The organism is Microbacterium sp. (genome assembly GCF_040394595.1).
Classification (GTDB): Bacteria; Actinomycetota; Actinomycetes; order Actinomycetales; family Microbacteriaceae; genus Microbacterium.
Map to the genome: position 1 here is coordinate 1 of NZ_JBEBSA010000017.1, position 56,109 is coordinate 56,109.

The following is a 56,109-nucleotide window of genomic DNA, read 5'->3' on the forward strand; positions in this document are numbered from 1 at the left end:
AGGCCCGCCGTCATCAGCGTCACGAGCACCCAGCCGGGGACGTCCCCGCTCTCGTCGTCGGCGAAGTCCTGGATTCTCGTCGCCCAGCGACGGGCCGCGGTGAGGTTCATGCCGACGAGTATGTCGGTTCCCACCGCCAGGCCCCGGAAGTTATCCACAGGGCCGGCGCATCGGTCATCCGGCGGCCGGGGCCTCGTCCTGCTGCTCGCGCATCACCGGGAGCCAGGTGCGCAGCTCGGCGCCGAGTATCCGCGCCATCCGGCGGCCGAACACGCAGAGCGAGTTCTCCCACGGATGCCCGAAGGTCCCCTCGGACAGATCGGGCGTGGCATAGATGTAGTAGTCGCCGTCCGGCACCACCGTCGGGATCGGCGGGAGATCGTCCGGCCCGGCGGCCGGGACAGCGGGGCTGAGCCGATAGCCGTGATGCTGCCAGTCGAGGACGAGCAGCTCGACGTCCTCGCCGAAGGCCGCGAGGAACGCGCGCCGTGCCGAGGCCTCGACGGCGCCGATCGCCGCGTCGGCGTACCCGGGGCCTCCCGCGCTCCGGAGCCCGCTGAGATCGAACGTCACCGACGGCGCCGGCTCTCGGATCGACCGCGCCGGGCGCCCACCGCTCGGAGCGAAGTCGAATCGACGGTCGAAGTCGTCCCAGGCGGCGTCGTTCTCGTCGTCCCGGAGTCGGCGCCATGCTCCGATCATCGGCCCGGGCTATCCCGCGGTCGTGGAGGACGAGGCGTCGCCACCGGCCGCCCGAGCGGCGGCGGGCCGTCGCGCGCGTCGCCATGCGATCGCCACCACGGGCGCACCGGCGCAGACCACCATGACCGCCGCCGACGTCCACCCGTTGACGAAGAAGGCACCGATGCTCGCCCCGACGACGATCACCGCCCCGATGAGATCCCGCGTCCGCCCGTTTCCGCGCATGGGGACACCGTAGCAGCCCCGTGAACGTGAGCAGGGGCTCTCTCGACCGCCGTCCGCGGTCTGGTCGTTCATGACGGCGCGGATCCGGGTCGCGCTCCTCCGTGCGGCGTTCGGCGACGATCACCCGATGCCGAGACGCAGGATGAAGAGACCGGGATAGACGGCGAAGAGCACCGAGAGCGGCAGGATCAGGAAGACCAGCGGCAGGAGCATCAGGATCTCCTTCCGCCCGGCCTGCTCGATGAGCACCCTCTTCGCCTCCTCGCGCGCATCGATCGCCTGCGCGTGCAGCACGGCCGCCAGCGGAGCGCCCTGCTCGATCGCCGCGATGAGCTGATCCGCTGCTCTCGACAACGGCGGCAGGCTCAACCGCGACGACATGTCGCTCAACGCGTCGGCGAGCGGCGATCCGGTGCGCACGGCGAGCACGACGCTCCTCAGCTCGGCGGTCAGCTCGCCGGTGCCGATCTCGGAGACGCGTCGGAGGGCGTCGAGCAGGGTCTCCCCCGCCGAGAGGCAGAGCCCGAGGAACTCGAGCATCGTCGGCAGCTCATCCGCGAGACGGGCGCGGCGCGCCTTCGCCCTGGTGGCGAGCTGCATGTCGTAGGCGGTGGCCGCGCCGGCCGCGAGGATCACGGGGAGCAGCACACCGGGGATCGTGAGCCTGCCCGCGACGGCGAGCACCACGACGATGAGCGCCCCGGTGGTCAGGCCGGCGATGCCCCAGCCGAGCTGCCGCGCCCGGAACCGCGACGGCTCCTGCACGGAGCCCGCCTGCGAGAGCCTCCGGCGCAGCGCCTCACCGCCGCCGAGCCATCCTGTCGAGGGCACGCGACGCGCGGTCCCGCCATCGCCGCGCGCCGACCGGAAGCACCCCCGCCGTGGGGAGCGTGCCGGCGGGGAGCCGGTCGTCTGCGACGGCATCGCGCACATGGGGCGCGATCCTCCGGTCGAGCGGCAGGGCGCGCCAGCGCGGAAGGGCCGAGAGCACGCAGAGGAGACCTCCCGCGAACGCGCCGCCGAGCAGCACCGCGATCGCGGCGTCCGTCGCGGTGCTCATCCGAACCACCTCGACGGCTCCGGGAGACGACCGATCCGCACCATGATCCGGTACGCGACGACGGAGACGCCGGCGCCGGCGCAGATCACGAGCACCCCCTCCGGAGTGGCGTAAGCGGTGGCCCCCTCCGGGCGCATGACCAGCAGGGCGAGGATCACCCACGGCGCGACGGTGCCGAGCACGGCGGCGCCGCGGATCCACGACTGCCGCGCCTCGACCTCCCCCCGGAGGGCCGCGTCCGCCCGCACCGATGCCGACAGCGCACGCAGCACCGAGGTCAGCTCCGTGCCGCCCACCTGCCGCGCCATCCGGAGGGTCTCGACGATCCTGTCGGCGATCGGATCGGCGAGCGCCGCCTTGAGGCGGTCCAGGCTCGTCTCGAAGCGGCCGCTCGCCCGGAGGTCGCGGGCGAACACGGCGAAGGCCGCGCGCACCGAGGACGGCGCCGAGTCGCCGAGCGATGCCACCGCGTCCGGGAGCGAGAGCCCGACGCGAATCGCCGCGACCAGGAGGTCGCACACGTCCGGCCACACCTGTCTGCGCGCCTTCCGCAGCCGCAGCCGCCTGCCGCGGAGGAAGGGGATCGGGGCCGCGGCGCCCGCGGCCCCGGCGAGCAGCGCCAGCACCGGCAGGGCGGAGACGAGCCAGGCGGTCGCGGCGGACAGCGCCCCGGCGCCGAGCATGACCGCGAGGAGCATGCGGGGAGCGACGCGACCGAACCCTCCTTCCTCGAGCAGCCGGGCGAGCACGCCGTGCCGGGGCGGTCGCAGCGCCCTCTCCCGCGGCGGCCACAGCCACGGCGACGCGGTGAGCACGGCTCCTGCGGCGAGCATCGCGCCGAGCAGGAGGGTCACGCCGCATCCCGTGCGAAGACGCGTCGCGTGAGGATGCGACCCTCCCGCACCTCGCCCGTGGGCGCGACGATCTCGGCGACATGCCTGCTGCCGTCGGCGGCGCGACGGCAGTGGACGACGAGCGAGACGGAGGAGGCGAGGGCGGGGGCGATGAACGCGCGGTCGATGTTGCGTCCGGCGAGCAGCGGCAGCATGCACAGCTTGTCGAGCGCCTCCGCGGCGGAGTTCGCGTGCACCGTGCCCGCTCCGGGGATGCCGGTGTTGAGGGCGAGCACGAGGTCGAGCGCCTCCGCGTCGCGCACCTCGCCCACCACCAGCCGCTCCGGACGCATCCGCAGCGCCTCCTTGACGAGCCGGCGCAGGGTGATCTCACCGGTGCCCTCGAGGCTCGCCTGCCGTCCCTGCAGCGCCACGACGTCGGGGCCTTCCACCGCCAGCTCGAACGTCTCCTCCACGGTGATGATGCGCTGACGATCCGCGCAGGAGGCGAGCAGCGCCGCGAGCAGGGTGGTCTTCCCCGCGTGCGTCGCCCCGGACACGATGACGCTACGCCCGTCGACGAGGGCGCGGTGCAGCAGCTCGGCGACCTCGCCGGGCATGCTCCCGCCTGCGACGAGCGCGTCCAGAGAGCGATGGCGGCGCCCGAACTTCCTGATGTTCACCGCCCACGACCCCCGGACCACGTCGGCGATCGCCACGTGCAGCCGGGAGCCGTCGGGCAGCGATGCGTCGACGAACGGCTGGCTGATGTCGACCCGTCGGCCCGTCGAGTGCAGCATCCTCTCGACGAGGTCGCGGACGACGCCGTCGGTGAGGGGCAGGTCGACGCGCATCGTCGCGCCTCCGCGCGAGAGGAACACCCGATCCGGCGCGTTGATCCAGATCTCCTCGATCTCGGGATCGTCCAGCAGCGGCTGGAGCACGCCGAAGCCGCCGACCTGCGCGAGCACTTCTCGCACGCAGCCCGCCTCGTCGTCGATCAGCGCCTCGCCGCGGGCCATGGCGAGATCGTTGTGCCGGCGCACCTCGGACTGGGCGACGCGCATCGCCTGTTCCGGCGCCACGGTCGGGTCCGTGCTCTCCTGCCGCAGACGACGTCGCACGCGCTCCGCAACCAGCATCGAGGGATGACTCACCCCGGCATCGTGCCAGAGGCCGCCGATCGGCCCCGGAAGTTATCCACAGCCGGGATGCGACCTACTTGATCGCGCCCGCGCTGACGCCCTTCTCGAAGAAGCGCTGCAGCAGCAGGTACGTCACCACCACGGGCAGGCAGATCAGCACCAGCGCCGCGAAGATCTTCGGCTGGTCGGAGCCGTAGGTGCTCGTGAAGTAGAGCGGGATCGTCGTCACGGTCTGCATCGACTCGTCCTGCAGGAACAGCAGGGGCAGGAAGAACTCGTTCCATGCCTGCAGGAACGACCACACGATGATGACCGCCGTGATCGGCTTGGCCAGGGGGATGACGACGCGCAGAAGCGTGCCGAACGACGTGCAGCCGTCGATCTGCGCGGCCTCGAGCACCTCGTCGGGGATCGAGGACATGTAGTTGCGCGCGAGCAGCAGGGTGAACGGGACGATCGTCGTCGCCAGCGGCAGGATCACGGCCAGGTAGTTGTTGAACAGGCCGAAGCGGTCGACCATGATGAACAGCGGCACGATGAGCGCGATCGTCGGCAGCACGAGCCCGACGAGGATCGCGGTGAAGACCAGCTTCTTGCCGCGGAAGCGGAGCTTCCCGAACGCGTAGCCCGCGAGCATCGTGCAGACGTAGACGAGGGCGATGACCCCGGCGGAGATGATCGCGGAGTTGATCGTCGACCGCAGCAGCGGCGTCTGGGTGATCACGGCGCTGTAGTTGGCGAGGAATCCCGCTCCCTCGAAGGACTTCGACACCATGGCGACGAGCGGGAAGAGGAAGGGGATGACCAGCAGGGTCGCGACGATCTGCGCGATCCATCGGGTGGCGCGGGTGGGGCGCTCGAACATCAGTCTTCTCCCATCCGGTAGACGCGCAGCTGCACCGCTGTCAGCGCGAGGGCGAGCACCAGCAGCACGACGGACAGCGCCGCGGAGTAGCCCGCGTGATAGCGCTCCACGATCTGGCTGTAGATGTACGTGGTCAGGAACTCCGTGCTCCTGCCCGGCCCGCCTCCGGTGGTGAGATACACGACGTCGAACGTCTTCAACGCCCCGATGCACCCGGTCAGCGCGAGCGTGGCGTGCGTGCCGGAGAGCTGAGGCACGAGGATGTGCCGCACGGTGCGCCAGAAACCCGCGCCGTCGATCGCCGCGGCGTCGAAGGTGTTCTGGTCGAGTTGCGAGATCGCCGCCTGGTAGAGCAGGAAGCTGAAACCGGTCCACTGCCAGACGTTGATCGCGCAGATCGCGAGGAGGGCGAACCTCGGATCGGCGAGCCAGGCGGTGTCCGCTGCGCCGAGGCCGAGGAAGCGGAGGGTCTGGTTGAACTGCCCGTCGGTGTTGAGGATCTCGCGGAAGGCGGTGGCGATCGCGGCAGGGGCGAGCACCACCGGCACGAACATGACGACGCTGTAGATCGCCCGCCCGCGGACCGCCTTGCCGCTGAGCAGCACGGCCATCGTCAGCCCGAGGACCATCTGCACGACGATGGTGACCACTCCGAACACCGCGACGTGTCCGAGGGAGCCCCAGAAGACGGGGTCGGCGGCGATGTCGAGGAAGTTCTGAAAGCCGACCCCGCGAGGCGCGTCGTCGATGCCGTTCCAGTCGAGCGTGCTCACCCAGCCCGTGTAGCCGATGCCGACGTAGACGATGCCCACCACGAGGATGAGAGCCGGCAGGATGTAGAGCCACGGGGCCAGCGAGGCGCGCCTGCGCCGGGACCGTCCCGAGGACGCGTCCGTCCGCGGCCGCGGCCCGGTGGGACGCTCCGCCGTCGGCGGCGCGAGTGTCTGAGTCGTCATGTGCGTGGCCGGTCCCGTCTCTGCGCCGGGACCGGCTCCCTTCCTCGGATCAGCGTGCGCCGTCGATCGCGGCCTGGACGGATGCGGCGGCGTCCTTCGAACTCATCTGCCCGGAGGCCACCGACGAGAGGGCCTGGCCGAGGGCGGAGGCGACGTCGGCATCCGCGATCTGACGCGGGCCGATGAGCTTCGCGAACTGTGCGGCCTGTTCGTCGAGAGCCGGCTGCTGCAGCTCGGGGGCGACGAGATCGTCGCTCGTCACCGGGATGGAGGCCAGGGCGGGCTGGTCGAGCGCCGAGGCGATCATCGTCTGCGCGGTCTTGCTCGTCGTGAACCACTTGACGAAGGTGAACGCCGCGTCCCGGTGCGTGCTCTTCGCGGAGATCGCCCAACCGGCGGGCGCCCCGAAGAGACGTCCGGTCTCCTTCGCTCCCCCGACCACGTCGGGGAAAGCGATCGGAAGGAACACCTGGTCGACGATCTGCTCGCCGTAGGTCTCGACGGAGTTCTTCAGGCGCGTCTTCGTCATGTGGTCGTTGTTCCACGTGCCGAACGCGATGGTCGCCGCCTTGCCCTTGTTGAAGAGGTCGTTGGCGTCGGGGTACTGCGTCATGCCGAGCGCCCCGCGCTGCATGATGCCGTCGTCGAAGAGGCCCTTCCAGGCGTCGAAGGCACGCACCATCTCCGGGGTGTCGAACTTCTGCTTCCCGTCGAACGCCTCGTAGACCGCCCCCGGGTCGATCTGGTTCGCGATCGCCTGGAACACGTCGAGGTTCACCCAGGCGTCCTTGGCGCCCTGCACGAAGCAGGTGACGCCCTTGGCCTCGACCTTGGCGCACATGTCCTTCCACTCCGCCAGGTTCGTCGGGGGCGTGGCGCCTGCGGCGTCCAAGATGTTCTTGTTGTACCAGATCAGCCCCCCGCCGCCCATCTTCCACGGCAGCGAGACCTGCTTGTCGTCGACGGCCAGCTGATCGGTGCCGAGCAGCTGCTTCTGCCAGTCCGCACCGATCTCCTTCTCCGCCAGCGGTGCGAGATCGAGGGTCAGCGGGGCGAACTGCTCGGACATCGCCCCCGGCTCGATGCCGAACACGTCCGGCCCGGAGTCCGACTTCGCCGCGAGCCGGACCGCGTTCTCGTAGTCGCTGTACTGGATGAAGCGGAACACGACCTTGATGTCGGGGTTCTCCGCCTCGAAGGCATCGATCCACTTCTGGTAGTTGGAGTTGTCCGGATCCCACGACCACCAGTTCACGGTGGTCTTGCCGTCGGCCGACTCGGCCGGCTGGGATCCGCAGGCCGTCAGGCCCACTGCGCCGATGGCGGCGATCACGGCGAATCCCGCGACCGCTCTGGTCTTCCTGCTGAACATCTTCGTTCTCCGTCTGTGTCGTGTCGGGTATGACGTCTGTCGGGTCAGTGGACGGCCGGGGCCGGATGGAAGGCGTGCTCGATCCAGAGCGCGCTGGGCAGCTCGACGAGTCCGATGACCCAGTCGGCGTGCGCACGATGCGCGGGCGGTCGCTTTACGGCGATGCTCAGGGTGTGCTCTCCCTCGGGCATCTCGAAGTCGATGAACTGCCCGACGGGCGCCATGTGCGGAGCGGGGAAGAAGAGCGAGCTCCCCTGCGCGCCGTGCAGGAAGGCACCGTCGAGCCAGATGCGGTAGTCCTCCGTGCAGTTGAACATCAACCTTACGGCAGAGCGTCCCCGCCCGTTCACCCGGAACGTGAGCATCATCAGGCGGTCGTGGAAGTCCTCCCGTGCCATCGACACCACCGTCCCCGGCACTGTCGACGGCTCCGTCTCGACCTCCGGCAGCGCCGATCCGATCGGAGGCAGCTCCGACTGGTCGCGGACGTCCCAGCGTCCCGTCGTCGTGTTGAAGTGCCCGATCCCCACCGGGATGCGGTGCGCGTCGGGATCGAACGGCGTCGGCTCGACGACCGGGGCCGTTCGGGGCAGCCGGGCGCCGAGGTCGACCACCAGATCGGTGAACTCCGCGATCGTCGGCGGGGAGTCGAGGTCGCGGATCTCCTCGTTCAGCACCAGCTCGTCGCCGATCGGCGCCAGCCACTCCGCGCCGATCGACGCGGGGTCGAGGATGCCGAGCAGGGCGCCGATCGACGCCGTCGAGCTGTCACAGTCCTGGCCCGAGTTGTTCGTGATCCGGATGCGCTCGGAGAAGTCCGCCCCCATCAGCCATCCGAGGATCACGAATCCGGTGTTCGGCCGGACGTCGGTGAAGTCCTGGCGTCCGTACTTCTCCATGATGAGCGCCTGCACCTCGCGCCAGTCGTCCGCTGCGGCGACCCATCGTCGGGTGTCCTCGACGACCGACGCGATTCCACTGTCGGCCGGGATCCCGGCGAGGGCGATGTCGATGAGTGTGTCGGGATCGGACTCGACGAATGCGGCCGACTGCAGTCTCGCCAGGAACTGCGCGGCGACGATCCCGTCGCCCGCGTGGTCGAAGCAGGCGTCCTCGTACGCGTAGGCGGCGGCGAGGTCCGGGTCCCCCGGGGCGAGACAGGCCCAGAGCTCGGAACGGATGGCCGCGCCCTCACCGCAGGTGAACCAGTTGTCGAAGGATCCCGTGTACGGGGGGACGATGCCCTCGGCCTGGTTCCGCATCGCCACGCCGTACTCGTTCCAGGGGAAGTCGACGTGGCGTCGCCACGCCTCGGCGAGCACGTGACGGTCGACGGCGGGCGCCTCCATGCGCGCCAGCACACAGGCGTAGACGACCTGGAGGTCGAGGTCGTCGTTCGGCACCATCTCGGTGGGCACCGGCACGTAGAACTCGGCGTCGAGCGGACCGCTCAGCCCCTCGAAGGTCTGCCCGAGCGTCCCGCCGACGGCCTTGCCCCGCCAGCATCCGAGGATCTTCCGACGGAGCATCTCGGTGTCCGGCCCGGTGCTCGGGAGGGTGCTGCTGAGTGTCACGGTGCCTCTTCGCAAATCAGTGGTGAACAAGTTCACTGATCATGACACATGAAACTTGCGCGCCGCAAGCCCTTCGATCAGGACGCAGGAAATTCGATCAAGTTCCTTGCGCGCTCGCCGCAGACGCTGCCATCCTGACCATTGAACCTGTTCACCACAATCGAAGGCGATCATGAACATCAGCAGACAGGCCCCTCCCCTGCGGTCGCGCTCTCGTTGGGCGCTCCTCGCAGCCATCGCGCTCGCCGTCTCCCTGCTCGGCGGCGCACTCGGCGCCCCCATGCGGAGCAGCGCGGACACCGGCACGATCCGCACCTGGAGCCCGCCGGCCGGCACGGCCGCGAACCCGGACTACTCGGTGTCCGTCCGCGCCGGCAGCGGCGCCTGGACCGATCTCTTCACCTACCGCGTGAAGCTCGGCCACCAGGACGGAAGCACCTTCGACGCCTCGATGGTCAACTTCGACTTCTCCGGCACGATCGAGGTGCGCGTCACGTTCGCCGCGGCGACGCTCAGCAGCTACGACATCCGTCCGACTTCGTACGGGATCTCCGGGACGAAGTCGGGCAACTCGGTCACCTTCTCCCTCTCGCAGAAGGCGGACGCCCCTCGGAAGGTGGTCTTCCGCGCGAACGGGGACTGGGAGCAGCACACGCTCCACATCCTGACCGCCGCACCGGAGACGGACGCCCCCGACCCCACGGCGCCCAACGTCTTCGTGGTGCAGCCCGGCCAGGCGGCGCCCTTCCAGCTCCCCGCGGGCAAGGACACCTACTACTTCGCTCCCGGCGCGCACACCCTCCCGCGCGGGATGTGGGCCGAGTTCGACCTCGGCGCCGAGTATCCGCTCGACAGGATCCAGCTGGCGCAGTCCACGTTCAAGATCGGCATCGGGATGACGCCGACCGCGTACCCGAACAAGTTCACCGTCGAGACCAAACGCACGGCCGCCGACCCCTATCAGCTGGTCGTCGACGGCACCGGCAACACACAGACCGGTGAGGTCACGAAGACCTTCGCGCCGAAGACCGCCCGCTACGTCCGCCTGAACCTCCTCGGGAGCAGCACCGCGACCGGCTTCCAGTTCTCGAACGCCGTATCGGAGTTCCGCGCCTTCGCCGGCGCGTCCGCCAATCTCGCGCAGGGGCACGCCGCCGCCGGCGCGACCCCCGACTTCTTCGCCCTGGCCGACGGCAGCACGGCGACCGCATACGCCTCCGCCAGCGGGTACGGCAACTGGCACGCCGGTGAGACGTTCTTCATCCGGGAATCGTCGACGGTGTACCTCGCACCGGGTTCGGTGGTCCACGGCGCCTTCGCGTCCGACGGGGTGAGCGACATCACGATCCGGGGTCGCGGCATCCTCGACGGCAGCACCTTGACGCACGACGTCGCCGGCCAGGGCGAGGTCCGCACCGGCGCCGTCTGGCTCACGGGCGGACATGACAACACCGTCGAGGGGATCACGATCCTCGACTCCACGATGTGGACCGTTGTGATGAACTTCGCCACCCGGCCCGTCGTGCGCGACATCAACATCCTCGCCTATGAGGTCAACGCCGACGGGATCCACTTCAGCGGATCGTCCGGCGGACTCGTCAGCGGCGTGTTCATCCGCACGCCGGACGACAGCATCGTGATGTACCACTACGGCCCCGGCCACGACAACACCTTCACCCGGAGCGTGTTCTGGGGCGACGACGCGCACATCTTCCTCTTCGGGCTCGGCACCGTTCCGAACGCCCCGATCAGCGATCTCACGATCAGCGACAACGACATCCTCAACCAGCGCGGCGTCTACGACCTGGACAAGTTCAACGGGGTGATGAAGGTGTGGCCGAACGGCGGCAACCACACTTCGCGCATCACCTTCTCCGACATCCGGATCGATGCGTTCCGCGAGCCGGCGAAGGCGGCGGTCTTCCAGTTGCGCACCGATGAGCGCTTCGCCGGCGAGGGCGGCGGCACGATCTCGGACGTCACGATGTCCGGCATCCGCGTGGCCGGCACGGGAGAGCGGGCCTCCAAGATCGCGGGCACCGGCGCGATCGACGGCGTCCACATCTCCGCCTACACGAGAGGGGCGACCACGGTCACCGACACCTCGAACGGGAACATCGCGATCACCGGGGTCGTCTCCGACGTCACGATCGACGGCGCGACGGTTCCCACCGCGCCCCCGTCGACGCTGCGGAACACGGGGTTCGAAGCCCCGTCGATGCCCGGATCTTTCCAGTACTCGCCCGCAGGATCCGGCTGGACCTTCTACAACGAGGCCGGAATCGCGGCGAACGGCAGCCTGTTCGGCGTCGGGCTCTACGGGGCCGCGAACGCTCCGCAGGGAACGCAGGTCGGATTCGTGCAGAAGAGGGGACGGTTCGAGCAGAGCTTCGGCGGAGCACCCGTCGGGCAGACGTACCGCGTGAAGTTCCTCCTCGCCGCACGCCCCGGCGACACGACGCCTCAGGCCGTCACCGTCACCTTCGACGGGACGGTTCTCGGGACCTACACGCCGGGCGGCACCTCCTACACGGAGTTCACGACGCCGCCCATCACGCAGGGCGGCGGAACCCACACGATCGGGTTCACCGGGACGACGGATGCCGACCGCACCGCGTTCGTCGATGACGTCCGACTGATCCCGGGCGCCTAGCTCGATCGCCGAGGAAGAGGGAGAGGGGGAGGGCCACGGCTCTCCCCCTCTCCCTCTCTCACTCTCCTCATCTCAGACCGGCGGCGCCGCCGTCGACGAACGGACGACGAGCTCCGGCTCGAAGGACCTCGTGCGTCCGGCGGCGCTCTCCCCCGCGGCGAGCGCGAGCACGAGCTCCGCCGCAGCCCTTCCGAGCTCGTACTGGGGCTGATGGACGGTGGTGAGCGGAACGGGCGCCATCGCCGCCCCGTCGATGTCGTCGTAGCCGATGACCGAGAACCGCCCGGGGACGGATATCCCGCGCTGGAGCAGCACCGACTGCAGGGTCAGCGCGATGAGGTCGTTCGCGCAGAAGGCGGCCGTGACCTCGGAGACGCCGTCGGCGATCCGCTCCGCGACCTCCCGTCGCGCCGTCGTCGAGTTGCCCTCGGCCGTGACCCGTCGCAGCCGCGAACGATCGATGCCGTACTCGTCATAGGCGCGGAGGCAACCGAGGTAGCGGTCGTCGATCTGCGGTTCGGCGCCCGGCCCCCCGACGAAGACGATGTCGCGGTGTCCGAGGGAGAGCAGGTGCCTCATCGCCAGGTAGCCGCCATGGGTGTTCTCCACGTCGATCCCCGGGAAGCCGAACCCGTGGCTGCCGCCGCCCAGCAGCACCACGGGGGCGCCGCTGGCTTCCAGCCGCCGGAGGGCGGTCTCGCCCGCGCTCATCGCCATCACGACGGCCCCGACGACGCGCATCTCGGACAGCACCCGCGCGTAGTGCTCCTCACGATCGGGGTCGCCGTCGGTGTTGCAGGTGACCACGACGTGCCGGGCGCCGATCGCGACGTCCTCGATCCCGCGCGAGACCTCGACGAGAAACGGATTGCCGGAGTCGGGGATGAGGAACGCGATCGCATGGCTGCGCCCGCCGCGCATCACCCGGACGCCGGCATTGGGGATGAAGCCCAGCTGCTCGATCGCCGATTCGATGCGCTCCCGCGTCTCGGGAGCGATCGGCTTGTTGTCGTTGAGGTAGTTGGACACCGTGCCCAACGACACCTCTGCGAGCCGCGCGACCTCGCGGATGGTCGCTCTCCGCGTCATGGGCTCCCCCGTCGTGCTGTTCCGGCCAACCAGGCGGTGCCCGTCAGCCTAGTCGAGAAGCGGCCTCCGTCCCGGCCCGGACTGCGGGCTGATCCCCAGATTGGGGCGGGTTCCGGTCAGTAGACTTGACGGGACGCGGGAGTGGTGGAATTGGCAGACACGCAGGATTTAGGTTCCTGTGCCCCTGGGCGTGTGGGTTCAAGTCCCACCTTCCGCACGGACGATGCACCGCATCGTACGATCACGGCCGCCTGAACGACGGGAACCCATGCACCACGCCGCTCTGATCCCCTGGCTCGACCCCGCCCACATCATCGAGGTCGCCGGCCCCTGGGCGCTGCTCGTGGTGTGCCTCATCATCTTCGCCGAGACCGGCCTGCTGATCGGGTTCCTCCTCCCCGGCGACACACTGCTGATCATCGCGGGTCTGCTGACCCACACGAGCAACGTGTTCGGCGTGAACATCTGGTGGGTCACGCTGCTCATCGCCCTCGCCGCGTTCGTCGGCGGGGAAGTCGGCTATCTCATCGGCCACAAGGCCGGACCGGCGATCTTCGAACGCAAGGACTCCGGGCTGTTCAGCAAGAAGAACGTCGACCGCACCAACGCGTTCTTCGAGCGCTTCGGCGGGCTGACGGTGATCCTCGCGCGCTTCGTGCCGATCGTCCGCACCTTCGCCCCGGTCGCCGCCGGCGTCGGCCACATGCCCTGGAAGCGCTATTCGCTGTACAACCTCATCGGCGCGCTGCTCTGGGGCTTCGGGCTCACGATGATCGGCTACCTCATCGCCTACATCCCGTGGATCCGCAACCTGGTCGTGCAGTACATCGACCTGATCCTGCTCGCGGCGGTGCTCGGCACCGCGCTGGTGACCCTCGGGCACTACGTGATCGAGCGCGTCAAGGCGAAGAGGGAAGTACCGGCCGAAACCGCCGAGTGAGCGCAGGGGCGCCGCTCAGCCGGCGTCCTTCGCCCGTGCGGCCTTCGAGCGCTCGACGCTGGCGCGCAGCGCCTCCATCAGATCGATGACCTCGCCGCCCTTCGCGGAGGAGTCCGTCTCGCCGAACGTCTCCGCCGCGTCGAAGGTGTCGCCCGCCTCGATCTTCGCGTCGATCAGCGTGCGCAGTTCCTTCTGGTATTCGTCCACGAACGCCTCGGGATCGAAGTCGCCCGAGTAGCTCTCGACGAGCGAGGCGGAGAGCTCCAGCTCCTTCTCGGTGATCGTGACGTCCTCCCCGAGCACGGGGAAGTCCGCGTCGCGCACCTCGTCCGCCCACAGCAGCGTCTGCAGCACGAGGACGTCTCCGCGCACTCTCAGCGCCGCGAGACGGGTCTTCTGCCGCAGGGTGAAGCGCACGATCGCCGTGCGGTCGGTCTGCTCCAGGGTCTTGCGGAGCAGCACGTAGGCCTTCGGCGACTTCGAGTCGGGCTCCAGGTAGTAGGGCTTGTCGAGCGTCAGCAGGTCGACCTGATCGGATGGCACGAACTCGACGACGTCGATCTCCCGGCTCTTCTCCGCCGGAAGGGCGGCCAGGTCCTCCTTGGTGAGGACGACGGTCTGCCCCTCCTCGACGTAGGCGCGGTCGATGTCGGCGTAGGCGATCGTCTCTCCGCACACCTCGCAGGTGCGCTGGTAGCGGATGCGCCCGCCGTCCTTGTCGTGCACCTGATGCAACGGCACGTCGTGGTCCTCGGTCGCCGAGTACACCTTCACGGGCACGTTCACCAGTCCGAAGGTCAGGGCGCCCTTCCAGATCGTCCTCATCGCACCAGTACACACCAGTCACACCCGCCCCGCTACTCTTGCCCCATGGCAGCCGGGCAGATCGTGCAGATCGACGGCCGCCGCCTGCGCATCACCAATCTCGACAAGGTCGTCTACCCGGAGTCCGGGACGACGAAAGGCGAGGTGATCTCCTACGTCACCCGGGTCGCTCCGGTGATGCTCCCGCAATTGCGCGGGCGCCCGGTCACCCGCAAACGCTGGGTCGAGGGAGTCGGCACCGCGGACGCGCCGGGCTCGGCGTTCTTCGCCAAGCAGCTCGAGCCCGGAGCCCCCGACTGGGTGCGCCGGATGCCCATCGAGCACTCCGACGGGGTGAAGGACTATCCGCTCGCGGAGGACCTTCCGACGCTCGTCTGGATGGCGCAGATCGCCGCGCTGGAACTGCACGTGCCGCAGTGGCGGTTCACCCCCGCCGGACGGCCGGGCAGGCCCGACCGCCTCGTGCTCGACCTCGACCCCGGACCGGGCGCCGGCCTCGCCGACTGCGCCGAGGTCGCGCGCCTCCTGCGAAACCTGCTCTCCGGTATGGGGCTCGATCCGGTACCGGTCACCAGCGGCAGCAAGGGCGTCCACCTCTATGCGAGCCTGCCGACCGACGACGCCGGGCAGGGCCTCCAGACGAGCGAGCAGATCTCCGCCGTCGCGAAGGAGCTCGCGCGCATCGTGGAGTCCGATCATCCCCGGCTCGCGACGAGCACCATGGCGAAGGCGGTCCGCACGGGACGGGTGTTCATCGACTGGAGCCAGAACAACGGCAGGAAGACGACGATCGCGCCCTATTCGCTCCGCGGCCGGGCCCGTCCGTGGGTCGCGGCGCCCCGCACCTGGGAGGAGCTGGACGATCCCGCCCTGGCCCAGCTGGATCTCACGGAGGTCCTCGCGCGCGTGACGGCCGGGATCGATCCCCTCTCACAGCTCGCCGCCGCACCGCCGCCGACTCCCCCGGTCGCCGTCCCCGGGCGCACCAGGGAACGCGTGCGCGCCGCAGCTCCGACCGCGCCGTCCCCCGCCACGATCACCCCGATGCTCGCAGAGCCGGGGACGGCAGGACGCGCCCGCGCCTACGGATGGGCGGAGATCAAATGGGACGGGATCCGGGCGATCGGCACGTGGACCGGCGGCCGCCTCTCCCTCCACGCCCGGAGCGGAATCGACATCACCGCCCGGTATCCGGAGCTGACCGCCGACGGCGCACCGCGCCTCCCGGCGGAGGAAGCCGTCATCGACGGCGAGATCGTCGCATTCGACGCCGACGGCATCCCCAGCTTCACGCGCCTGCAGGATCGGATGCACCTCACCCGCGCCCGGGAGATCGAGCGCGAAGTCGTGCGCACGCCGATCGTCTACCTGCTCTTCGACCTGCTGCACCTGAACGGCCACGACCTCACCGGACTCCCCCTGCGCCAGCGCCGGGAGCTGCTCGAGCAGGTGGCGGCCGACCTCGACGCCCCGGTGCGTGTCTCGCCGGTGTTCGACGACGTCGACGCCGCGCTGGCCGCGAGCCGCGAGCACGGCCTCGAGGGGGTCATGGCGAAGCGCCCGGAATCGCCCTACCGCCCGGGCGCCCGCTCCTCCGACTGGCTCAAGCTCAAGCTCACCCGCATGCAGGAGGCGGTGATCGTCGGCATCCGTCCCGGCAAGGGCGACCGCGCCGGCACGATCGGCTCCCTCCTGCTCGCCGTGCCGCGCGGAGGGGTGCTGCGCTACGCGGGCCGCGTCGGCACCGGATTCAGCGACCGGGCGCTGCGCGACCTGCTGCAGCTCCTCACGCCCCTGCGCACCGACGTCCCGCCGCTGGGCGACGTCCCCGCGGACGACGCCTCGGACGCGCTCTGGGTGCGACCGGAGATCGTCGGCGAGGTCGAGTTCGCCAACTGGACCCCGGGCGGCATCGTGCGCCATGCGCGCTGGCGGGGACTCCGTCCCGACAAGGCTCCCGACGACGTGCGCATCGAGGGCTGACCGTCAGGCGTGGGTCGCCTCGCAGTCGGCGCTGCCAGCCGGCTCCACCTGGAACGTCGAGTGCTCCACGTCGAAATGGTCCGCGAGACAGGCCTGAAGCTCGGCGAGCAGCGCAGCCGACCGTCCCTCCTCGAGCAGCGACGGCTGGACGGTGACGTGCGCGGTGAAGACCGGGGCGCCACGGGTGAGCTGCCAGACGTGGACGTCGTGCACGTCGACCACGCCCTCGAACGCCGCGAGGTGCGTGCGGATCTCGCTGACCGCCGTCCCCTTCGGCGCCGACTCGGCGAGCACCGAGAACACCTCGCGCAGCAGCACGATCGCCCGGGGGATGATCATCACCGCGATGAACAGCGATGCGATCGCGTCGGCGGGCATCCAGCCGGTGGTGACGATGACGATCGCCGCGACGATCACCGCGGCGGACCCGATCAGGTCCCCCATGACCTCGAGATAGGCGCCGCGCACGTTGATGCTGGACTTCTGCGCCGCGCTGAGCAGCCACATCGACACCGCGTTCGCGATCAGACCGATGATCGCGATCACGAGCATGAACGGGCCCTTGACCTCGACGTCCGAGGGGTGGAGCAGCCGAGAGACGCCCTCGAACGCGACGATCGCGGCCAGCACGATGAGGATGATCGCGTTGATCAGCGCGCCGAACACCTCGGCCCGCTGATAGCCGAACGTCCGACGGTCGTCTGCCGGACGGGCGGCGACGATGCTCGCGATCAGCGCGATCACGAGCGCCGAGGAGTCGGTGAACATGTGCGCCGCGTCGGCGAGCAGGGCGAGGGAGCCGCTGAGGATCGCCCCGACGATCTGCACCACCATGACGGTGGCGGTGATCGTCAGGGAGAGGGTGAGCAGGCGACGGTTCCCCGACCCCCTGATGCCTCCGGCAGGCGCGTGCGCGTGATCGTGCATGTTTCAAGGCTAGGCCGGAGAATCGCCGTTCGTGGCCGATTTCCCTAGTCGGGAACGGTAACGAAAACCACTCTCATCAAGCGGCTCAGACCTCGGCGAGCAGGGGCGCGAGCTCCGCGAACGCGCGGGCGCGATGCGACTGCGCCTGCTTCTCCTCGTCGGAGTACTCCCCCACCGATCGCTCGGCTCCGGCGGGCTGCCCCTCCGGGATGAAGATCGGGTCGTAGCCGAAGCCGCCCCCGCCCGAGGGTGCGTGGGCGAGCCGGCCGGGCCAGGCGCCCTCCACCACGTGCTCCGTCCCACCGGGGAGGACGAGGGCGATCACCGAGGTGAAGTGCGCGGAGCGATGCGGGTCGGCGATGTCTCGCAGCTGGTCGAGCAGCAGCTCGAGGTTCGCCACGGCGTCCTTCTTCTGCCCGGCCCAGTACGCCGAGAAGACGCCCGGTGAGCCGCCGAGCACGTCGACGCAGATCCCCGAGTCGTCTGCGAGCGCCGCGAGTCCCGTGTGCTCGGCCGCGGCACGCGCCTTGATGAGCGCGTTCTCGGCGAACGTCACGCCATCCTCGATCGGCTCGGGGCCGTCGTAGCCGACGATCTCGAGATCCGGACGGGTCTGCGCGACGATCTGCTGGAACTCGGCGACCTTGTGCGGGTTGTGGGTGGCGAGGACGACCTTCATCCTCATGCCCCCAGCGCCGCGAGCTGCTGCTCCCGGAGCGATGCGCATCCCGCGACGCCCAGCTCGAGGAGCGCGTCGAGCTCGCGCTTGTCGAAGGGCGCGCCCTCGGCGGTGCCCTGCACCTCGACGAACAGCCCGCGCCCGGTGACGACGACGTTCATGTCGGTCTCCGCGCGGACGTCCTCGACGTATGCCAGATCGAGCATGGGCTCGCCGTCGATGATCCCCACCGACACGGCGGAGACGGAGTCGAGCAGCGGCGTGGAGTTCCTGCCGATGAACTTCTTCTCCCGACCCCATTCGATGGCGTCGGCGAGGGCCACGTAAGCCCCCGTGATCGCCGCGGTGCGGGTGCCCCCGTCGGCCTGCAGCACGTCGCAGTCGATGACGATGGTGTTCTCGCCGAGCGCCTTCGTGTCGACCACGGCACGCAGCGCGCGTCCGATGAGCCGCGAGATCTCATGCGTACGCCCGCCGACCCTCCCCTTCACGCTCTCCCGGTCGTTGCGGGTGTTCGTGGCACGGGGAAGCATCGCGTACTCGGCCGTCACCCACCCCTTCCCCTTGCCGGTGAGCCAGCGGGGCACGCCGTTGGTGAACGACGCGGTGCAGAGCACCTTCGTCCCTCCGAAGCTGATGAGCGCCGACCCCTCGGCCTGGGCGCTCCAACCGCGCTCGATCGTGATCTCGCGGAGCTGGTCGACGGCGCGCCCATCGGCGCGGACGGTGTCTGACATGGGTGTCCTCTCGGGTGCGATCATCCCTGGTCGGCGAACGCCGACAGGTCGGGCAGGGTGATGACGCCGGTCTGCACGAGCTGCACGTCGCGCACCTCCCGGCCCATCAGGCGGTTCGCGAGCGCGGTGAAGTCGTCGGCGGAGTCGCCGGTCGCCTCGTACACGTCGGTGGGGGCGGCGTCGGGCGAGGCGAGGAGGTCGCCCCGCACCAGCTGGCGGTAGACGTCCGCGGCCGTCTCGTCGTCGCTGGACACCAGACTCACGCCGTCGCCCATCACATAGCTGATGGCGCCGCGGAGGAACGGGTAGTGGGTGCAGCCGAGCACGAGGGTGTCGACACCGGCGCCGCGCAGCGGAGCGAGGTACTCCTCGGCCACCGCGAGCACCTCGGGCGTCCCGGTGATCCCCGCCTCGACGAACTCCACAAAACGCGGGCAGGCGGCGGTGAACACCTGCAGCCGCTCATTGACCTCGAGCATGTCCTGGTAGGCGCGCGAACCGATCGTGCCGACGGTGCCGATGACGCCGATCCTGCCGTTGCGGGTCGTCGACACGGCCCGGCGCACGGCGGGGCCGATCACCTCGACCACCGGAACGTCGTACCGCTCCCTCGCATCGCGCAGCATCGCGGCCGAGGCGGTGTTGCAGGCGATCACGAGCATCTTGACGCCCTGTTCGACGAGGGTGTCGAGCACCTCGAGCGAATAGCGCCGCACATCGGCGATCGCCTTGGGGCCGTACGGCGAATGCGCGGTGTCGCCGATGTAGACGATCGATTCCTGGGGCAGCTGGGCCCGGACCGCCCGCGCGACGGTGAGCCCGCCGACACCGGAGTCGAAGATGCCGATCGGCGCGTCGTTCATGATCCTCAAGCCTAGCCTCGCCCCGCGCGATCGGCCGCGAGCGCCCGCCGATTGCACCCACGCCACGCGGACCCATAGGGTCGAGATCGTGCCCGACACTCCCGAGATCACCGCGGTCGGGGTGGGCGAAGGACTGGTCGTCTTCGTCCCCGAGCCGCCCGCCTCCCTCGTCACGGCCGAGACGTTCACGCGATCGCTCGGCGGCGCCGAGCTGAATGTCGCGATCGCGCTCGAGCTCGCCGACGTCCGGTCGGCCGTCGTTTCCCGCGTCGGCGACGACGGGTTCGGCGCGTTCATCGTCGACGAGCTCGCCCGTCGCGGCGTGGACGTGCGCGCGATCGAGAGGGATGCCGATGCTCCGACCGGCCTCTATGTGAAGGACGTCGCCGGCACCGGCGAGACCCGGATGCACTACTACCGGGCCGACTCGGCCGGCAGCCGCCTGTCACGACGGACGCTGACGTCTCCCGCCGCCCGGGAGGTGCTGGGCCGAGCGCGCATCGTGCACACCTCGGGCGTGACGTCCGCGCTGTCGGATGCCGCCCTCGACGCCCAGCGGATGCTCTTCGAAGAGGACCGTCCCGACCGGATCCGCTCCTTCAGCGTGCACTGGCGGCCGGCTCTCTGGCGCGGGCGCGAGGATGAGGGCCGGGCCGTGCTGGCCGGGCTCGCGCGCAAGGCGGACGTGGTGTTCCTCTCGGACGAGGACGCTCGCACGGTCTTCGGCACGGCCGGGGCCGATGACCTGCGCACCGCGCTCCCCGAGCCGCGCCACCTCGTGGTCATGCACGGGACGTGCGCGACGGCCTTCGACGGCGAGGCTCGGGCCGAGGCCCCGCCGATCGACTTCACCCTCGTCGAGCCGACGGGGGCGGGCGACGCCTTCGCCGCCGGATTCCTCGCCGGCCTCGTGCACGGGCTCTCCCTCTCCGGGTCCCTGGCCCGCGCGAACCGGCTCGCGACCAGGGCGATGGCGAGCACCCGCGACCACCTGGGCTGAGCCCGGTCAGCCCTTCGGGGCGTTGTGGCGGTCGATGACCTCGCGAGTGCGTCGCAGCACGTCGCGCGCGAAGTCGGTGCGCGCCTGCACGATCCGCGTGAACACGATGTCGACGACGGCGAGCTGCGCGATCCGGCTCGCGGTCGCTCCGATCCGGAACGGCGACTCCCTGGCCTTCGTCAGCAGCACCCAGTCGGCGTGGCGGGTGATCGGCGACTCCGGGGCGTTGGTGATGGCGATCGTGGCGGCCCCTCCGTCGCGGGCGAGCGCCAGCGGCTCGATGACCTCCCTGGTCGTCCCGCCGTGCGAGATCCCCACCGCCACGTCACCGGGACGCCGCTGCGCCGCCTGCACGAGCGCGAAGTGCACGTCCGGCGCATGCCAGGCGGTCATCCCGATGCGGGCGAGCTTGAGGTGCAGGTCCGAGGCCGCGAGCGCGGACGCCCCCACGGCGAAGATGTCGGTGGAGCCCGAAGAGCCCAGCAGGCCCGCGACTGCGTCGATCGCGGCGGCGTCGAGCCCGTGCGCGGTCTGCTCGATCGCGCGCATCTCCTGGTAGGCGATCTTGGCGGCGACGCTCTCCGCCGCATCGTCGGCCAGCACGTCGTCCTGATCGAGTCCGAAGCGCTCGCGCTCGGCGCTCTCCCTGCTCAGCGCCTGCGCGAGCTCGAGGCGGAACTGCCGGTACCCGCTGAAGCCGAGGGTCTGGGCGAAGCGCGCGACCGTGGCGGGCGAGGTCTCGCAGAGCACCGCGAGATCGGTGATCGTGAGGTCGACGACGATGGTCGGGTCGGCGACGATCCGGCGCGCGAGGCGCGTCTCGGCGGCGCTCAGTCCCGTCGGATCTCTGCGCAGCGCCGCCAGCGGATCAGTCACGCGTCCTCGGCTCCTCCCGGCGCTCCCCCGGCCTGCGCCGACGATACCGCGCGAAGGGCGCCGAGCGCAGCCCGCGGACGCCCGTGCGCCGCGTCGAGAGCCGCGCGCGCCGACGCGACGTCCGTCCCGGTCGATGCGATGAGGATCGCGACCTTCGCCGAGCCGTCCGCGGCGGTCAGCGCGGCGGACGCGGTCACGGGGTCGCAGCCGCTGGCGCTCATGACGATGCGCTCGGCACGGACGCGGAGCTTCTCATTCGTCGACCTCACGTCGACCATGAGGTTCCCCAGCACCTTGCCGTCCTGCACCATCGCGAGAGTGGAGAGGGTGTTGAGGACGAGCTTCTGCGCGGTCCCGGCCTTGAGGCGGGTCGACCCCGCGACGACCTCCGGGCCGACCTCGACCTCGATCGCGACGTCCACCCCTGCGGAGATCTCGGCGTGGACATTGCACGCGAGCGAGATCGTGAAGGCCCCGGCGGCCTGCGCGCGGCCGAGCGCCCCGACGACATAGGGCGTGCGCCCCGACGCCGAGACGCCCACGACGGCGTCGTCCGCGCCGACGCCGATCGCGTCGAGCGCCGCGGCGCCCGCGTCAGCATCGTCTTCGGCGTTCTCCACGGCGTTGCGCAGGGCCTGGTCGCCTCCGGCGATGAGGCCGAGCACCTCCTGCGGATCCGTGCCGTAGGTGGGCGGGATCTCGCTCGCGTCGAGCACGCCCATCCGCCCGGCCGTCCCCGCGCCGATGTAGATCAGCCGCCCGCCCCGGGCCCTCCGCGCGACGATCCCGTCGACCGCCGCGGTGAGCTCCGCCTGGCGTGCGGCGACGGCCTGCGCGGCCTCCACGCCCTGCGCCGCCATGAGCGCGACCTGATCCGTCGTCGTGAGCGTGTCGAGTCCGGCGTATCGCGGATCGACCTCCTCGGTCGCGAGCGTGCTCAGCTCGGCGCGAAGTTCGTCGTGGGTGCTCATCGGCGGATCTCCAGTCGTGTGAAGGGGGGACGCGGCTGCGGCAGGACGAGCGGCGCGGGGCCGGGGGTGATCCGTCCTGCCACCCGCGGAGACGGCGTCGTCAGGGAGACCGGGATCCCGTGCCAGGACAGCACGCCCAGCACGGCGAACATCAGGTTCTCCCGGGAGTCGGGATCGATCCCGCGCTCCGAGCTCGATGCGACGGTCACGCCCTGTGCCCAGAAGGCGAGGCGGCGCATGAGCACGGGGTTGTGCACACCGCCGCCGGAGAGCACGGCCTCGGCCGCGCCGCTCTCCACGAGGGCGGTGCCGAGGCTCCATGCGGTCAGCTCGACCAGGGTGGCGGCGAGGTCGGCGTCGGACGGAACGGGACCGTCGAGCCGGACGATCGCCTCGTCGACGAGCGCGAGAGAGAACTCGTGGCGCCCGGTGGTCTTCGGAGCCGGGCGGGAGAAGTACGGATGGGTCTGCAGGAGGCCGAGCAGCTCCCCGTGCACCGCGCCCCCGGCGGCGAGCGCGCCGTTCCGGTCGTACCCTTCGACGCCCGCCGTCGTCCGCTCCACGAGAGCGTCGATCAGCGCATTGCCGGGCCCGGTGTCCCAGGCCCGCACGGTCCCGTCCGGATGGACGACCTGCACGTTCGCGATCCCGCCGATGTTCGCGGTCGCGATCGGCCGCCCACCGTCCGCGGCATCCGCTCCGAGCCACAGCCGGTCGAGCACCGCCATGAGCGGGGCGCCCTCCCCGCCCGCGGCGATGTCGGCGTGCCGGACGTGCGAGATCACCGGGCACCCCGCGGCCTCGGCGATCAGCGAGGGCTCGCCGAGCTGCATGGTGCCGCGGATGCGTCCGCCGTCGGCCCAGTGGTAGAGCGTCTGCCCGTGCGAGACCACGAGGTCGAGGTCCCCGGATCCGGCGACGGCGTCCGCGAAGGCCTCACCGAGGCGGGTGTCGAGCGCGCACCAGGCCGCGGCGTCGAGGGCGGTGCCGTGCGCCGCATCGATGATGTCGCGGCGCAGCCCGACCTCCCAGGGCACGGTGCGCCAGACGACGGGCGTGACCGCGAGCAGGTCGCCGTCCGCCTCCGCATCCACGACGAGCACGTCGATGCCGTCCGCGGAGGTTCCGGACTGGAGCGCGCACACCCTCATGTCAGGCTCCGACGAGCATCCGGCGCGCGATCCGTGCGCCGATGAGGTTGGCGCCTCGCAGGTCGAGGACCATCGCTCCCGGGACGTCCCCGACCGGGAGTCCGGTGTTGACGACGATCGTCTCCGGGGCGCTCTCGCGTACGGCGGCGGCGAGCGCCGACTGCGCCGATCCGTCGAGACGGTCCAGCAGGAGGACTCCGGCGCGCGTCCAGGACCCCGCGGCAGCGGCCGCCGTGTCCGCGGAGGACGGATCCTCCGCGTCGAGCCGGACGACGTCTCCACCGGCGGCGAGCTCGTTCGCGACGTGCGAGGCGGCACTGTCGACGGCGAGGGACGAGCTGCGCCGCGCATCGATCACCGGGGTCGGCCCGTCCGCGATGGAGCGCCGTGCGCCGCGCACCGTGATCGCCCGGCGCACGATGTCCTCGGCGTCGTAGGAGGGCGCGGGAGCGGCGTCGGGAGCCGGCCGGGTCAGCGCCGCGGCGAGCGCGGCGACGCGGGCGGCCGCCTCCTCAACGCGGGCCCGGGACAGCGTTCCGTCGCGCAGGGCGTCGACGATCGCATCGCGCGCGGCGTGGAAGTCGCGCTCGTCCTGGTCCTCGGCCATCGCGGGACCGGGGTTGGTCGGGTTGCCGATGCAGAGCAGGTCGGCGCCCGCGGCGAGGGCCCGCACCGCTCCGCCGCCGATGCCGACCGTCTCGCGGATCGCGGCCATGTCGAGCGCGTCGGTGATGATGACGCCGTCGAAGCCGGACGCCCTGAGGCCGCCCAGCACCACCGGGTTGAGCGTCGCCGGCTCCTCCCCCCACTCCTCCACGCAGATGTGTGCGGTCATCACTGCGCGCACGCCGGCGTCGACGGCCGCCTGGAACGGTGGGAGGTGCGCCGCGGCGATCTGCTCCGCCGTGAGCTCGAGCCGGGGGAGGTCGTGGTGCGAGTCGGTGTGCGTGTCGCCGTGCCCCGGGTAGTGCTTGACGCAGGCGGCCAGGCCGGCCTCCTGGATGCCTCGCACCGCGGCGGCCGTGTGCTCCGCGACGAGTGCGGTCTCGGCCCCGAAAGCCCGGGTGCCGATCACGGGATTTCGGGGATCGGTGTTCACGTCCGCCACCGGACCGAGCACGACGTCGATGCCGAGCACGCCGCAGCGCCGCGCGATCTCGGCGCCGGTCGCCCTGGTCGCCTCGAGGTCGCCGACGGCGCCGAGCTGAGCGGCGCCGGGGACGGTCGACCCTGTCGCCGTCTCGAGCCGGGTGACGCTGCCGCCCTCCTCGTCGATGCCGATGAGCGCACACGGCGAGATCGCGTGGATCCGCTCGCTGAGCGCGGCGACGTCGCCGTGGAGGTTCTGCGCGAAGTAGACGACGCCGGCGAGACCGGAGCGCAGCTCGCGCTCCAGCCACTCCGGCACGTCGATGCCGAGGAACCCCGGCCACACCACGCCGTTGGCCAGGCGGACCAGTTCGTCGTCGGTGCTCATCCCTTCACCGCCCCCGCGACGAGTCCGTCGCTGAGTCTCCGCTGCACCACGACGAAGAAGATCATCACCGGGATGGTGATCAGCGTCGATGCCGCCATGATGTAGCCCCACTCGTTGGAGTGCTCGCCGAAGAACTGCCGGAGACCGATCGACACGGTGTACTGGCCCTTCTCCCCGCCGAGGAGCGTCATAGCGAAGATGAACTCGTTCCAGGCGGTGATGAAGGAGAACACGCTCGTCGCGACGAGGCCGGGCATCACGAGCGGCAGGAGCACGGAGCGGAACATCCGCCACCACGAGGCGCCGTCGATGTAGGCGGCCTCCTCGAGCTCGACGGGGACGGCCGCGACGAATCCGCGCAGCATCCAGATCCCGAACGGGAGCGACAGCGCGATGTAGACGATCGTCAGCCCGATGAGCGTGTTCAGCAGCCCGAGGTTGCGCACCTGGATGAACAGCGGGATGACGAGCGCTTCGAGCGGCACCATCTGCACCACCAGGATCATCAGCAGCATCGAGGTGCGGAGCCGGAACTTGAACCGGGTGACCGCCACCGCGGCGAGCAGGGCGATCAGGGCGCTCGCGAGCACCGTGATGAGGGCGACGATCGCGGAGTTGCGGAGGAACACGTCGAACCCGCCCTGTGTGAGGACGTAGGTGAAGTTGTCCCAGCTGAACTCCTTCGGCAGCAGGTTGCCGCCGCCGCTGGACGCCTTCTTGTCGAAGGAGCTCATCACCATCCAGTACACCGGGAAGAGCGTGAAGAGCAGCAGCGCGACGACCGCGACGGCGACGCCGACGCGCGCCAGGGGCGAGGACTTCCTCATAGCTGGTCCTCCTTGAGCAGGGTCCGGATGTAGACGACGGTGATCCCGAGGAGCACGAGGGTCAGCAGCACGGCGAGCGCGGACCCGAACCCGTACCTGTTCTGCCCGAACGACTCGACGTAAGACCAGACCCCGAGGTTGAGCACGGATCTGTTGGACCCCGCGCCTCCCGGCATCAGGAACACCTGCGTGAAGACCTTGAAGTCCCAGATGGTCGAGAGGATGATCACGACGGAGAACACCGGACGGAGGGTCGGGAAGACGATCTTCCAGAAGCGGCGCCAGGCGCCGGCGCCGTCGATGGCGGCGGCCTCGAGCATCTCCTTCGGCACCCCGAGGAGGCCGGCGAGCACGGTGATCGCCACGAACGGGAAGCCGTGGTGCACGATGTTCAGCAGCACGATCCCGTAGAAGGCCCAGCGGTCGGTGAACCAGTTGACCGGCCCGTCGATGAGGCCCATCGACTGGAGGGCGGCGTTGAAGACGCCGCGGTCGGCGTCGAAGATCCACGTCCACACGTAGGTGCCGGTGACGGCGGGCATCGCCCAGGCGATCATGATCGCGCTGCCGACGACGGTGCGCCAGGCCAGGTTCAGCCGTGCCATCAGCAGAGCGACCAGCGTGCCGAAGGCGACGGTCGCGAACACCGAGACGACGGCGAATCCGACGGTGTTCGGGACGACGACGGTCCACAGCTGCGGGTCGGTGAGCGCCTCGACGTAGTTGTCGATGCCGTTGAAGTTCGTGGTGCCGCGGCGGATCTCGCGCAGACCGTAGTCCTGGAACGACAGCAGCACCACCTGCAGCAGCGGCCACAGCAGCAGCACCCCGAGTACGACGAGGGCCGGGCCGAGGAGCAGCCACGGGCGCACCCGGGTGATCAGCGGCTTCTTCCTGCCGGCCCCGGCCGGGGAGGGGGCGGACCCCTTCCCCGGCGCGGGCGCCGTCACGGGGAGCGTGGAGCTCACGGACGGCCTACTTGGTGTTCAGCAGGTCGGTCATCTCCGCGGCGGCGTCCTTCGACGCGGCGGCGACGTCCTTCTGACCGCTGAGGATCGACTGCATCATCGTGTTGGTCGTCTGCTTGGCCTGCACCGCGCCGAACTTCGGCGTCACCGGCACGGAGGCGCCGCCCTCGACCATCTGCTTGGCGAACGGGGCGATCAGCGGGTCGGTCGATGCGAGTGCGTCTTTCATGAGCGACTCGACCCCCGGGAAGTACCCGGTGGCGTCGGCCCACTCGGAGGCGAACTTGCCGACCGTCATCAGCTTGACGAGCTCCCAGGCGAGCTCGGGCTCCTTCGAGTCCTCGAAGATCGACAGGTGCGAGCCGCCCAGCACGGAGGGCGCGATGCCGCCGTCCTTGCCCGGGATCACCGCGACGCCGATCTTGCCCTTGAGCTCGGGGTTGGCCTCGAGCAGCGACTTCGGGGTCCACGAGCCGGAGATCATCGTTGCGACCTTGCCCTGGGTGAAGGCGTCGCGCACGTCGGTCTCCTTCCACGTGGTCGCACCGGCCGTCGAGAACCCGTGCTTCAGGGCGAGGTCGGTGTAGAAGGTCAGGCCCTCCTGCGACTTCGCGGAGTCGAGCTCGGACTTCCACTTGTCGCCGTCCTTGACGGCGACCTCTCCCCCGGCGCCCCAGACCCAGGGGTACACCTGGAACTCGGCGTTGCCCGGAACGGCGAACGCCGCCATGTCGGGGTGCGCGGCCTTGATCTTCTCGCCGTTCGAGACGATCTCGTCCCACGTGGTCGGCGCCTTGAGGCCGAGCTCCTCGTAGACGTCCGCACGGTAGACGATCGAGCGCACGCCCGCGTACCAGGGCATGCCGTAGAGCTTGCCGTCGTAGGTGCCGGCCTCCTTCAGCCCCTTGACCAGGTCGTCTGCGAGACCCTTCTCCTCGGCCACGTAGTCGTCGAGCGGGACCAGCGCCGCGGCGTCCGCGAACTCGGGCGTCCAGGTGGTGCCGGTCTCGGCGACGTCGGGAGCCGTCCCGCCTGCGATCGCGGTCACGAAGCGGTTGTGGGCGTCCGCCCACTGCACCTCCTCGAACTTCACCTTGGCGCCGGTCTTCTCGGTGAACGCCTTGGAGACGGCGTCGAGATATGCCGAGGAGTCGGGGTTCGTGCCCTGCATGATCCAGGCCGTGATGGTCTTGCCCTTGCCGTCCGGCGCACCGGCGGGCTTGTCTCCGGCCGAGCAGCCGGCGAGCGCCAGTGCGGCGACGGCTCCCAGCGCGATGGTCGACGTGACGCGAATCTTCATGTGAGTCCCTGTCCCTGATCCTCGTTGAACACAGCGGCGGGTCGTTCCCGCATCTGTAAGTAGTATTCACAAATTAGACGGGCAATGCAAAAGACTTTCACGGCTCCCTCCGCGCTCCCGGTCTGGACACCAGGGCGCTCACTATGCTGAGCCCATGACCTCGTCGACGGCGCTCTACACCGACCGCTACGAACTGACCATGATGGCCGCGGCGCTGCGCGACGGGACGGCCTTCCGTCCCTCCGTGTTCGAGCTGTTCTCCCGCCGGCTGTCCGGAGGTCGCCGCTTCGGCGTGGTCGGCGGCACCGGCCGCCTCCTCACCCTCCTGCGGGACTTCCGCTTCGGCGACGACGAGCTGCGCCACCTGCGCGACGGACGGGTGGTGGACGCCGAGACGCTGAAGCACCTCGCGGACTACCGGTTCACCGGCACGATCCGCGGCTACCGCGAGGGCGAGCTGTACTTCCCTGGTTCGCCCCTCCTCACCGTCGAGGGGACCTTCGCCGACGCGGTCGTGCTCGAGACGATCGCGCTCAGCGTGCTCAACCACGACTCCGCGGTCGCGACCGCCGCGTCACGGATGAGCATCGCCGCCGGCGAGCGCCCGCTCGCGGAGATGGGCTCGCGCCGAGCCGCGGAGGAGTCCGCGATCGCCGCGGCCCGCGCGGCGTTCATCGCCGGTTTCGGCGCGACGAGCAACCTCGAAGCGGGGCGACGCTGGGGCATCCCGACGATGGGCACCGCGGCGCACTCCTGGACGCTCCTGCACGACGACGAGGAGTCCGCGTTCCGTTCGCAGATCGAGGCACTCGGCACCGACACCACGCTCCTCGTCGACACCTACGACATTCGCACCGGCGTCGAGACGGCGATCCGGGTCGCGGGGACAGGGCTGGGAGGCGTACGCATCGACTCCGGCGACCTGCCGATCGTCGCCGCCGAGGTCCGGGCGCAGCTCGACGAGCTCGGCGCGACGGGCACCAGGATCACCGTGACGAGCGACCTCGACGAGTATGCGATCGCCGCGCTGGCCGCCTCCCCGGTCGACTCCTACGGCGTCGGGACCTCGGTGGTGACCGGATCCGGCTACCCCACGGCCAGCATGGTCTACAAGCTGGTCGCCCGCCAGGACTCCTCCGGCGCGTGGATCCCGGTCGCGAAGGCCTCGGCGGACAAGGCGTCGAAGGGTGGTCGGAAGGCGGCCTTCCGCTCCCTCGAGCACGGCACGGCCGTCGCCGAGACGATCGCCGTCTCGGCGGGGTTCGATGAGCTGGACATGCCCTCGGAGCACCCGGACGCCCGCCCGCTGCAGGTGGTCCTGGTCGACAACGGCGACATCGACGCCTCCTACGAGGGCGTCGAAGGCACGGCGGCGGCGCGGGCGCACCACCTCCGCGTGCGCGAGGAGCTCCCGGTGCGGGCGCTGGCGCTCAGCAAGTCGGACCCCGCCATCCCGACGGTCTTCGTCGACGCCAGCTGAGAGGCGGGCCGGCCTCAGGCCGTCATCGACTCGTAGATCTCCTTGCAGGTCGGGCAGATCGGGAACTTCTCCGGGTCGCGCCCGGGAGTCCACTTCTTCCCGCACAGGGCGCGCACCGGTTTTCCGGTGAGCGCCGATTCGAGGATCTTCTCCTTCTTCACGTAGTGGGAGAAGCGCTCGTGGTCGCCGGGCTCGAGGTTCTCCTCGCGGAGGAGCTCTTCGAGTTCGCGATCAAGCGTTGCCACGCCGCCCTGATCGGGGCTGTCCAGCGGAGTACTCATGCCGTGAGTCTAGCCGCGTGGACCGCCCCGGGGGCTGGTCAGGTGGTCTCCGCGAACTCCATCAGGCGTTCCCCGCTGCGCTCGAAGATGCGGCCGCCCACGACGGCGCCGGCGGCCAGCGCGAGCACGCCGATCACGATCCCGGTCCAGAACGCGACCGGGCCGTAGCCGTTCCCGCCGAGGATCGTCAGCACGAGGAGCCAGACGGCCGGCACGCTGAGCACGAGTGCCCCGAGGAACGTCAGCGCCGGCCCGAAGGAGCCGTACGAGGAGGAGCGCTGCGGTTGCTGGAACGGGCTGTCCCCGGGACGCGACACCGCGTAGGGGGCGATCACCGAGGCGATCGACGACATGCCGAGCGCGGAGAGGAAGAGACAGGCGACGACCCCGGTGAAGGGCATCAGCAGGGACCAGTCGGAGATCGCCGCGAGGGTGACGGACACGGCGACGGCGAGCAGCGGCACCGCGATCAGGGTGATCGGGACCAGGCGCCCGAGACGGTCGGGCACGCCGCGCAGGCCGCTGGCGATGTGCACCCAGACGGCCGTCGAGTCGTAGGCCACGTCGTTGTGCGGCAGCCAGCCGAGGAAGAGCGCGATCACGGGGGCGGGCACGAGAGCGGCGATCGGCATCGGCACTCCGGCGACGATGAGCGGGAGCACAGTGAGCGCACCGGCGATCGGCACGACGATGACGTTGACGATGTAACGCCGATCGCGCAGCCAGTACACCAGGCTCCGCGACGCCACCGCGCCGAAGGCGCTCGACGGCAGCACCGCGAACCACCCGAGACCCGCCCTCTCGCGGGAGGCGACGGGCCGCTCGGTGGTGGTGAGCAGCCGGCGCACGAGCGCACGCCACAGGAACGCGGCCCCGATCGCGGTGAGGCCGCCCACGACGCCGCTCAGCCAGGCGCCGGCGGCATCGCCCTGCGCCATGGCGAACACCAGGCCCTGCGCGGCGCCGAACGGACTCGAGCCGATGATCGCGGCCGCGGTGGCCACGGCGGAGGGGACGGCGCCCTCCCAGTTCAGCGAGGCGAAGTACACCGCCACGGGGAAGGCGACCACGATGACCGCGAGCGCGAAGAGCGCGGTCAGCTCGCGGGAACGGCGCTCCGGCAGCAGCATCGTGCTGACCGCCATCCCGATGCGGGAGGCGACGATCGTCACCGCGACGCCGACGAGGGTCGCGAGCACCGCGAGCGGCCAGGGGGTGCCGAACCCGATCGCGACGATCGCGACGCACGTGCCGACCGCGATCAGGGCGGCGCTGGGCACGCTGAGCACCGCGGCGAGCGCGAGCACCCACGGCATCCTCTTCTCGTCCACGCCGAACACGGCGAAGCGCCGCGGGTCGAGCTGGTCGACGGTGCCGACCAGCATCGGACCGACGAGGAACGCCAGGAACACGGCCGCGCCGCCGAGGACGATGACCGAGCGGGCGGTCTCGAGCGGGGCGTCGGACAGGCTCAGCACCGCAGCGCACGCGGCGCCGGTGACGACGACCGCCGCGAGCAGGCCGAGGATCACCCGCAGCGGCCGCGCGCCCCGGAGGGCGCCGACGAGCAGCGCGAGCCTCAGTCGGAGAACGTGTGCAACCACTCGAGCCCCTCCACCTCGCCGCCGGAGCCGGAGAGCTCGACGAAACGCGCTTCCAGGGACTGCCCGGCGCGGACGTCGTCGACCGTGCCCTCGGCCAGGACCTCTCCCCCGACGATGATCGCGACCCGGGTGCACACTCGTTCCACGAGGTCCATGCCGTGGCTGGACAGCACCACGGTGCCGCCGTGGGCGACGTAGCTGCGGAGGATGTCGAGGATCACGCCGGAGGACACCGGATCGACCGATTCGAAGGGCTCGTCGAGCACGAGCACGCGGGGCGAGTGGATCATCGCCCCGGCGAGCATGACCTTCTTCGTCATGCCGGCCGAGTAGTCGGAGACGACCCGGCTGAGCGCATCGGTGAGGTCGAAGGCGCGCGCCAGATCGGCGGTGCGCTTCTCGATCACCGCGGAGTCGAGGCCGCGGAGCAGCCCGTAGTAGTAGAGGAGCTGACGCCCGGTCAGCCGGTCGAACGTGCGCAGCCGATCGGGCAGTACGCCCATCATCCGCTTCGCGCCGAGGGGGTCGGCACGCTGATCGACGCCGCCGATCACGATGCTGCCCGCATCGGGGCGCAGCAGGCCGGCGACCATCGAGAGCGTGGTGGTCTTGCCGGCGCCGTTGGGACCGACGATCCCGTAGAAGATCCCGGACGGGACCACCAGGTCGATGCCGTCGACCGCGGCCAGATCGCCGAAGTGCTTGACCAGTCCGCTGATGACGATCGCCGCGTCAGCCGACGCCGCAGGAGTCTCCGATGCGACCGGCTCCTCGCCCGCCGCCGCGACGTCGCCGGGCTCCGGCTGCTCCTCCGCGATGTCCTGCACCGGCGCTTCCGGGGCGGATTCGTCCGCACGCGCGTCGTCCTGCGCCTGGACCTCCGAGGTCCCTTCCTCCACGATCGCCTCCTCCCCGGCGGACGCCTCCGCCTCGAGGGGGGACGGCGCAGCGGACTCCGCAGCCGCGGATTCCCTGCTCGTATTCTGGGGCACGGCGACCTCGGGCGCATCACCCGGAATCGCGGTCTCTTCCGGAGCGTCAGAACCGGCCTCGACGTCGGACGCCTTCGCGGCCCCGGCCTTCGGGCGGGCGGTGCGCGCCGACGCGGTGCCGGCGGCCGCCGTCTTCCTCGCGACCGGCTTCCGGGGGGTCGTCTTCCGCGGCGCCGCCTTCTTCGCCGGAGCCTCCGCCGCCTCGGACGGCGCCTCTTCGGAGGCGCGCTTCTGCGCGGCCTCCGCGGCCGCCGCCTTCGCGGCGGCGGTGCGGCGGGACGCGGCCTGCGAGGCCTTCGTCGTCGTCTCCGCCTTGGCCGCGGCGGTTCGTGCCGCCGCCGTCTTCGCGGCGGAGGTGCGGGCCGACGCCGAGGCGGACGCCGCCCGTCCCGCCGCCGTCTTCGCCTCGGCGGATGCCGCCGCCGCAGACTTCGCCGCCGCGGTCCTGGCCGCCGCGGTCTTCGCGGCGCCCGTCCGGGCGGAGGCCGTCTTCGCCGCGGTCGTCTTCGCTGCTGCGGAGGACTTCGCTTCCCCGGCCTTCGCGGACACCGCGGAAACGTCCTCCTCGGGGGCCGTCTTCGCCGCAGCGCTCTTGGCCGCTGCGCCAGTCGTCGTCGCCGCCTTCTTCGCCGCGGCGCTCTTCGCCGGTGCGCCCTTGGCGGCAGAGCTCTTCGCCGTCGTGCTCTTCGCCGTCGCCCTCGGCTTCGCGGCGGCGGGCTTCTCCGCCGACGCCGCTGCGCTCTTCGCGGTGGACGCCGGTCGCCTCGCCGGCGCCTTGCGCGCCGCCGGCCTCGGCTCGGCCCGGGCCGCGTCCTCCGGAGTCGCGTCGGTTTCGGAGCGGTCGGCGGAATCGGGAGGAGCAGTCACACCCGCTACGGTATCAATGCCACTGTGAGGTTCCCGGGGTGTGTCGCGATCCCACCCCGGAAGTCACCACTTCCTGAACGTTCGGTGTGTACTGCATCACGAAACGACAACGGCCGAGCTCTCGCCTGCAGACTCCCAGACGCCTTCGCTACCATGATCCCGGCACGAAGAAGTGTCCCGTCGATGAATCGACAGTGAACACACATTCTTAGGAGCTTTCGTGACTCTTCAGACCGTCATCCTCGCGGCCGGCATGGGCTCGCGGTTGGGCCGGGCCCTCCCCAAGCCTCTCACCGAGCTGAGCGACGGCCGCACCATCATGGGCCAGCAGCACGACAACATCCGCGCCGTGTTCGGCGACGACGCCCGCATCACGACCGTGGTCGGCTACCGCGCCGAGACGATCGTCGAGGCCTTCCCCCGCGCGAACTACGTGCACAACGAGCGCTACGACGTGACCAACACCTCGAAGAGCCTCCTGCGCGCCCTGGGCGCCACCGGCCGCGGCGGCGTGCTGTGGATGAACGGCGACGTCGTGTTCGACCCGCGCATCCTCGGCCGCGCGATCGAGTTCATCGAGCGCGACCAGTCGTTCGTCACCGTCAACACCTCCAAGGTGAGCGATGAAGAGGTGAAGTACACGGTCACCGCCGAGGGCTACATCAAGGAGCTCTCCAAGGTGGTCAAGGGCGGTCTCGGCGAGGCCGTCGGCATCAACTACATCTCCTCCTCGCAGAAGAAGGCGTTCATGCGCCAGCTGCAGCGCGTCGAGGACCAGGACTACTTCGAGCGCGGCCTCGAGCTGGCGATCGCCGAGGACGGCCTGCTGCTCGAGCCGATGGACGTCTCCGACCTCTACGCGGTCGAGATCGACTTCGCCGAGGACCTGGAGCGCGCGAACCTCTTCGTCTGACCAGACCTTCCGAGAGCCCGGGCCCGCGCACGCGGCCGGGCTCTCGGCATTCTCGCGGCGGCGTCTCCCTAGGATCGCCTCATGCGCGAGAAGGTGCACAGGATCCACTCCCTCCCGGAGGACGCGCCGTGGGACTCCCCGGTGCCGCCGACGGGCTCGTCGGAGCACCCGCTCATGGTGCGCGGACTCGACCGCGTGCTCGCGGTGCAGCGTCCTCTCGTGGTCGCGCACATCCGCAGCATCCGTCTCCGCAACCCGCGCGCCACGCCCGCCGAGATCGTGCGCATGCTTGAGATGCGCTACCTCGCGGCCGTCACGGCAGGCGGTGCGGCCGTCGGCGCCACCGCCGTCGTGCCGGGCATCGGGACGGGGATGACCCTCGCGCTCTCCGGCATCGAGACGGTCGGCTTCATCGAGTCGACCGCTCTCTTCGCGCAGTCCGTCGCGGAGGTGCACGGGATCCCGGTGGAGAACCCGGACAGGGCCCGCGCTCTCGTGATGACGCTGATGCTCGGCAAGGAGGGCGTCGACCTCGTCGCCCAGCTCGCCGGCCAGGCCGCCGGACGGGGCGCATCGCGTTCGACCTACTGGGGCGAGATGGTGACGAAGTCCCTCCCCCGTGCGGCCATGGGTCCGCTCGTGGACCGGCTGAAGAGCATGTTCATCCGGCAGTTCGCCGGACGGGGCGGCGCCTCGTTCCTGGGCAAGGCGCTCCCCTTCGGCATCGGGGCCGCGGTGGGCGGCGCCGGCAACCACCTGCTCGGACGTCGCGTGCTGACGACCTCGCGGAAGGCCTTCGGCGCGGCGCCGGCCGTCCTGCCCGCCGAGCTCGAGCCGGTGCCGGGCTCGCAGCGGCTCGAGGCCCGGATGCTCCGCGGAGCCCAGCGGGTCGGCAACGCCGTGGCGGGCGCCGCGGGAACCGCCGTGCGCGGAGCGTCGCTCGCCGGACGGCGCGCCGGTTCGGCGCTGCGTCGGCGCGCCGAGTTGCCCGACTCCCCGTCCCCCGCCGACGAATGATCCGTTGATCTCCCCAAGCCCGTGATCGGCGGGCGAGATCGGCCCCGGATCGTCCGTGCCGGTTCCTACGGTGGCCCCATGGCCCCGCACTTCCCGTCCGACGTCTGGCTCCCCGCCGCATACCGGGTTCCGTGGCGCGTCGACCGGAACGATCGCACGCACCCTCGGATCGTCAACGCAGGAGACGAGCCGGTCGATTTCGTGCGAGCGGTCAGCGACATCCCGGGGAAGGGCGTCTCGACCGAGCTCTGGGGCCGGGTGCTGCCGGCGGAGCACGTGGAGCTGTGCCTGTGCGACGGCGGCGTCGAAGACGTCGTCGTGACCCTGGCCTGGTTCCGTCAGCACGACGGACTCGAGTACGTCTGGCGGTTCGTGGCATGAACGCGGCCGGGTGTACGGTCGGATACGCTCCCGCGCCGGGCGCCATGGACGGAAGGCACTGAGATGCACGCCCTCACCGAGAATCCGAAGCTCACGAGGCTCGCCCTGCTCGTGGGCATCGCCGCGGCGACGGTCGGGATCATCTACGGCTACGACTCGTCGAACATCGGCGGCGCGCTGATCTATCTGACCGATGACTTCCACCTGGACGCCGCGGGCCAGGGGCTCGTGACGACGACGGTGGTGGTCGGCGAGATCCTCGGCGCCCTCTTCGGTGGCGCGCTCGCCAATCGCATCGGCCGGAAGCCCACCATGGTCGCCGTCGCGGCGACCTTCACGATCTTCTCGCTCCTCAGCGGCGTCGCCCCCGGCCTGGAGTTCCTCATCGTCGCGAGGTTCCTCCTGGGGCTGACGATCGGCGTCTCGGTCGTCGTCGTCCCGGTGTTCGTCGCCGAGTCCGCTCCGGCGCGCTCCCGGGGGGCGTTCCTGGTGCTCTACCAGGTGGCCACCGTCACCGGGATCGTGCTCGGCTACCTCATCGCGATGGGCCTGGCCCCCACCCACAGCTGGCGCTGGATGCTGGGGCTCGCCGCGATCCCCGGCATCGTCATCACCCTTCTGCTCCTGAGGCTCCCCGACACCGCCCGCTGGTACGTCATGAAGGGACGCACCGCGGAGGCGCGCTCCGCGCTCTCCCGCATCGAAGGCGACGGCGTCGACGTCGACGCCGAGATCGAGACGATCACCGCAGGCTTCGCGACCGCGCACACGTCCGGCTGGCTGGACCTCCTGCGCAAGCCGTACCTCCGGGCGACGGTCTTCGTGATCGGCCTCGGCTTCTTCGTGCAGATCACCGGCATCAACGCGATCGTCTACTACAGCCCCAGCATCTTCAAGGCGATGGGCTACGCCGACGACGTCACCCAGCTCGGCCTCTCCGCACTCGTGCAGGCGGCCGGCCTCGTCGCGGTGTTCATCGCCCTCGCCGTCATCGACCGGATGGGCCGGCGTCCCGTGCTGCTCATCGGCATCGGCACGATGATCGCGGCCAACGCACTGCTCGTCGGGGTGTTCGCCGCCGGCGGCGGGAAGTTCACCGGCGCGCTGACGGTGCTCGGCTTCATCGGACTGATGCTGTTCACCGCGGGCTTCACGTTCGGCTTCGGCTCCCTCGTCTGGGTCTACGCCGGAGAGGCGATGCCCGCGCACCTCCGCTCCCTCGGCGCGAGCGTCATGCTCACCTCCGACCTCGTCGCCAACGTCATCGTGGGAGCGTTCTTCCCCGTGCTGCTCAAGGCCGCGGGAGGTGCGGGCACGTTTGCGATCTTCGGCGTCGTCGCCGTGCTCGCCTTCGGCTTCGTGTCCTGGCTGGCCCCGGAGACCAAGGGGCGGCCGCTCGAGGACATCGGCACGTTCTGGGAGAACGGCGGCCGCTGGATGCCCCGGCACTGAGCGAACCGGCCAAAGGATCCCGCCAGCCGTTGTGGCGAGCATCCAACGGCCGAGCGCACCCCGGCGCTAGGGTGGAATCCGTGACGGACACGCCTGACCTCTCGACGACAGCTGCCAAGATCGCGGACCTCCGGGCCCGCTACACCGAGGCCGTCGTCGACGCCGAGAAGAACGCCCAGGAGAAGCAGCACGCCAAGGGCAAGATGACCGCCCGCGAGCGCATCGAGCTGCTCGTCGATCCGGGCAGCTTCGTCGAGTTCGACGAGTACGTGCGGCATCGCACGACCGCCTTCGGCATGGACCGCAACCGCCCCTACGGCGACTCCGTCGTCACGGGCATCGGCACGATCCACGGCCGCACCGTCGCCGTGTACTCGCAGGACTTCACCACGTTCGGCGGCTCGCTCGGAGAGGTCTCCGGCGACAAGATCATCAAGATCATGGAGTTCGCGCTCACCAGCGGGATGCCCGTCATCGGCATCCTCGACTCCGGCGGCGCCCGTATCCAGGAGGGCGTGCTCGCGCTCAGCAAGTACGGCGAGATCTTCCGCCTGAACACCCGCTCCTCCGGCGTGATCCCCCAGATCTCGATCATCATGGGCCCGGCCGCGGGCGGTGCCGTGTACGGACCGGCGCTCACCGACTTCGTCATCATGGTCGACAAGACCAGCCAGATGTTCGTCACCGGCCCCGACGTCATCAAGACCGTCACCGGCGAGGACGTGGGCATGGAGGAGCTCGGCGGCGCGTACACGCACAACACGCGCTCCGGCGTCGCGCACTACCTGGCCGCGGACGAGGACGACGCGATCGACTACGCGCGCACCCTGCTCGGCTTCCTGCCCGACAACAACATGGCCGAGATCCCCGGCTACGAGTCCTCCTTCGAGTTCGAAACGACCGACTCCGATCGCGTGCTGAACACGATCATCCCGGACTCCCCCAACCAGCCCTACGACATCCACACCGTCATCGAGCACGTCGTCGACGACGGCGACTTCCTCGAAGTGCAGCCGCTGTTCGCACCGAACATCGTGATCGGCTTCGGACGCGTCGAAGGGCGCTCGGTCGGCATCATCGCCAACCAGCCCTCCCAGATGGCGGGCACGCTGAACATCGAGGCCGGCGAGAAGGCGAGCCGCTTCGTGCGCTTCTGCGACTCCTTCTCCATCCCGATCGTCACCCTCGTCGACGTGCCCGGCTACCTCCCCGGCACCGATCAGGAGTGGACCGGCGTCATCCGCCGCGGCGCGAAGCTCATCTACGCCTATGCGGAGGCCACCGTGCCGCTCGTCACGGTGATCCTGCGCAAGGCCTACGGCGGCGCCTACATCGTGATGGGCTCGAAGCAGCTCGGCGCCGATGTGAACCTCGCCTGGCCCACCGCGGAGATCGCCGTGATGGGCGGGCAGGGCGCGGTGAACATCCTCTACCGCGGCGAGATCAAGCGCGCCGAGGAGGCCGGCGAGGACGTCGCTGCCGTGCGCACCCGCCTCGCCAACGAGTACACCTACAGCGTGACATCGCCCTTCCTCGCCGCCGAGCGCGGTGAGATCGACGGCATCATCGAGCCCGCGAACACCCGCGTGTCGATCGCGAAGGCGCTCCGCGCCCTCCGCGGCAAGCGCTCCGAGCTGCCGCCCAAGAAGCACGGGAACATCCCGCTGTGACCGGGGAGCAGCAGCCGGAGCAGCCCCTCCTCGACGTGGTCCGCGGAGCGCCCACCGAGGAGGAGCTCGCCGCGCTCATCGCCGTGGTCACGGACGCCTACGCCCGGGAGGCGGCCGGCGCGGTGGTGCGGGAAGAGCGCGTGTCGGCGTGGACACGCACACAGCGGCCCCTGCGCGCTCCGCTGCGCCGCGACATCCCCTGGGGACGCTTCTCGGGCTGATCGCCGGCCCGGATCCTTGTCCCCCGAAATACCTACAGACAGATCTCTTGCAGCCCGCGAGACTTGTACCAACGCTTCGCGTTCGACGGTCCTTTCTGTCCCAGGGTAGGCAGGCATGAGATCGTCCCCCATGCGGACAGTTTTCGGGTAACTCGTCCGCGCGGCGAGGGGCGGGCGGCTTCGCCGCCCCTCGCCTCTCTCAGTCCTACCCCGGTCCGCCGTCGGAGTGGCTCAAGGGTCCTCGCGCGGGATCTCGTGCCAGAGATCGACGTCGTCCTCATCGCGGGTGCGCCCCGATCCGGCCCGCCCCACGACGGTCACCGCGATCCGGTCGTCGCGCCGGGCCCGGATGATGACCCGGTCGGACCGGGCTCCGGAGATCACCTCGGCGAGCTCGTCGCGGATCCTTCCCGTGCGGGCGTCATCGATGCCGTCGAGCCCGCCCTCGTCGAAGACGGTCACGGCGATCCCGCGACGCCGGGCGTCGGTGATCGCCTCGCGCACCGCGTCGTTGAGCAGGCTCTCGCCGCGCAACTCGTCCCGGAGCCGCCCCTCGGCCAGCGTCGCCTGCGTGCGTTCCTCGTCGTCGAGCTCGCCGTGCGCCGCCACGGTGCGACTCAGCAGAGGCCCGGCGACCGCGAGCGCCAACTGCACCCGCATCCGGCGCTCGCGCTGCCGGACCTGCTGGGTCGCATGCCAGGCGGTGACGGCCTGCTGGATGTCGACGAGCCGCTCCGTGTCGTGCACCGCGCGATCCCAGAACAGAACCAGCAGCTGCGCGACCACGACCCAGGTGATCGAGCCGACGAGCCCGAGCTCGAACCCGCTGCCGACCCCCATGAACACGCAGGTCTCAGCCGTCAGCAGCACGAGGATCAGCCACCCGACGAGATAGCGGCGGCGTACGATGCACACCACCGCGAGCAGTCCGACGGCGCCCACGTACCAGGTCGCGAACGGCGCGTACAGGTCGTCCGCGTCGAGGGCCCCGCTCGCCAGCGCGGGCACCGCGACCGCGATGACGGTCACCAGCACGCCGCACCACAGGGGCATCCTGACGCTCTGCGCGGTGCCGGCGAGGACGGCGGTGAGCATCGCGGAGAGATACAGCGCGATCGCCGCGACGAGCAGCAGCGGGGCGGAGGGCTGCACCGTCCACCAGATCGCGCGGGCGGCGAAGTACACCGCGAAGCCCAGCGCGAGGGCGGTCGCCATGCTGCGCACCGTGAGCTTCATTCGTCCTCCCAGCGCAGCCGGACGACGGTGCCGTCCGCGCCCGTGTCGATCTCCGCCGAGCCGGCGATGGCGGCCATCCGCGCGATGATCGAGGCGCGGATGCCGAGACGGTCCTCGGCGATCGCCGCCGGGTCGAAGCCCGGCCCGGTGTCCGACACGATGATCTCGAGGCGATCACCGGGCGCGGCGTCCACGACGACGTGCAGGCCGCGTCCGGCGGCGTGGGACATCGCGTTGCCAATCGCCTGACGAGCCGCCAGCACGATCGCCCTCGCGACCTTCCCCGGCACCGGGAGCCCCTCGCCGCGCTCTTCGACCACGGCGTCCGCGCCCTGCTCGGAGAGCGTGCGGCGGAGCTCGGCGATGACGAGGGCGATCTCGACCGGCTCGTCGCTGCCCTCCTGCGCGACCGACATCTCCGTGTTCGCCAGTCGTGTGAGCGCCTCGCGGGCCATCACCACCGCGAGGTCCCGCTCCCTCTCGCTGTCGGCGCGGGCCGCGGCGATGAGCGCGGCCAGCACGCTGTCGTGCATGAGCGCGGCGAGGGCCACGCGCTCCTCCTCCGTCGCGGAGGCGGCGGCCGCCTCCGCGTACTTGGCGACCGTCCTGTCGCGGGCCTCGTCGACGCCCGCGGCGACCGAGCGGAACATCCACGCCAGTGAGACCAGCACCATCCCGAGGATCAATGTGAAGGAGACGTCGAACGCGGTGGTGATCCAGAACTCCTGCGAGAAGCCGCCCTGCACGAGCCGGACGTACCCGTAGGCGAGCGGGAGTCCCGCGGCCCAGGCGAACTGCAGCGGCACGGGGAAGGCGAACACGGCGGCGACGACGCCGACGTTGACGAGGTAGAAGACCCAGGGCTGCTGCGCCGCGACGTGCGCGCTCGGGATCACGACGACAGGCCAGAGCAGCAGCGCGATCGCGTAGCAGACCGCGAAGGCGCCGCAGGCGACCCGCACGAAAGCGCCCGTGACGCAGGCGACCAGCATCATCACCAGCGGGAGGAACACGATCACGAGCATCGCGATGTGCGGGGCGTCCACGCGCTGCATCCTGCTCAGGGCGTTGAGGAGCGCTTGCAGCCCCAGCGCGGCGGCCCCGATCGCGATCACGATGGCGAGGATGCGCTCCATCCGGCGCCCCGTGAAGCGCTCGTATCCCACGTCCACGGCACCCGGTGAGGGGACGCGGCGCCACGCCTCCCGGATGTCGTGCGCGTCAACCGCCACTCGGCGTCCCGTCCGGCGCCACGATGCCGTCCTCCATCGCCCGCCGCAGCAGATCCACCTTGGTCGGCGCCGGTCGCCCGACCTCGACGTACTTCACGCGGATGCGGGTGATGTTCTCCTTCGCCGTGGAGTACGCGACGCCCAGCCGCTCCGCCACGACCTTCAGCGGCAGGCCCGCCGCGTAGAGGCGCAGCACCTCCCTCTCGCGAGAGGAGAGCTGCGCATCGGCGAACTCGCGGTCGCCGTCGACCGCGCTGGCCCACTCCACGTTGTTGAGCGCCTCGCCCCGGGCGACGGTCGCGATCGCGTCGAGCACGTCGTCGAGGGCCGAGGACTTGCTCACGACGCCCGCCGCGCCGGCGACCAGGGCCTCCCGCACCGCGGCGGGACGATCGGCCACGCTGTGGATCACCACGCTCGCGCCGTCGGCGACGAGGGTGGCGACGTTCTCGGTCACCGTCGTCCCGTCGCCGAGCGTCAGATCGAGCACCACGACGTCGACCGGGCTCGCGCCCGCGTCGGAGCGCCAGCGCAGATAGTCCTTCACGGTGCCGCCGGAGAACACGACCTGCTGGCCGTCGCGCAGGCAGGCGGCCTCCAGGCCGAGGCGGACGGACTCGTGATCGTCGATGAAGGCGACCGTGCTCATGAGGTCAGCCTACTCAGCGCCCGCGGCCGGGCGGGAGGAGCAGGGCCACGGTCTCGAAGTGATGGGAGTGCGGGAACAGGTCGAACGCGCGCAGCTCCGCGGCCTCCCACCCGAGCCGGCGGAAGGTCCCGAGATCGCGGGCGAGCGCGACCGGGTCGCAGGCGACGTACACCACGGCCTCGGGCTCGAGCGCGTGGATGCCCTCGACCACCTCACGGCCCGCGCCGGCGCGCGGCGGGTCGAGCACCACGGCGCCCGTCCCCGCACCGCTCGGCCGGGAGGAGAGGAATCGGTCGACCCGTGCGGTGACGGCGGTGACGTCGAGCGGGGCGAGGTTCTCGCGCGCATGCGCGGTCGCCCGCGCATCCGACTCGACCGTCACGATGTCCTCCGCGCCGAGGGTCGCGAGCGTCGAGGAGAAGAGCCCCACTCCGCCGTAGAGGTCGAAGTGGGTGGACTCGGGGTCGATCCGGCCGTCGAGCAGGCTCCGCACCGCGGCGTCGAGCGTGGTCGCCGCCTGCGGGTGCACCTGCCAGAAGCCGTCCGCGTCGAGACGGAAGTCCCGATCCCCCACGCGTTCGAGGATCGTCTCGGCGCGGGGGCGCCGGGGCGGCCGGGCCCCGCGACGCTGCTTCGAGGGACGCTCCGGGTGACGGAGCACGCGGGCCTCCCCGTCGGCGGGCTCCACGAACGAGACCCGTCCCGGTTCGGCGCCCCGGAGCCCCGCCGCCGCCGCTGCGAGCACGGGGCGGGCGAGCGGAAGCGTCTCCACGTCGATCACGCGATGGCTGCGCCCGGCGAACGGCCCCACCCGGCCGTCGGCGTCGACGTGCAGCGACATCCGTGTGCGCCATCCGGTGCCGTCGCCGTCGTCGACGCCCGCCACGACCGGAGCGGAGAGGCCGCCTCCGGCGAACTTGTCCAGCGCCTCCTGCAGCACGCGCTGCGTGAGCTCCCGCTGATGCGCGAGCGCGATGTGTCCCAGATCCGCACCGCCCACCCGGACCTCCGGCGGGCGGGAGATGTCGGCCTCGGGCCAGATGTGCGGTCGACGGTGCGGCGACGCCTCCACCACCTCGACGGCGTCCGCCCGCCAGAACGACGACTTCGAGGCATCCGTCACGATCGCGCGGACCCGCTCGCCCGGGATCGCATCCGCGACGAACACGACCCGGCCGTCATGTCGCGCGATCGCCGTGCCGCCGTGCGCGAAGCCGGTGATGTCGAGTTCGATCGGTTCACCCGCGGAGGAAGTCATCCTCCGATGATCCCAGATAGCGTTGTGCCCATGCGCGTTCTGCTGGCTTCGACGAGCCCCGCCCGGTTGATGCTCCTCCGACAGGCAGGGATCGAACCCGAGACCCTGGCCCCCGCGGTGGACGAGGACGCGGTCGCCGCGGACGCCGAGCGCGGCGGCCCCCTCCGCCCCGAGGAGCTCGTCCTGCTCCTCGGCCGGGCGAAGGCCGCCGACGTGGTGGGCCGGATCGCCGGAGAGGATCCGGACTTCGACGGCATCGTCATCGGTGGCGACTCGATGTTCGCCCTCGACGGGCGCGTCTACGGCAAGCCGCATACGCCCGAGGAGGCCCGCAGACGCTGGCACGGAATGCGCGGCCGCACCGGCGTGCTGCACTCCGGGCACGCCGTCTGGCGGGTGCGCCCCGGCGCCGCCCCGGTCGAGGCGACCGCGGTCGCCGCGGCGTCGGTGTCCTTCGCCGCCGACGTCACCGATCAGGAGATCGACGCCTACGTCGCGACCGGAGAGCCGCTGTTCGTCGCCGGCGCCTTCACCGTGGACAGCCTCGGCGGGCCGTTCATCACGCGGGTGGAGGGCGATCCGTCCACCGTGGTCGGGATGTCCCTCTCGACCCTCCGGCGACTCGCCGCAGAACTGGGCGTGACCTGGACGGACCTCTGGAACCGCACCTCCGCGGCGTGAGAGACATTCCGACACGATCCACTGTTTTTCTTGTGGAGAGTCGTCAAAGCGATCGAGCCCGCACTCGCTAGGCTGGCAGTCATGCCTGATATCGCCAAGGTGCTCATCGCCAACCGCGGCGAGATCGCCGTACGCATCATCCGCGCCGCCCGGGACTCCGGGATCTCCTCCGTCGCCGTCTACGCCGACCAGGACAGGGACGCGCTCCACGCCCGGCTCGCCGATGAGGCCTACGCCCTCGGCGGGGCGACCAGCGCGGACACCTACCTGCAGATCGACAAGATCCTCTCCGTGGCTCGCCGGGCCGGCGCCGACGCGGTGCACCCGGGCTACGGCTTCCTCGCCGAGAACGCCGAGTTCGCCCGCGCCGTCATCGGCGCGGGGATGATCTGGGTCGGTCCCTCCCCGGAGGCGATCGAGGCTCTCGGCGACAAGGTGACCGCACGCCACGTCGCGGAGAAGGTCGGCGCGCCGCTCGCCCCGGGGACCCCCGGTCCCGTCGACTCCGCCGACGAGGTGATCGCCTTCGCCGAGGAGCACGGTCTGCCGATCGCGATCAAGGCCGCCTACGGCGGCGGCGGACGAGGCCTCAAGGTCGCCCGTGAGCTCGGCGAGGTCGCCGAGCTGTTCGAGTCGGCCACCCGGGAGGCGGTCGCCGCCTTCGGACGTGGCGAGTGCTTCGTGGAGAAGTACCTCGACAAGCCGCGCCATGTGGAGACCCAGTGCCTCGCCGACGCGGCGGGCAACGTGGTCGTCATCTCGACCCGCGACTGCTCGCTCCAGCGGCGGCACCAGAAGCTCGTCGAGGAGGCCCCGGCGCCGTTCCTCACCGAGGAGCAGAACCGCGCGCTCTACGACGCCTCGAAGGCGATCCTCCGCGAGGTCGGCTACGTGGGCGCCGGCACCTGCGAGTTCCTGATCGGCGCCGACGGCACGGTCTCGTTCCTCGAGGTCAACACCCGCCTGCAGGTCGAGCACCCGGTGTCCGAAGAGGTCACCGGGATCGACCTCGTGCGCGAGCAGTTCCGCATCGCCGCCGGTGGGACCATCGACTACGACGACCCGGCTCCGCAGGGGCACTCGATCGAGTTCCGCATCAACGGCGAGGACCCCGGACGGGGATTCCTCCCCCAGCCCGGCCCGATCCACGTCTTCAAGACGTTCGGCGGCCCCGGCACCCGCCTCGACTCCGGCGTCACCGCCGGTGATGAGGTCTCCGGCGCGTTCGACTCGCTGCTCGCGAAGATCATCATCACCGGCCGCGACCGCGCCGAGGCGCTCGAGCGCGCACGCCGGGCCCTCGACGAGTTCGAGGTCGCCGGGCTGCCCACCGTGCTGCCGTTCCACCGCAAGGTGGTGCGCGACCCCGCGTTCACCGCGGAGGACGGTGTGTTCCGTGTCTTCACACGCTGGATCGAGACCGAGTTCGTGAACGACATCCCCGCGTGGGACGGCGAGCTCGAGGCCCCGTCCGCCGCCGCGTCCCGCCACACGGTCGTCGTCGAGGTGAGCGGCAAGCGGCTCGAGGTCAGCCTTCCCGATCGCGTGGCGGTCGCCGCGGGCACCGCCGGCCGTCCGGCCGCCGTCCCGCCGTCGCGCCGCAGCCACGCCACCACCGCCAACTCCGGCGCATCCGGCGACGCCGTCAAGTCGCCGATGCAGGCGACGGTCGTCAAGATCGCCGTCGAAGAGGGGCAGCAGGTCGTCAAGGGCGACCTGGTCGTCGTGCTCGAGGCCATGAAGATGGAGCAGCCGCTGCAGGCGCACAAAGACGGCGTCGTCGGCAACATCAACGCCGACGCCGGCGCCACGGTCTCCGCCGGGCACCAGCTGCTCACGATCTCCTGACGCCCTCCCCGCCGCGGATCCGGCGCGACGCCCCTCCGAGGAGGAGGACGCCCGCGGCGATCCCGGCGGGCACCAGCAGGTGCCATCCGGCGAACGGGACCGTGACGAGCAGCAGCGCCGCGGACAGCAGCGCGAGCATCCGCAGACGTCCGCGGAACAGCCGCACCGCGGCCCCGACACCGAGCAGATAGGTCGCCAGCACGAGCACCGAGGGTACGAACACGATGTCGTCGGCGCCCCCCGCCGAACACGGCCACGGCGAGCAGGCCCCCTGTGCCGATGCCGCCCACGGTCAGCAACGAGATCACCGGCGTCCCCCGCCCCGACCGGCGCGCGAGCGCCGCAGGCGCCCAACCGTCGCGCCCGAGCGCTGCGCCGAGCCGGGAGACGGACGCGGCGAAGGCATTGGTCGTGCCGAGGCAGATGATCACCGCGGCGACCGCCATCACCCCGGCCGCCGAGACACCCAGCCCGCGCTCGACGATGAGCCCCGGCGATATCCGATCGTCGCCCGTCGATCCGTACGCGCCGGTGCCGACCACCGCGACGGCGACACCGAGGGAGAGCACGGTGACCACCAGGACGGTCAGCAGGGTCGCGCGGGGCAGGGTGCGACGGACGTCGCGGAACTCCGCAGACAGATGCGCGATCGCCTCCCAGCCCGCGAACGCGAAGAACAGCACGATCACGGCGCGACCGATCCCGGAGACGCCGTGGGGCGCGAACGGAGCGAACCGCGCGAGCTCGATCTGCGGCACGGCGACGACGATCACGGTGAGGAGGAGGACCGCGACGCCGATGGCGAGGCCGATCTGCATCCGCGCCCCGACCCTCGCGCCCGCGAGGTTCGCGGCGATGGCGAGCGCCAGCACGACGACGGCCACCGCGGGAGCCGCCCGCTGATCCCATCCCAGCGCGGCGGCGACGTAGTATCCGGCGGTCAGGGGGACGATCACCTGCCCCACCGAGCCCGCGATGAAATACCACCACCCCGCGATGCCGCCGGCGCGAGCGCCGAAAGCCTTCGCCGCGAAGGTGGCCACGCCGCCGGCGTCCGGATACCGGGAGGCCAGCGCCGCGAAGGTAAAGGCGAGCGGCACCCCGAGGAGGGCGCTGAACCCCCAGGCCACGAGCGACGCGGGGCCGGCCAGGGAGGCGGCCTGCCCCGGGAGCACGAGCACTCCCGCCCCGAGGATCGCGCACACGTAGAGGGCGACGCCCTGTGCCACCCCGATGGACTGCGGAGGCGCGTCGAGTCCCGGGGCGGCGCGCATCGTCATCCCCCTATGAGACCCGACCGCCGTTCGGGGCGGCCAGTGGCAGGATCGACAGCGATCGGAGGATTCCCGCCAATCGCGCGGAGCGGATCCACTTGGTCAGGAGATGTTCACGAGGTGCATCGCGCGGCTGGCGTCGGTGATGCTCGACGACAGCGACGGGTACGCGGCGAACACGCGGGACACCTGGTCGACCGACAGGCGCCGCTCGACGGCGACCGCGATCGGGTAGATGAGCTCGGAGGCCTTCGGCGCGACGATCACGCCGCCGATCACCGTCCCGGATCCCTTGCGCGCGATGAGCTTCACGAAGCCGTCGCGGATGCCCATCATCTTCGCGCGAGGATTGGCGGCGAGGGGCAGCTTGTAGACGATGCCCTCGGCGGCCCCCTCCTTCACGTCCTTCTCGGAGTATCCGACCGTCGCGATCTCCGGCGCGGTGAAGATGTTCGCGGTGATCTTGCGCTGCTCGAGCGGGATCACGATGTCGCCCAGGGCGTGGAACACCGCTGTGCGCCCCTGCATCGACGCGACAGAGGCCAGCGGGAAGAAGTTCGTGCAGTCGCCGACCGCGTAGATGTTCGACACGGAGGTCCGCGCGACGCGGTTCACCCGGATATGCCCCGACTCGGTGAGCTCGACGCCCGCCTCCTCGAGACCGATGCCGGCGGTGTTCGGGATCGACCCCACCGCCATGAGACAGTGGCTGCCCTCCACGGTGCGCCCGTCCGAGAGCGTGACGACCACGCCGTCCTTGGTCTTCTCGACCTTGTCCGCGCGCGACTTCGACAGCACCTGCATCCCGCCGCGCTTGAAGACCTTCTCGAGCACGTGCGCGGCGTCCTCGTCCTCGCCCGGGAGCACCTGGTCGCGGCTGGACACCAGGGTCACCTTCGCACCGAGGTTCATGTACGCGGAGGCGAACTCCGCTCCGGTCACGCCGGACCCCACCACGATGAGGTGCTCGGGGAGCGCCTTCATGTCGTACAGCTGGGTCCAGGTGAGGATGCGCTTGCCGTCCGGCTTCGCGGAGTCCAGCTCACGGGGCGCGGCGCCCACGGCGACCACCAGGGTGTCCGCCTCGATGCGATCGAAGTCGGTGCCGCCGGGCGAGGTCGACACGACGATCGCGTTGGACCCCTCGATACGGCCATGACCGGAGAGGATCTTCACCCCCGCGTCGAGCAGCGTGGTGCGCATGTCCTCGGACTGCTGACCGGCCAGGGCCATCAGCCGCTTGTTCACGGCGGCGAGGTTGATCGCGATCTCCGGCTTCAGCGGGGTGCCCGCCGCCCCCTTCGCGTAGAACTGGACGCCGAGGTCCGAGGCCTCGGAGATCGCGACCGCGGCGTCCGCCGTCGCGATGAGGCTCTTCGAGGGGACCACGTCGGTGAGCACGGCGGAGCCGCCCACCCCCGTCCTCTCGACCAGGGTCACCTCGGCTCCGAGCTGTGCGGCGGCGAGCGCCGCCTCATAGCCACCGGGGCCGCCGCCGAGCACGGCGACGCTCTGCCTGTTCGCGAAGGGGGTCTGCGCCATGCCTCCATTCTTCCGTACCCGCGGGGGTGCCCGCATCGCACGAGACAGCGGGGCCGCACCGCCATAGAGTGGTCTCATGTCAGACACCTTCACCAACCCCCTCGACGATCCGAGCGCCCGGCCGCTCGACGTGGCCGCGGAGGCGGCGGCGGACATCGCGCGACTGAGCGGGGTCGACCATCACGACATCGCCCTCACGCTCGGCTCGGGCTGGGGCAAGGCCGCAGAGCTGATCGGCGAGACCGTCGCGACCATCCCCGCGACCGAGGTGACCGGATTCTCCCGGCCCGCGCTCGAGGGGCACGTCGGCACGCTGCGCAGCATCCGCACCCCCGGGGGCAGGAACGTGCTCGTGATCGGTGCGAGGACGCACTACTACGAGGGTCACGGCGTGCGCCGAGTCGTCCACTCCGTCCGCACCGCCGCCGCCACCGGAGCGAAGATCATGGTGCTCACGAACGGCGCCGGCGGCGTGCGCGAGACGTGGAGCCCCGGGCAGCCGGTCCTCATCAGCGACCACATCAACCTCACCGCCGACTCGCCCCTCGAGGGCGCGACCTTCATCGACCTCACCGACCTGTATTCCTCGCGGCTACGCGACGTGGCACGGGGCATCGACCCGACGCTCGACGAGGGCGTCTACACGCAGTTCCGCGGACCGCACTACGAGACGCCGGCCGAGGTACAGATGGCCAAGCGCATCGGCGGCGACATCGTGGGCATGTCGACCGCACTGGAGGCCATCGCGGCGCGTGAGGCGGGCATGGAGATCCTCGGGTTCTCACTCATCACCAACCTCGCCGCGGGCATCCAGCAGACCCCGCTGAGCCACGCCGAGGTGATCGAGGCGGGACAGGCCGCGGAGCCAGTGATCTCCGCCCTGCTCGCGAAGGTGATCGAGGCGCTGTGAGCGACATGCTGACCCGGGCCCGCGCCTGGCTCCGACAGGACCCCGACGCCGAGACCCGCGACGAGCTGGCCGGCATCATCACCCGAGCGGCCGGCGGAGACGCGGCGGCCCTCGCCGACCTCGACGACCGCTTCGGCTCCCGCCTCGCCTTCGGCACCGCCGGTCTCCGCGGCGCCCTCGGTGCCGGCAGCAACCGGATGAACCGGGTGCTCGTCTCCCAGGCCGCCGCCGGCTTCGCCGCGTACCTCCGCACCCGCGCCTCCGGCACGCCCACGGTCGTGATCGGCTACGACGGACGGCGCAACTCCCGCCGTTTCGCCCTCGACTCGGCGGAACTGTTCGCCGGCGCCGGGCTCCGCGCCGTGCTGCTGCCCCGGCTGCTGCCGACGCCCGTGCTCGCCTTCGCAGTGCGCCACCTGCAGGCGGATGCTGGCGTGATGGTCACCGCGAGCCACAATCCGCCGAACGACAACGGCTACAAGGTCTACCTCGGCGGCGACGATCACGGATCGCAGATCGTCTCCCCGGCGGACGCCGAGATCGCCGCCGAGATCCAGCGCATCGCCGACGCGGGCGACATCGGCGCGCTCCCCCGCTCGGACGGGTACGAGATCGCCTCGGAGGAGATCGTCGACGCCTACATCGCCGCGACCGCCGCCGTCGCCCCCGCGCCCCTGGGCGTGCAGGAGATGCGGTGGGTCTACACCGCCATGCACGGCGTGGGGTGGGAGACCTTCTCCCGGGTCGTGAAGAAGGCCGGCTACCCGGCGCCGCGGGTCGTCGACGAGCAGCGCGACCCTGACCCGACCTTCCGCACCGTCGCCTTCCCCAACCCGGAGGAGCCGGGCGCGATGGACCTCGCCTTCGAGCGCGCGCGGGTCGCCGACGCCGAGTTCGTCGTCGCCAACGATCCGGACGCCGACCGCCTCGCGGTCGCGATCCCGGACGCCGCGGCCGAAGGAGGCTGGCGCCGTCTCACGGGCAATGAGGTGGGCCTGCTGCTCGGCTGGCGCGCCGCACGGGCCGCCGAGGGCGCCGCGGGCGCGTCGCTGGCCTGCTCGCTCGTCTCCTCCCCCGGACTCGGCGCGATCGCCGAGTCATACGGCCTCGGCTTCCATGAGACCCTGACCGGCTTCAAGTGGATCTCTCGGGCGCCGGGCATGGTCTTCGGATTCGAAGAGGCGCTGGGCTACCTCGTCAACCCGGACACGGTGCGCGACAAGGACGGTATCTCGGCCGCGATCGCAATGCTCGGCCTCGCCGCCGAGGCCCGCGGTCGTGACGCGACCATCGCCGACCTCCTCGACGAGCTGGGCGAGCGCATCGGCCGCTTCGCGAGCGGGCAGGTCTCGATCCGCGTCGACGACCTCACGGTGATCGGCGCCCTGATGTCCTCGCTGCGCGCCACGCCCCCGGCGGCGTTCGGAGCGCGCGCGGTGGAGGTCGCCGAGGACCTGGCAGCCGGTGTAACCGGCGCCCCGGTCGGAGACGTGCTGAGGTACCGTCTCGCCGACGGCTCGCGCGTGATCGTGCGTCCCAGCGGCACGGAGCCCAAGCTCAAGGTCTACATCGACGCCAGGGCCGACACCCCGGACGCGGCCCGCGACGCGGTCGCAGAGCTCGAGTCGGCGGTGCGCGCGCTGCTCGACGAGCGATCCTGAGCGGTCTGCTCGTCTCGCTGATCGCGGCGGTGACGGTCGTCGCCGCGATCATCCAGCGCGTCACGGGCCTCGCGTTCGTGCTCGTCCTGATCGGCCCGGTGGTGCTCGCCTTCGGGCCGGTCGAGGGCGTGACGATCGCGGTGCTGCTCGCCGTGATCGCCTCGCTGTTCGCGGTGCCCGGAGCCTGGCGGGAGGTGGACTGGCCGCGCACCCGGTGGCTGCTCGCCGCCGGGCTGCTCGCCGCGCCGCTCGGAGCCCTCACGTCGCAGCTGCTGCCCGAGCCGGCGCTGCTGCTGCTCATCGGGGCGATGGGGCTCATCGCGCTGAACGCCCAGCGGTTCGGGAAGCTCGCGGCGCAGCTACGGGGCCGCGGAGGCGCGATCGGCTCGGGAGCCCTGGCGGGCTTCATGCACGCGTCGAGCGGGCTCTCCGGGCCCGCTCTCGCCGCCTACGCGCTGGGGGACGACTGGCCGCAGCGCCGCTTCGCCGCGAGCGCTCAGGTCGTGTTCCTCGGCTACGGGGCGGTCTCAGTGGCTCTGCGCGGCCTGCCCTCGTCCCCGCCGTGGACCGTGGCGGTGCTGGCGGCCTGCACCGCCGTCGGGATGCTCCTCGGCGCATGGCTCACCCGCCGCGTGCCCGTGCACGTCGCGCGCCGGGCGATGCTGCTGTGCGCCTGGGCGGGCGCCGTGGTGGTGCTGATCCGCGGCATCGTGTCTCTGTTCGGCTGAGGCGCAGGGCCCCGGCCCCGGCCCGAACCGCAGACCCTGTCACGAACCACAGACCCCACCACCCGAACCACCCGCGAAACGAGACACCATCCGCGAAACGGGACACCCACCCACCCGGCCCCGGCCCGAACCGCAGACCCCGTCACGAACCACAGACCCCACCACCCGAACCACCCGCGAAACGAGACACCGTCCGCGAAACGGGACGAGGGGATCGGCCGGCGTCAGGCGTCGAATCCGTCGGCGACGATCTCGACGAGCTCCTCGCGCTCCTCGACCGGCAGGAAGACCGCCGACGCGGCGTTGAACTGGAACGCCTCGAGGTCCTCCAGGTCGTAGCCGAAGGCGTCGACGAGCAGGGCGAGCTCGCGGGTCAGCGAGGTCTCGCTCATCGTCCGGTTGTCGGTGTTCACCGTCACCGCGAAGCCGAGCTGATAGAGCAGGTCGAAGGGGTGGTCGGCGAGCTCGTCGCCCCACAGCGCGGACGCGCCGGTCTGCAGGTTCGACGACGGGGACAGCTCGAGCGGGATCTCCCTGTCGCGCACCCACCGCGCGAGGTCGCCGAACTGCACCTGCACATCATCGCCCTCGCGGTCGACGATCTGCAGGTCCTCGGCGATGCGCACGCCGTGCCCGAGCCGCAGCGCGCGGCCGTCGATCAGCGCGGAACGGATGGACGACAGCCCCGCGGCCTCTCCGGCGTGCACCGTCACCGGGAAGAACTCGCCAGCGAGGTAGTCGAAGGCGTCGCGGAAACCGGATGCCGGGTAGCCGTCCTCCGGGCCGGCGATGTCGAACCCGACCACGCCGCGATCGCGGAAGGAGACTGCGAGCTCCGCGATCTCGCGGCCCCGATCGGCCTGCCGCATCGCGGAGAGCAGCTGGCCGACGCGGATGCTGCGCCCCGTGCCCTCCACGGCGTCCTCGCCCTCCTCGATGCCGCGCTGGACCGCCTCGACGGCCTGCACGAGGCTGAGGCCGCCCTGGAGGTGCTGCTCGGGCGCCCAGCGCACCTCGCCGTAGATCACGCCGTCGGCGGCGAGATCCTCCACGAACTCGCGGGCGATCCGCTGCAGCGACTCCGCCGACTGCATCACCGACGTCGTCAACGCGAAGGTCTTCAGGTACTCGACCAGTGAGCCGGCATCGCTCTGCTTGGCGAACCAGCGTCGCAGCGACTCCGCGTCCTTCGCCGGGGCGGAGAGCCCCTGCGCATCGGCGAGCTCGATGATGGTCTGCGGCCGCACGCCGCCGTCGAGGTGGTCGTGGAGCGAGATCTTCGGCAGAGCGCGCAGGGAGAGTCCCTGCACGGTGAGGTCGCCGGACTGTTCGATCGTCATGCGTCCATTCTCCCGAACCGCACGGCCCCGCCGCGACTCGTCGTCTACGCCGTGATGCGCTCGCGCACCAGCGAGCCGGTCTGCGGCGCCTCGATGCCGAGCTCCCACGCGCCCTCGAGCGCCTCCAGAGCCCGGCCGAACCGCGCCGGATCGTCCGCGGAAAGCGTGAACACCGGCTGACCGGCCTCGACGCGCTCCCCCGGCTTCACATGCAGGTCGATGCCCGCCGCGTGGATCACCGGGTCCTCAGCGCGGGCGCGGCCCGCTCCGAGCCGCCAGGCCGCGACGCCGAAGGGCAGCGCATCCATCCGCGTCACGACACCGCTCTCCGCCGCGGTGACGACGTGCGTCTCCCGGGCGACCGGGAGCGGAGCATCCGGATCCCCGTCCTGGGCGCGGATCATCGCGTTCCAGCGGTCCATCGCCCGTCCGTCGTCCAGCGCGGCCTCGACGTCGGCGTCCGGCTGGCCGGAGAGCGCGAGCATCTCCCGTGCGAGAGCGACGGTCAGCTCGCGGATGTCGGCGGGCCCGCCGCCCGCGAGCACCTCGACGGACTCGCGCACCTCGTTGGCGTTCCCGATCGCGCGCCCGAGCGGCACGTTCATGTCGGTCAGCAGCGCGGTGGTGGCGACCCCCGAATCGGTGCCGAGCGCCACCATCGTGCGGGCCAGCTCGCGTGCGCGGTCGATGTCCTGCATGAACGCACCCGAGCCGAACTTCACGTCGAGCACGAGGGCGTCGGTGCCCTCGGCGATCTTCTTCGACATGATGCTCGAGGCGATCAGCGGGATGGCCTCGACGGTGCCGGTGACGTCGCGGAGCGCGTAGAGCTTCTTGTCGGCGGGGGCGAGGCCCGAGCCCGCCGCGCAGATGACGGCGCCGACGTCGCCCTGCATCTGGGCGAACATCTCCTCGTTGGACAGTGCCGCGCGCCATCCGGGGATCGACTCGAGCTTGTCGAGCGTGCCTCCGGTGTGGCCGAGCCCGCGACCGGACAACTGCGGCACCGCGACGCCGAAGACGGCGACGAGGGGCGCCAGCGGAAGGGTGATCTTGTCACCCACCCCGCCGGTCGAGTGCTTGTCGACCGTCTTCTTGCCGAGCGCGGCGAAGCTCATGCGTTCGCCCGAGGCGATCATCGCATCGGTGAGCACACGGATCTCGTCGCGCTCCATGCCGCGCTGGAAGACCGCCATCGCGAACGACGCCATCTGCGCGTCGGACACGTAGCCGCGGGTGTAGGCGTCGACCATCCAGCGCAGCGCCGGCTCGGGGACGACGCCCCCGTCGCGCTTCGCACGGATCACGTCGACCGCGTCGAACGGCTCCACCGTCATCGGACCTCCTCCAGGTCGCGCGGCCCGAACGCGTCGGGCAGCACCTCGTCGATCGTGCGGATGCCCGAGACGGTCTCCAGGAGCATCCCCGGCATCGCGTGCTCGAACAGCAGCTGACGGCAGCGGCCGCAGGGCATGATCGTCTGCCCCTCACCGTTCACGCATACGAAGGCCACCAGCTGGCCGCCGCCGGACATGTGCAAGTCGCCGACCAGGGCGCACTCCGCGCACAGCCCCACGCCGTAGGAGGCGTTCTCGACGTTGCATCCGGCGACGATGCGCCCGTCTCCGACGAGGGCCGCGGCCCCCACCTTGTAGCGGGAGTACGGCGCATATGCGCGCCGCATCGCATCGGTCGCCACCTGGCGGAGCTCGTCCCAGTCGATGTCGGTCATGTCGTCGTCATCCTCCTACGACTTGATGTACGGTTTGCCGTCGGCCGCAGGTGCGCGGATCTGTCCGACGAACCCTACGACCGCGATCAGCGTCACGACGTAGGGCAGCATGAGCAGGAACTCGCCCGGGACGGGGGTTCCGATGGCGGCGAAGGTGTTCTGCAAGTTCGTCGCGAAGCCGAAGAGCAACGCCGCGAGCGTCGCGCGCACCGGATCCCAGCGACCGAAGATGACGGCGGCGAGGGCGATGAACCCGGCGCCGTTGGTCATCTCGCGGTTGAAGTGCGGCACCGAGACGAGCGTGAAGTACGCGCCGCCGATGCCCGCGAGCGCGCCGGCGAGCATGACATTCCAGAACCGCGTCGGGTTGACCTTGATGCCGACGGTGTCGGCCGCACGCGGGTACTCGCCGACCGCCCGCAGTCGCAGGCCCCAGCGCGTGCGGTAGAGCCCGAAGGCCACCAGGGGGACGGCGATGTAGAGCAGGTAGACGATGAAGTTCTGGTTGAACAGCACGGGGCCGATGACCGGGATCTCGCTCAGCAGCGGGATCTTGATGGCCGTGAACTGCGGGGTGTTGTTCAGCGTGTCCGAGTTGGGCACCAGGAGGATCGTGAACAGGAACGTGGTCAGACCGCCCACCAGCACGTTCAGCACGACACCGACGATGACCTGCTCGACGAGGTACTTGATCGCGAAGGCCGCCAGCACGAAGGCCACCAGCATGCCGCCGATCATCGCGCCGATGAGGCCGACGAACGGGTTGCTCGCGAGAGTGCCGAACACGACGCCGAGGAAGGCGCCGAGCAGCAGCTGTCCCTCGATCGCGACGTTGACCACGCCGGCCCGCTCGCCGATGACGCCGCCGAGGGCGCCGAACGCGAGCGGAACGGCCAGCGAGATCGCGCCGTAGAGCATGTTGACGACCGGTACCTGCCCGCTCGCCCCTGCCGCCGCCCAGGTGACGAAGGCGAAGACGGCGAGGATCGCGAACAGGACGGGCACCCAGCCGCCCGCGCGCACGCGTCGGGCGGCCGCGACCCAGGACCAGACGCTGAGGAGCACCAGCAGGATCGTGACGACCGTGAGGACGACGTCGGCCGGGACGGTCTGATCGGGCAGCTTCAGCGCGGTCGTGCCGT

53 protein-coding genes, 1 tRNA gene and 1 pseudogene (1 of these 55 only partly in view) are annotated in these 56,109 nt (G+C 70.9%); 18 read left to right on the forward strand and 37 right to left on the reverse strand.

Features of this window, described 5'->3' with window-relative positions; translation table 11 throughout:
* Positions 1 to 174: 174 nt before the first annotated feature.
* The 10 genes from ABWO84_RS13390 to ABWO84_RS13435 all read right to left on the reverse strand — a co-directional run bounded on the left by ABWO84_RS13390 (position 175) and on the right by ABWO84_RS13435 (position 8,732).
* Positions 175 to 702: a DUF2716 domain-containing protein gene (locus ABWO84_RS13390; protein WP_353115353.1), complete on the reverse strand. Its 528-nt coding sequence runs from the start codon at positions 700 to 702 to the stop codon at positions 175 to 177.
* Between the two features lie 9 nt (positions 703 to 711).
* The gene (locus ABWO84_RS13395; protein WP_353115355.1) at positions 712 to 927 is read right to left on the reverse strand and encodes a hypothetical protein; all 216 of its coding nucleotides are present in this window, start codon (positions 925 to 927) and stop codon (positions 712 to 714) included.
* A gap of 120 nt (positions 928 to 1,047) precedes the next feature.
* Positions 1,048 to 1,758, reverse strand: a complete 711-nt coding sequence (locus ABWO84_RS13400; protein ID WP_353115357.1) for a type II secretion system F family protein — start codon at positions 1,756 to 1,758, stop codon at positions 1,048 to 1,050.
* Positions 1,727 to 1,987: a hypothetical protein gene (locus ABWO84_RS13405; protein WP_353115359.1), complete on the reverse strand. Its 261-nt coding sequence runs from the start codon at positions 1,985 to 1,987 to the stop codon at positions 1,727 to 1,729. Before ABWO84_RS13405 ends, ABWO84_RS13400 begins: the two co-directional genes overlap by 32 nt.
* A complete protein-coding gene (locus ABWO84_RS13410) occupies positions 1,984 to 2,841 on the reverse strand; it encodes a type II secretion system F family protein (RefSeq protein ID WP_353115361.1) in 858 nt (285 codons plus the stop codon). Before ABWO84_RS13410 ends, ABWO84_RS13405 begins: the two co-directional genes overlap by 4 nt.
* Entirely contained in the window at positions 2,838 to 3,977 is a 1,140-nt protein-coding gene (locus ABWO84_RS13415) for a TadA family conjugal transfer-associated ATPase (RefSeq protein ID WP_353115363.1), read from the reverse strand. The genes ABWO84_RS13410 and ABWO84_RS13415 overlap by 4 nt, the downstream gene beginning before the upstream one ends.
* A 61-nt stretch (positions 3,978 to 4,038) precedes the next feature.
* Complete coding sequence (locus ABWO84_RS13420) at positions 4,039 to 4,830, reverse strand: carbohydrate ABC transporter permease (RefSeq protein ID WP_353115365.1); 792 nt, start codon at positions 4,828 to 4,830, stop codon at positions 4,039 to 4,041.
* Complete coding sequence (locus ABWO84_RS13425; protein WP_353115367.1) at positions 4,830 to 5,786, reverse strand: carbohydrate ABC transporter permease; 957 nt, start codon at positions 5,784 to 5,786, stop codon at positions 4,830 to 4,832. The genes ABWO84_RS13420 and ABWO84_RS13425 overlap by 1 nt, the downstream gene beginning before the upstream one ends.
* A 49-nt stretch (positions 5,787 to 5,835) precedes the next feature.
* Positions 5,836 to 7,158, reverse strand: a complete 1,323-nt coding sequence (locus ABWO84_RS13430) for an ABC transporter substrate-binding protein (protein WP_353115369.1) — start codon at positions 7,156 to 7,158, stop codon at positions 5,836 to 5,838.
* A gap of 44 nt (positions 7,159 to 7,202) precedes the next feature.
* Complete coding sequence (locus ABWO84_RS13435; protein WP_353115371.1) at positions 7,203 to 8,732, reverse strand: ADP-ribosylglycohydrolase family protein; 1,530 nt, start codon at positions 8,730 to 8,732, stop codon at positions 7,203 to 7,205.
* Between the two features lie 172 nt (positions 8,733 to 8,904).
* On the opposite strand from ABWO84_RS13435, the gene ABWO84_RS13440 reads away from it, so the two are divergent.
* Positions 8,905 to 11,385: a hypothetical protein gene (locus ABWO84_RS13440; protein ID WP_353115373.1), complete on the forward strand. Its 2,481-nt coding sequence runs from the start codon at positions 8,905 to 8,907 to the stop codon at positions 11,383 to 11,385.
* A 72-nt stretch (positions 11,386 to 11,457) separates the two neighbouring features.
* On the opposite strand, the gene ABWO84_RS13445 is transcribed toward ABWO84_RS13440, so the two are convergent.
* Positions 11,458 to 12,474: a LacI family DNA-binding transcriptional regulator gene (locus tag ABWO84_RS13445; RefSeq protein WP_353115375.1), complete on the reverse strand. Its 1,017-nt coding sequence runs from the start codon at positions 12,472 to 12,474 to the stop codon at positions 11,458 to 11,460.
* Between the two features lie 135 nt (positions 12,475 to 12,609).
* On the opposite strand from ABWO84_RS13445, the gene ABWO84_RS13450 reads away from it, so the two are divergent.
* Together ABWO84_RS13450 and ABWO84_RS13455 are read left to right on the forward strand one after the other, a co-directional pair.
* A tRNA-Leu gene (locus ABWO84_RS13450) sits at positions 12,610 to 12,691 on the forward strand.
* A 51-nt stretch (positions 12,692 to 12,742) separates the two neighbouring features.
* Entirely contained in the window at positions 12,743 to 13,414 is a 672-nt protein-coding gene (locus ABWO84_RS13455) for a DedA family protein (protein WP_353115377.1), read from the forward strand.
* Between the two features lie 15 nt (positions 13,415 to 13,429).
* On the opposite strand, the gene ku is transcribed toward ABWO84_RS13455, so the two are convergent.
* A complete protein-coding gene (gene ku, locus ABWO84_RS13460) occupies positions 13,430 to 14,239 on the reverse strand; it encodes a non-homologous end joining protein Ku (RefSeq protein WP_353115379.1) in 810 nt (269 codons plus the stop codon).
* Between the two features lie 45 nt (positions 14,240 to 14,284).
* Between ku and ligD the strand changes: the two genes are divergently transcribed.
* Entirely contained in the window at positions 14,285 to 16,222 is a 1,938-nt protein-coding gene (gene ligD / locus ABWO84_RS13465) for a non-homologous end-joining DNA ligase (protein ID WP_353115381.1), read from the forward strand.
* A gap of 3 nt (positions 16,223 to 16,225) precedes the next feature.
* Here the strand turns inward: ligD and ABWO84_RS13470 are convergent, their stop codons facing one another.
* The 4 genes from ABWO84_RS13470 to murI form a co-directional block, all read right to left on the reverse strand.
* Positions 16,226 to 17,149: a cation diffusion facilitator family transporter gene (locus tag ABWO84_RS13470; RefSeq protein WP_353115383.1), complete on the reverse strand. Its 924-nt coding sequence runs from the start codon at positions 17,147 to 17,149 to the stop codon at positions 16,226 to 16,228.
* An 85-nt stretch (positions 17,150 to 17,234) separates the two neighbouring features.
* A complete protein-coding gene (rdgB, locus tag ABWO84_RS13475; protein WP_353115385.1) occupies positions 17,235 to 17,834 on the reverse strand; it encodes an RdgB/HAM1 family non-canonical purine NTP pyrophosphatase in 600 nt (199 codons plus the stop codon).
* Positions 17,831 to 18,565: a ribonuclease PH gene (rph, locus tag ABWO84_RS13480; RefSeq protein WP_353115387.1), complete on the reverse strand. Its 735-nt coding sequence runs from the start codon at positions 18,563 to 18,565 to the stop codon at positions 17,831 to 17,833. Before rph ends, rdgB begins: the two co-directional genes overlap by 4 nt.
* Before the next feature lie 20 nt (positions 18,566 to 18,585).
* Positions 18,586 to 19,428 carry a glutamate racemase gene (gene murI / locus ABWO84_RS13485; RefSeq protein ID WP_353115389.1) on the reverse strand — a complete coding sequence of 281 codons (843 nt, stop codon included), beginning with the start codon at positions 19,426 to 19,428 and terminating at the stop codon, positions 18,586 to 18,588.
* A gap of 88 nt (positions 19,429 to 19,516) precedes the next feature.
* Between murI and ABWO84_RS13490 the strand changes: the two genes are divergently transcribed.
* Complete coding sequence (locus ABWO84_RS13490) at positions 19,517 to 20,428, forward strand: sugar kinase (RefSeq protein ID WP_353115391.1); 912 nt, start codon at positions 19,517 to 19,519, stop codon at positions 20,426 to 20,428.
* Positions 20,429 to 20,434: 6 nt separating this feature from the next.
* On the opposite strand, the gene ABWO84_RS13495 is transcribed toward ABWO84_RS13490, so the two are convergent.
* The 7 genes from ABWO84_RS13495 to ABWO84_RS13525 are packed head-to-tail and all read right to left on the reverse strand — an operon-like array spanning position 20,435 to position 27,998.
* Positions 20,435 to 21,304 carry a MurR/RpiR family transcriptional regulator gene (locus tag ABWO84_RS13495; RefSeq protein WP_353115393.1) on the reverse strand — a complete coding sequence of 290 codons (870 nt, stop codon included), beginning with the start codon at positions 21,302 to 21,304 and terminating at the stop codon, positions 20,435 to 20,437.
* Positions 21,301 to 22,275: an N-acetylmuramic acid 6-phosphate etherase gene (gene murQ, locus ABWO84_RS13500; RefSeq protein ID WP_353115395.1), complete on the reverse strand. Its 975-nt coding sequence runs from the start codon at positions 22,273 to 22,275 to the stop codon at positions 21,301 to 21,303. The genes ABWO84_RS13495 and murQ overlap by 4 nt, the downstream gene beginning before the upstream one ends.
* Positions 22,272 to 23,426: an anhydro-N-acetylmuramic acid kinase gene (locus ABWO84_RS13505; RefSeq protein ID WP_353115397.1), complete on the reverse strand. Its 1,155-nt coding sequence runs from the start codon at positions 23,424 to 23,426 to the stop codon at positions 22,272 to 22,274. Before ABWO84_RS13505 ends, murQ begins: the two co-directional genes overlap by 4 nt.
* A 1-nt stretch (position 23,427) precedes the next feature.
* A complete protein-coding gene (locus ABWO84_RS13510; RefSeq protein WP_353115399.1) occupies positions 23,428 to 24,903 on the reverse strand; it encodes a glycoside hydrolase family 3 protein in 1,476 nt (491 codons plus the stop codon).
* Positions 24,900 to 25,730, reverse strand: coding sequence for a carbohydrate ABC transporter permease (locus tag ABWO84_RS13515; RefSeq protein WP_353115401.1), 831 nt, complete (start codon positions 25,728 to 25,730; stop codon positions 24,900 to 24,902). The genes ABWO84_RS13510 and ABWO84_RS13515 overlap by 4 nt, the downstream gene beginning before the upstream one ends.
* Positions 25,727 to 26,698, reverse strand: a complete 972-nt coding sequence (locus ABWO84_RS13520; RefSeq protein WP_502915417.1) for a carbohydrate ABC transporter permease — start codon at positions 26,696 to 26,698, stop codon at positions 25,727 to 25,729. Before ABWO84_RS13520 ends, ABWO84_RS13515 begins: the two co-directional genes overlap by 4 nt.
* Positions 26,699 to 26,705: 7 nt before the next feature.
* Positions 26,706 to 27,998, reverse strand: coding sequence for a sugar ABC transporter substrate-binding protein (locus ABWO84_RS13525; protein WP_353115403.1), 1,293 nt, complete (start codon positions 27,996 to 27,998; stop codon positions 26,706 to 26,708).
* A gap of 154 nt (positions 27,999 to 28,152) precedes the next feature.
* On the opposite strand from ABWO84_RS13525, the gene ABWO84_RS13530 reads away from it, so the two are divergent.
* Positions 28,153 to 29,478 carry a nicotinate phosphoribosyltransferase gene (locus ABWO84_RS13530; RefSeq protein ID WP_353115405.1) on the forward strand — a complete coding sequence of 442 codons (1,326 nt, stop codon included), beginning with the start codon at positions 28,153 to 28,155 and terminating at the stop codon, positions 29,476 to 29,478.
* A 14-nt stretch (positions 29,479 to 29,492) separates the two neighbouring features.
* Here the strand turns inward: ABWO84_RS13530 and ABWO84_RS13535 are convergent, their stop codons facing one another.
* From ABWO84_RS13535 to ABWO84_RS13545, 3 genes are read right to left on the reverse strand one after another with little or no spacing between them, the layout of a single operon-like run.
* Positions 29,493 to 29,759, reverse strand: a complete 267-nt coding sequence (locus tag ABWO84_RS13535; RefSeq protein WP_353115407.1) for a DUF3039 domain-containing protein — start codon at positions 29,757 to 29,759, stop codon at positions 29,493 to 29,495.
* Between the two features lie 38 nt (positions 29,760 to 29,797).
* On the reverse strand, positions 29,798 to 31,363 hold the full coding sequence (locus ABWO84_RS13540; RefSeq protein WP_353115409.1) for a hypothetical protein: 1,566 nt from the start codon (positions 31,361 to 31,363) through the stop codon (positions 29,798 to 29,800).
* On the reverse strand, positions 31,339 to 32,262 hold the full coding sequence (locus ABWO84_RS13545; RefSeq protein ID WP_353115411.1) for an ABC transporter ATP-binding protein: 924 nt from the start codon (positions 32,260 to 32,262) through the stop codon (positions 31,339 to 31,341). The genes ABWO84_RS13540 and ABWO84_RS13545 overlap by 25 nt, the downstream gene beginning before the upstream one ends.
* A 193-nt stretch (positions 32,263 to 32,455) precedes the next feature.
* On the opposite strand from ABWO84_RS13545, the gene ABWO84_RS13550 reads away from it, so the two are divergent.
* The 7 genes from ABWO84_RS13550 (at position 32,456) to ABWO84_RS13580 (ending at position 38,876) form a co-directional block, all read left to right on the forward strand.
* Positions 32,456 to 33,250: a hypothetical protein gene (locus ABWO84_RS13550; protein ID WP_353115413.1), complete on the forward strand. Its 795-nt coding sequence runs from the start codon at positions 32,456 to 32,458 to the stop codon at positions 33,248 to 33,250.
* 192 nt (positions 33,251 to 33,442) lie between these two features.
* Positions 33,443 to 34,135, forward strand: coding sequence for a phosphocholine cytidylyltransferase family protein (locus ABWO84_RS13555; protein WP_353115415.1), 693 nt, complete (start codon positions 33,443 to 33,445; stop codon positions 34,133 to 34,135).
* An 81-nt stretch (positions 34,136 to 34,216) separates the two neighbouring features.
* Positions 34,217 to 35,152, forward strand: coding sequence for a hypothetical protein (locus ABWO84_RS13560; protein ID WP_353115417.1), 936 nt, complete (start codon positions 34,217 to 34,219; stop codon positions 35,150 to 35,152).
* A gap of 78 nt (positions 35,153 to 35,230) precedes the next feature.
* The gene (locus ABWO84_RS13565; RefSeq protein ID WP_353115419.1) at positions 35,231 to 35,533 is read left to right on the forward strand and encodes a hypothetical protein; all 303 of its coding nucleotides are present in this window, start codon (positions 35,231 to 35,233) and stop codon (positions 35,531 to 35,533) included.
* A gap of 63 nt (positions 35,534 to 35,596) precedes the next feature.
* Positions 35,597 to 36,985: a sugar porter family MFS transporter gene (locus ABWO84_RS13570; protein ID WP_353115421.1), complete on the forward strand. Its 1,389-nt coding sequence runs from the start codon at positions 35,597 to 35,599 to the stop codon at positions 36,983 to 36,985.
* A gap of 71 nt (positions 36,986 to 37,056) precedes the next feature.
* Positions 37,057 to 38,655: an acyl-CoA carboxylase subunit beta gene (locus ABWO84_RS13575; protein ID WP_353115423.1), complete on the forward strand. Its 1,599-nt coding sequence runs from the start codon at positions 37,057 to 37,059 to the stop codon at positions 38,653 to 38,655.
* Complete coding sequence (locus tag ABWO84_RS13580; RefSeq protein ID WP_353115425.1) at positions 38,652 to 38,876, forward strand: acyl-CoA carboxylase subunit epsilon; 225 nt, start codon at positions 38,652 to 38,654, stop codon at positions 38,874 to 38,876. The genes ABWO84_RS13575 and ABWO84_RS13580 overlap by 4 nt, the downstream gene beginning before the upstream one ends.
* Before the next feature lie 231 nt (positions 38,877 to 39,107).
* On the opposite strand, the gene ABWO84_RS13585 is transcribed toward ABWO84_RS13580, so the two are convergent.
* From ABWO84_RS13585 to ABWO84_RS13600, 4 genes are read right to left on the reverse strand one after another with little or no spacing between them, the layout of a single operon-like run.
* The gene (locus ABWO84_RS13585; RefSeq protein WP_353115427.1) at positions 39,108 to 40,112 is read right to left on the reverse strand and encodes a hypothetical protein; all 1,005 of its coding nucleotides are present in this window, start codon (positions 40,110 to 40,112) and stop codon (positions 39,108 to 39,110) included.
* Entirely contained in the window at positions 40,109 to 41,344 is a 1,236-nt protein-coding gene (locus tag ABWO84_RS13590) for a sensor histidine kinase (protein ID WP_353115429.1), read from the reverse strand. Before ABWO84_RS13590 ends, ABWO84_RS13585 begins: the two co-directional genes overlap by 4 nt.
* Positions 41,334 to 41,993: a response regulator gene (locus ABWO84_RS13595; RefSeq protein WP_353115431.1), complete on the reverse strand. Its 660-nt coding sequence runs from the start codon at positions 41,991 to 41,993 to the stop codon at positions 41,334 to 41,336. Before ABWO84_RS13595 ends, ABWO84_RS13590 begins: the two co-directional genes overlap by 11 nt.
* A 13-nt stretch (positions 41,994 to 42,006) precedes the next feature.
* Positions 42,007 to 43,251 carry a class I SAM-dependent RNA methyltransferase gene (locus ABWO84_RS13600; protein ID WP_353115433.1) on the reverse strand — a complete coding sequence of 415 codons (1,245 nt, stop codon included), beginning with the start codon at positions 43,249 to 43,251 and terminating at the stop codon, positions 42,007 to 42,009.
* 30 nt (positions 43,252 to 43,281) lie between these two features.
* On the opposite strand from ABWO84_RS13600, the gene ABWO84_RS13605 reads away from it, so the two are divergent.
* Both ABWO84_RS13605 and ABWO84_RS13610 read left to right on the forward strand, forming a co-directional pair.
* Positions 43,282 to 43,932 (forward strand): Maf family protein, encoded by a 651-nt coding sequence (locus ABWO84_RS13605; protein ID WP_353115435.1) that lies wholly within the window; start codon positions 43,282 to 43,284, stop codon positions 43,930 to 43,932.
* Positions 43,933 to 44,013: 81 nt separating this feature from the next.
* Positions 44,014 to 45,780 (forward strand): acetyl/propionyl/methylcrotonyl-CoA carboxylase subunit alpha, encoded by a 1,767-nt coding sequence (locus ABWO84_RS13610; RefSeq protein WP_353115437.1) that lies wholly within the window; start codon positions 44,014 to 44,016, stop codon positions 45,778 to 45,780.
* On the opposite strand, the gene ABWO84_RS13615 is transcribed toward ABWO84_RS13610, so the two are convergent.
* The 3 genes and pseudogenes from ABWO84_RS13615 to ABWO84_RS13625 form a co-directional block, all read right to left on the reverse strand.
* On the reverse strand, positions 45,767 to 46,003 hold the full coding sequence (locus ABWO84_RS13615; protein ID WP_353115439.1) for a hypothetical protein: 237 nt from the start codon (positions 46,001 to 46,003) through the stop codon (positions 45,767 to 45,769). The two genes, ABWO84_RS13610 and ABWO84_RS13615, sit on opposite strands and share 14 nt — an antisense overlap.
* Positions 46,004 to 46,091: 88 nt before the next feature.
* Positions 46,092 to 47,060 (reverse strand): annotated as a pseudogene (locus ABWO84_RS13620) (APC family permease); the annotation flags it as partial.
* Between the two features lie 96 nt (positions 47,061 to 47,156).
* Positions 47,157 to 48,596 (reverse strand): NAD(P)H-quinone dehydrogenase, encoded by a 1,440-nt coding sequence (locus tag ABWO84_RS13625; RefSeq protein ID WP_353115441.1) that lies wholly within the window; start codon positions 48,594 to 48,596, stop codon positions 47,157 to 47,159.
* Between the two features lie 76 nt (positions 48,597 to 48,672).
* On the opposite strand from ABWO84_RS13625, the gene ABWO84_RS13630 reads away from it, so the two are divergent.
* The 3 genes from ABWO84_RS13630 to ABWO84_RS13640 are packed head-to-tail and all read left to right on the forward strand — an operon-like array spanning position 48,673 to position 51,895.
* Positions 48,673 to 49,506 (forward strand): purine-nucleoside phosphorylase, encoded by an 834-nt coding sequence (locus ABWO84_RS13630; protein WP_353115443.1) that lies wholly within the window; start codon positions 48,673 to 48,675, stop codon positions 49,504 to 49,506.
* A 5-nt stretch (positions 49,507 to 49,511) separates the two neighbouring features.
* Complete coding sequence (locus ABWO84_RS13635; protein ID WP_353115471.1) at positions 49,512 to 51,167, forward strand: phospho-sugar mutase; 1,656 nt, start codon at positions 49,512 to 49,514, stop codon at positions 51,165 to 51,167.
* A 29-nt stretch (positions 51,168 to 51,196) separates the two neighbouring features.
* Positions 51,197 to 51,895 carry a TSUP family transporter gene (locus ABWO84_RS13640; protein ID WP_353115445.1) on the forward strand — a complete coding sequence of 233 codons (699 nt, stop codon included), beginning with the start codon at positions 51,197 to 51,199 and terminating at the stop codon, positions 51,893 to 51,895.
* Positions 51,896 to 52,119: 224 nt separating this feature from the next.
* Here the strand turns inward: ABWO84_RS13640 and ABWO84_RS13645 are convergent, their stop codons facing one another.
* The 4 genes in view from ABWO84_RS13645 to ABWO84_RS13660 are tightly spaced (at most 44 nt apart) and all read right to left on the reverse strand, a layout consistent with a single transcriptional unit that may run on beyond the window.
* Positions 52,120 to 53,235: an adenosine deaminase gene (locus tag ABWO84_RS13645; RefSeq protein WP_353115447.1), complete on the reverse strand. Its 1,116-nt coding sequence runs from the start codon at positions 53,233 to 53,235 to the stop codon at positions 52,120 to 52,122.
* 44 nt (positions 53,236 to 53,279) lie between these two features.
* Positions 53,280 to 54,572, reverse strand: a complete 1,293-nt coding sequence (locus ABWO84_RS13650) for a thymidine phosphorylase (protein ID WP_353115449.1) — start codon at positions 54,570 to 54,572, stop codon at positions 53,280 to 53,282.
* Entirely contained in the window at positions 54,569 to 54,967 is a 399-nt protein-coding gene (locus ABWO84_RS13655) for a cytidine deaminase (RefSeq protein ID WP_353115451.1), read from the reverse strand. The genes ABWO84_RS13650 and ABWO84_RS13655 overlap by 4 nt, the downstream gene beginning before the upstream one ends.
* A gap of 15 nt (positions 54,968 to 54,982) precedes the next feature.
* On the reverse strand, positions 54,983 to 56,109 hold the 3' portion of the coding sequence (locus ABWO84_RS13660) for an ABC transporter permease (RefSeq protein WP_353115453.1). 151 nt of this gene lie beyond the right edge of the window; the window shows 1,127 of its 1,278 coding nt (coding positions 152–1,278); its start codon lies off the right edge, out of view; its stop codon occupies positions 54,983 to 54,985.

Coding starts and splice junctions, on each gene's coding strand:
- ABWO84_RS13390 (WP_353115353.1), bottom strand. CDS start 702: ATGATCGGAGCATGGCGCCGACTCCGGGACGACGAGAACGACGCCGCC.
- ABWO84_RS13395 (WP_353115355.1), bottom strand. CDS start 927: ATGCGCGGAAACGGGCGGACGCGGGATCTCATCGGGGCGGTGATCGTC.
- ABWO84_RS13405 (WP_353115359.1), bottom strand. CDS start 1,987: ATGAGCACCGCGACGGACGCCGCGATCGCGGTGCTGCTCGGCGGCGCG.
- ABWO84_RS13420 (WP_353115365.1), bottom strand. CDS start 4,830: ATGTTCGAGCGCCCCACCCGCGCCACCCGATGGATCGCGCAGATCGTC.
- ABWO84_RS13425 (WP_353115367.1), bottom strand. CDS start 5,786: ATGACGACTCAGACACTCGCGCCGCCGACGGCGGAGCGTCCCACCGGG.
- ABWO84_RS13430 (WP_353115369.1), bottom strand. CDS start 7,158: ATGTTCAGCAGGAAGACCAGAGCGGTCGCGGGATTCGCCGTGATCGCC.
- ABWO84_RS13440 (WP_353115373.1), top strand. CDS start 8,905: ATGAACATCAGCAGACAGGCCCCTCCCCTGCGGTCGCGCTCTCGTTGG.
- ABWO84_RS13445 (WP_353115375.1), bottom strand. CDS start 12,474: ATGACGCGGAGAGCGACCATCCGCGAGGTCGCGCGGCTCGCAGAGGTG.
- ABWO84_RS13455 (WP_353115377.1), top strand. CDS start 12,743: ATGCACCACGCCGCTCTGATCCCCTGGCTCGACCCCGCCCACATCATC.
- ku (WP_353115379.1), bottom strand. CDS start 14,239: ATGAGGACGATCTGGAAGGGCGCCCTGACCTTCGGACTGGTGAACGTG.
- ligD (WP_353115381.1), top strand. CDS start 14,285: ATGGCAGCCGGGCAGATCGTGCAGATCGACGGCCGCCGCCTGCGCATC.
- ABWO84_RS13470 (WP_353115383.1), bottom strand. CDS start 17,149: ATGCACGATCACGCGCACGCGCCTGCCGGAGGCATCAGGGGGTCGGGG.
- rdgB (WP_353115385.1), bottom strand. CDS start 17,834: ATGAGGATGAAGGTCGTCCTCGCCACCCACAACCCGCACAAGGTCGCC.
- rph (WP_353115387.1), bottom strand. CDS start 18,565: ATGTCAGACACCGTCCGCGCCGATGGGCGCGCCGTCGACCAGCTCCGC.
- murI (WP_353115389.1), bottom strand. CDS start 19,428: ATGAACGACGCGCCGATCGGCATCTTCGACTCCGGTGTCGGCGGGCTC.
- murQ (WP_353115395.1), bottom strand. CDS start 22,275: ATGAGCACCCACGACGAACTTCGCGCCGAGCTGAGCACGCTCGCGACC.
- ABWO84_RS13505 (WP_353115397.1), bottom strand. CDS start 23,426: ATGAGGGTGTGCGCGCTCCAGTCCGGAACCTCCGCGGACGGCATCGAC.
- ABWO84_RS13510 (WP_353115399.1), bottom strand. CDS start 24,903: ATGAGCACCGACGACGAACTGGTCCGCCTGGCCAACGGCGTGGTGTGG.
- ABWO84_RS13515 (WP_353115401.1), bottom strand. CDS start 25,730: ATGAGGAAGTCCTCGCCCCTGGCGCGCGTCGGCGTCGCCGTCGCGGTC.
- ABWO84_RS13525 (WP_353115403.1), bottom strand. CDS start 27,998: ATGAAGATTCGCGTCACGTCGACCATCGCGCTGGGAGCCGTCGCCGCA.
- ABWO84_RS13530 (WP_353115405.1), top strand. CDS start 28,153: ATGACCTCGTCGACGGCGCTCTACACCGACCGCTACGAACTGACCATG.
- ABWO84_RS13535 (WP_353115407.1), bottom strand. CDS start 29,759: ATGAGTACTCCGCTGGACAGCCCCGATCAGGGCGGCGTGGCAACGCTT.
- ABWO84_RS13560 (WP_353115417.1), top strand. CDS start 34,217: ATGCGCGAGAAGGTGCACAGGATCCACTCCCTCCCGGAGGACGCGCCG.
- ABWO84_RS13565 (WP_353115419.1), top strand. CDS start 35,231: ATGGCCCCGCACTTCCCGTCCGACGTCTGGCTCCCCGCCGCATACCGG.
- ABWO84_RS13570 (WP_353115421.1), top strand. CDS start 35,597: ATGCACGCCCTCACCGAGAATCCGAAGCTCACGAGGCTCGCCCTGCTC.
- ABWO84_RS13585 (WP_353115427.1), bottom strand. CDS start 40,112: ATGAAGCTCACGGTGCGCAGCATGGCGACCGCCCTCGCGCTGGGCTTC.
- ABWO84_RS13595 (WP_353115431.1), bottom strand. CDS start 41,993: ATGAGCACGGTCGCCTTCATCGACGATCACGAGTCCGTCCGCCTCGGC.
- ABWO84_RS13600 (WP_353115433.1), bottom strand. CDS start 43,251: ATGACTTCCTCCGCGGGTGAACCGATCGAACTCGACATCACCGGCTTC.
- ABWO84_RS13605 (WP_353115435.1), top strand. CDS start 43,282: ATGCGCGTTCTGCTGGCTTCGACGAGCCCCGCCCGGTTGATGCTCCTC.
- ABWO84_RS13610 (WP_353115437.1), top strand. CDS start 44,014: ATGCCTGATATCGCCAAGGTGCTCATCGCCAACCGCGGCGAGATCGCC.
- ABWO84_RS13625 (WP_353115441.1), bottom strand. CDS start 48,596: ATGGCGCAGACCCCCTTCGCGAACAGGCAGAGCGTCGCCGTGCTCGGC.
- ABWO84_RS13630 (WP_353115443.1), top strand. CDS start 48,673: ATGTCAGACACCTTCACCAACCCCCTCGACGATCCGAGCGCCCGGCCG.
- ABWO84_RS13635 (WP_353115471.1), top strand. CDS start 49,512: ATGCTGACCCGGGCCCGCGCCTGGCTCCGACAGGACCCCGACGCCGAG.
- ABWO84_RS13645 (WP_353115447.1), bottom strand. CDS start 53,235: ATGACGATCGAACAGTCCGGCGACCTCACCGTGCAGGGACTCTCCCTG.
- ABWO84_RS13650 (WP_353115449.1), bottom strand. CDS start 54,572: ATGACGGTGGAGCCGTTCGACGCGGTCGACGTGATCCGTGCGAAGCGC.
- ABWO84_RS13655 (WP_353115451.1), bottom strand. CDS start 54,967: ATGACCGACATCGACTGGGACGAGCTCCGCCAGGTGGCGACCGATGCG.